The organism is Halomonas sp. G15, from assembly GCF_021282295.1.
Classification (GTDB): domain Bacteria; phylum Pseudomonadota; class Gammaproteobacteria; order Pseudomonadales; family Halomonadaceae; genus Halomonas; species Halomonas alimentaria.
Genome location: NZ_JAJSPA010000016.1, coordinates 1 through 54,867, shown reverse-complemented (window position 1 = coordinate 54,867; position 54,867 = coordinate 1). Strand labels below are relative to the sequence as shown.

55 protein-coding genes (1 of these 55 only partly in view) are annotated in these 54,867 nt (G+C 67.9%); 43 read left to right on the top strand and 12 right to left on the bottom strand.

The features are described from left to right. The 5 genes from LWH48_RS09605 to LWH48_RS09585 form a co-directional block, all read left to right on the top strand. A protein-coding gene (locus tag LWH48_RS09605) for a slipin family protein (RefSeq protein WP_232912370.1) crosses the window boundary here: on the top strand, positions 1-665 show its 3' portion. The gene continues 139 nt to the left of window position 1, outside the view; 665 of the gene's 804 nt are visible here — the last part of the coding sequence; the start codon falls outside the window, past its left edge; its stop codon occupies positions 663-665. 107 nt (positions 666-772) lie between these two features. Further along, on the top strand, positions 773-1,651 hold the full coding sequence (locus LWH48_RS09600) for a DMT family transporter (protein WP_442908307.1): 879 nt from the start codon (positions 773-775) through the stop codon (positions 1,649-1,651). A 321-nt stretch (positions 1,652-1,972) separates the two neighbouring features. Next, a complete protein-coding gene (locus LWH48_RS09595; RefSeq protein ID WP_232912368.1) occupies positions 1,973-3,463 on the top strand; it encodes a SulP family inorganic anion transporter in 1,491 nt (496 codons plus the stop codon). A gap of 63 nt (positions 3,464-3,526) precedes the next feature. After that, a complete protein-coding gene (locus tag LWH48_RS09590) occupies positions 3,527-4,381 on the top strand; it encodes a universal stress protein (protein WP_232912367.1) in 855 nt (284 codons plus the stop codon). Between the two features lie 156 nt (positions 4,382-4,537). Next, complete coding sequence (locus tag LWH48_RS09585) at positions 4,538-4,912, top strand: RidA family protein (RefSeq protein ID WP_232912366.1); 375 nt, start codon at positions 4,538-4,540, stop codon at positions 4,910-4,912. A gap of 128 nt (positions 4,913-5,040) precedes the next feature. On the opposite strand, the gene LWH48_RS09580 is transcribed toward LWH48_RS09585, so the two are convergent. Continuing rightward, complete coding sequence (locus LWH48_RS09580; RefSeq protein ID WP_232912365.1) at positions 5,041-5,901, bottom strand: MurR/RpiR family transcriptional regulator; 861 nt, start codon at positions 5,899-5,901, stop codon at positions 5,041-5,043. Between the two features lie 228 nt (positions 5,902-6,129). Here LWH48_RS09580 and zwf point away from each other — a divergent pair, with 228 nt between their 5' ends. The 3 genes from zwf to LWH48_RS09565 all read left to right on the top strand — a co-directional run bounded on the left by zwf (position 6,130) and on the right by LWH48_RS09565 (position 9,087). Beyond that, positions 6,130-7,623 (top strand): glucose-6-phosphate dehydrogenase, encoded by a 1,494-nt coding sequence (zwf, locus tag LWH48_RS09575; RefSeq protein ID WP_232912364.1) that lies wholly within the window; start codon positions 6,130-6,132, stop codon positions 7,621-7,623. A 114-nt stretch (positions 7,624-7,737) separates the two neighbouring features. Further along, entirely contained in the window at positions 7,738-8,406 is a 669-nt protein-coding gene (gene pgl, locus LWH48_RS09570) for a 6-phosphogluconolactonase (protein WP_232912363.1), read from the top strand. An 18-nt stretch (positions 8,407-8,424) separates the two neighbouring features. Further along, positions 8,425-9,087: a bifunctional 4-hydroxy-2-oxoglutarate aldolase/2-dehydro-3-deoxy-phosphogluconate aldolase gene (locus LWH48_RS09565; RefSeq protein ID WP_232912362.1), complete on the top strand. Its 663-nt coding sequence runs from the start codon at positions 8,425-8,427 to the stop codon at positions 9,085-9,087. 85 nt (positions 9,088-9,172) lie between these two features. Here LWH48_RS09565 and LWH48_RS09560 read toward each other — a convergent pair whose 3' ends face one another. From LWH48_RS09560 to LWH48_RS09550, 3 genes are all read right to left on the bottom strand, one after another. Next, positions 9,173-10,084 (bottom strand): D-hexose-6-phosphate mutarotase, encoded by a 912-nt coding sequence (locus LWH48_RS09560; protein ID WP_232912361.1) that lies wholly within the window; start codon positions 10,082-10,084, stop codon positions 9,173-9,175. A gap of 78 nt (positions 10,085-10,162) precedes the next feature. Continuing rightward, a complete protein-coding gene (gene edd, locus LWH48_RS09555) occupies positions 10,163-12,040 on the bottom strand; it encodes a phosphogluconate dehydratase (RefSeq protein ID WP_232912360.1) in 1,878 nt (625 codons plus the stop codon). Between the two features lie 24 nt (positions 12,041-12,064). Beyond that, a complete protein-coding gene (locus tag LWH48_RS09550) occupies positions 12,065-13,462 on the bottom strand; it encodes a coniferyl aldehyde dehydrogenase (protein WP_232912359.1) in 1,398 nt (465 codons plus the stop codon). 111 nt (positions 13,463-13,573) lie between these two features. Here LWH48_RS09550 and LWH48_RS09545 point away from each other — a divergent pair, with 111 nt between their 5' ends. The 12 genes from LWH48_RS09545 to lpxL all read left to right on the top strand — a co-directional run bounded on the left by LWH48_RS09545 (position 13,574) and on the right by lpxL (position 24,442). Further along, entirely contained in the window at positions 13,574-14,737 is a 1,164-nt protein-coding gene (locus LWH48_RS09545) for a GNAT family N-acetyltransferase (RefSeq protein ID WP_232912358.1), read from the top strand. Positions 14,738-14,783: 46 nt separating this feature from the next. Continuing rightward, positions 14,784-15,119: a cell division protein FtsB gene (gene ftsB / locus LWH48_RS09540; RefSeq protein WP_232912357.1), complete on the top strand. Its 336-nt coding sequence runs from the start codon at positions 14,784-14,786 to the stop codon at positions 15,117-15,119. Continuing rightward, positions 15,116-15,850 (top strand): 2-C-methyl-D-erythritol 4-phosphate cytidylyltransferase, encoded by a 735-nt coding sequence (ispD, locus tag LWH48_RS09535; protein WP_232912356.1) that lies wholly within the window; start codon positions 15,116-15,118, stop codon positions 15,848-15,850. Before ftsB ends, ispD begins: the two co-directional genes overlap by 4 nt. Continuing rightward, positions 15,850-16,377, top strand: a complete 528-nt coding sequence (gene ispF / locus LWH48_RS09530) for a 2-C-methyl-D-erythritol 2,4-cyclodiphosphate synthase (protein ID WP_269816165.1) — start codon at positions 15,850-15,852, stop codon at positions 16,375-16,377. Before ispD ends, ispF begins: the two co-directional genes overlap by 1 nt. Further along, a complete protein-coding gene (gene truD / locus LWH48_RS09525; RefSeq protein ID WP_232912354.1) occupies positions 16,370-17,446 on the top strand; it encodes a tRNA pseudouridine(13) synthase TruD in 1,077 nt (358 codons plus the stop codon). The genes ispF and truD overlap by 8 nt, the downstream gene beginning before the upstream one ends. 26 nt (positions 17,447-17,472) lie before the next feature. Beyond that, the gene (surE, locus tag LWH48_RS09520; RefSeq protein ID WP_232912353.1) at positions 17,473-18,219 is read left to right on the top strand and encodes a 5'/3'-nucleotidase SurE; all 747 of its coding nucleotides are present in this window, start codon (positions 17,473-17,475) and stop codon (positions 18,217-18,219) included. Further along, positions 18,206-18,886: a protein-L-isoaspartate(D-aspartate) O-methyltransferase gene (locus tag LWH48_RS09515; protein WP_232912352.1), complete on the top strand. Its 681-nt coding sequence runs from the start codon at positions 18,206-18,208 to the stop codon at positions 18,884-18,886. Before surE ends, LWH48_RS09515 begins: the two co-directional genes overlap by 14 nt. 52 nt (positions 18,887-18,938) lie before the next feature. Then, positions 18,939-19,910 carry a DUF368 domain-containing protein gene (locus tag LWH48_RS09510; RefSeq protein ID WP_442908306.1) on the top strand — a complete coding sequence of 324 codons (972 nt, stop codon included), beginning with the start codon at positions 18,939-18,941 and terminating at the stop codon, positions 19,908-19,910. Continuing rightward, positions 19,903-21,060 (top strand): peptidoglycan DD-metalloendopeptidase family protein, encoded by a 1,158-nt coding sequence (locus tag LWH48_RS09505; RefSeq protein WP_232912351.1) that lies wholly within the window; start codon positions 19,903-19,905, stop codon positions 21,058-21,060. Before LWH48_RS09510 ends, LWH48_RS09505 begins: the two co-directional genes overlap by 8 nt. A gap of 114 nt (positions 21,061-21,174) precedes the next feature. Continuing rightward, a complete protein-coding gene (gene rpoS, locus LWH48_RS09500) occupies positions 21,175-22,155 on the top strand; it encodes an RNA polymerase sigma factor RpoS (protein ID WP_420841782.1) in 981 nt (326 codons plus the stop codon). A 163-nt stretch (positions 22,156-22,318) separates the two neighbouring features. Further along, positions 22,319-23,422 carry an alanine racemase gene (alr, locus tag LWH48_RS09495; protein ID WP_232912350.1) on the top strand — a complete coding sequence of 368 codons (1,104 nt, stop codon included), beginning with the start codon at positions 22,319-22,321 and terminating at the stop codon, positions 23,420-23,422. Between the two features lie 120 nt (positions 23,423-23,542). Next, the gene (lpxL, locus tag LWH48_RS09490) at positions 23,543-24,442 is read left to right on the top strand and encodes an LpxL/LpxP family Kdo(2)-lipid IV(A) lauroyl/palmitoleoyl acyltransferase (RefSeq protein ID WP_232912349.1); all 900 of its coding nucleotides are present in this window, start codon (positions 23,543-23,545) and stop codon (positions 24,440-24,442) included. A 118-nt stretch (positions 24,443-24,560) separates the two neighbouring features. Here the strand turns inward: lpxL and ettA are convergent, their stop codons facing one another. The 4 genes from ettA to LWH48_RS09470 form a co-directional block, all read right to left on the bottom strand. Next, positions 24,561-26,222, bottom strand: coding sequence for an energy-dependent translational throttle protein EttA (ettA, locus tag LWH48_RS09485; RefSeq protein ID WP_213311372.1), 1,662 nt, complete (start codon positions 26,220-26,222; stop codon positions 24,561-24,563). A gap of 89 nt (positions 26,223-26,311) precedes the next feature. Next, positions 26,312-26,515 (bottom strand): PA3496 family putative envelope integrity protein, encoded by a 204-nt coding sequence (locus LWH48_RS09480; RefSeq protein WP_161431032.1) that lies wholly within the window; start codon positions 26,513-26,515, stop codon positions 26,312-26,314. Between the two features lie 198 nt (positions 26,516-26,713). After that, positions 26,714-27,148: a PAS domain-containing protein gene (locus LWH48_RS09475; protein WP_232912348.1), complete on the bottom strand. Its 435-nt coding sequence runs from the start codon at positions 27,146-27,148 to the stop codon at positions 26,714-26,716. Between the two features lie 158 nt (positions 27,149-27,306). After that, the gene (locus tag LWH48_RS09470; RefSeq protein ID WP_232912347.1) at positions 27,307-28,620 is read right to left on the bottom strand and encodes an MFS transporter; all 1,314 of its coding nucleotides are present in this window, start codon (positions 28,618-28,620) and stop codon (positions 27,307-27,309) included. A 104-nt stretch (positions 28,621-28,724) separates the two neighbouring features. Here LWH48_RS09470 and LWH48_RS09465 point away from each other — a divergent pair, with 104 nt between their 5' ends. Next, complete coding sequence (locus LWH48_RS09465; protein ID WP_232912346.1) at positions 28,725-29,615, top strand: DMT family transporter; 891 nt, start codon at positions 28,725-28,727, stop codon at positions 29,613-29,615. Between the two features lie 50 nt (positions 29,616-29,665). On the opposite strand, the gene LWH48_RS09460 is transcribed toward LWH48_RS09465, so the two are convergent. Continuing rightward, positions 29,666-30,331, bottom strand: a complete 666-nt coding sequence (locus LWH48_RS09460; protein WP_161431038.1) for an arylesterase — start codon at positions 30,329-30,331, stop codon at positions 29,666-29,668. On the opposite strand from LWH48_RS09460, the gene LWH48_RS09455 reads away from it, so the two are divergent. The 7 genes from LWH48_RS09455 (at position 30,330) to LWH48_RS09425 (ending at position 40,351) form a co-directional block, all read left to right on the top strand. Further along, on the top strand, positions 30,330-31,046 hold the full coding sequence (locus LWH48_RS09455) for an ABC transporter ATP-binding protein (protein WP_232912345.1): 717 nt from the start codon (positions 30,330-30,332) through the stop codon (positions 31,044-31,046). The two genes, LWH48_RS09460 and LWH48_RS09455, sit on opposite strands and share 2 nt — an antisense overlap. Continuing rightward, positions 31,043-33,625 (top strand): ABC transporter permease, encoded by a 2,583-nt coding sequence (locus LWH48_RS09450; protein WP_232912344.1) that lies wholly within the window; start codon positions 31,043-31,045, stop codon positions 33,623-33,625. The genes LWH48_RS09455 and LWH48_RS09450 overlap by 4 nt, the downstream gene beginning before the upstream one ends. Before the next feature lie 24 nt (positions 33,626-33,649). After that, complete coding sequence (locus LWH48_RS09445) at positions 33,650-35,077, top strand: polyphosphate kinase (RefSeq protein ID WP_232912343.1); 1,428 nt, start codon at positions 33,650-33,652, stop codon at positions 35,075-35,077. Between the two features lie 58 nt (positions 35,078-35,135). Then, a complete protein-coding gene (locus tag LWH48_RS09440; RefSeq protein ID WP_232912342.1) occupies positions 35,136-36,296 on the top strand; it encodes a hypothetical protein in 1,161 nt (386 codons plus the stop codon). Between the two features lie 129 nt (positions 36,297-36,425). Then, the gene (gene glyA, locus LWH48_RS09435) at positions 36,426-37,691 is read left to right on the top strand and encodes a serine hydroxymethyltransferase (RefSeq protein WP_232912341.1); all 1,266 of its coding nucleotides are present in this window, start codon (positions 36,426-36,428) and stop codon (positions 37,689-37,691) included. Positions 37,692-37,888: 197 nt separating this feature from the next. Then, a complete protein-coding gene (locus LWH48_RS09430) occupies positions 37,889-39,298 on the top strand; it encodes an MBL fold metallo-hydrolase RNA specificity domain-containing protein (RefSeq protein WP_232912340.1) in 1,410 nt (469 codons plus the stop codon). 75 nt (positions 39,299-39,373) lie between these two features. Then, positions 39,374-40,351 (top strand): arsenic resistance protein, encoded by a 978-nt coding sequence (locus LWH48_RS09425; protein WP_232912339.1) that lies wholly within the window; start codon positions 39,374-39,376, stop codon positions 40,349-40,351. Between the two features lie 6 nt (positions 40,352-40,357). On the opposite strand, the gene LWH48_RS09420 is transcribed toward LWH48_RS09425, so the two are convergent. Further along, positions 40,358-40,984 carry an ankyrin repeat domain-containing protein gene (locus LWH48_RS09420; protein WP_232912338.1) on the bottom strand — a complete coding sequence of 209 codons (627 nt, stop codon included), beginning with the start codon at positions 40,982-40,984 and terminating at the stop codon, positions 40,358-40,360. 208 nt (positions 40,985-41,192) lie between these two features. Between LWH48_RS09420 and LWH48_RS09415 the strand changes: the two genes are divergently transcribed. The 13 genes from LWH48_RS09415 to LWH48_RS09355 all read left to right on the top strand — a co-directional run bounded on the left by LWH48_RS09415 (position 41,193) and on the right by LWH48_RS09355 (position 51,840). Next, positions 41,193-41,783 carry a rhodanese-like domain-containing protein gene (locus tag LWH48_RS09415; RefSeq protein WP_232912337.1) on the top strand — a complete coding sequence of 197 codons (591 nt, stop codon included), beginning with the start codon at positions 41,193-41,195 and terminating at the stop codon, positions 41,781-41,783. 139 nt (positions 41,784-41,922) lie between these two features. Next, a complete protein-coding gene (locus LWH48_RS09410) occupies positions 41,923-42,411 on the top strand; it encodes a hypothetical protein (protein WP_232912336.1) in 489 nt (162 codons plus the stop codon). 40 nt (positions 42,412-42,451) lie between these two features. Further along, positions 42,452-42,643, top strand: coding sequence for a YgaP family membrane protein (locus LWH48_RS09405; protein WP_161431053.1), 192 nt, complete (start codon positions 42,452-42,454; stop codon positions 42,641-42,643). A 212-nt stretch (positions 42,644-42,855) separates the two neighbouring features. Beyond that, positions 42,856-43,767, top strand: coding sequence for an MBL fold metallo-hydrolase (locus tag LWH48_RS09400; RefSeq protein ID WP_232912335.1), 912 nt, complete (start codon positions 42,856-42,858; stop codon positions 43,765-43,767). A 170-nt stretch (positions 43,768-43,937) separates the two neighbouring features. Continuing rightward, positions 43,938-44,804, top strand: a complete 867-nt coding sequence (locus LWH48_RS09395) for an MBL fold metallo-hydrolase (protein ID WP_232912334.1) — start codon at positions 43,938-43,940, stop codon at positions 44,802-44,804. Positions 44,805-44,824: 20 nt separating this feature from the next. Next, the gene (locus LWH48_RS09390) at positions 44,825-45,259 is read left to right on the top strand and encodes a TIGR01244 family sulfur transferase (RefSeq protein WP_161431059.1); all 435 of its coding nucleotides are present in this window, start codon (positions 44,825-44,827) and stop codon (positions 45,257-45,259) included. Position 45,260: 1 nt separating this feature from the next. Continuing rightward, complete coding sequence (locus LWH48_RS09385) at positions 45,261-47,069, top strand: SulP family inorganic anion transporter (RefSeq protein ID WP_232912391.1); 1,809 nt, start codon at positions 45,261-45,263, stop codon at positions 47,067-47,069. Between the two features lie 34 nt (positions 47,070-47,103). Beyond that, on the top strand, positions 47,104-47,565 hold the full coding sequence (locus LWH48_RS09380; RefSeq protein ID WP_232912333.1) for a YeeE/YedE family protein: 462 nt from the start codon (positions 47,104-47,106) through the stop codon (positions 47,563-47,565). After that, on the top strand, positions 47,562-47,975 hold the full coding sequence (locus tag LWH48_RS09375) for a DUF6691 family protein (protein ID WP_232912332.1): 414 nt from the start codon (positions 47,562-47,564) through the stop codon (positions 47,973-47,975). Before LWH48_RS09380 ends, LWH48_RS09375 begins: the two co-directional genes overlap by 4 nt. Positions 47,976-48,134: 159 nt before the next feature. Then, positions 48,135-48,824, top strand: a complete 690-nt coding sequence (locus tag LWH48_RS09370; protein WP_232912331.1) for a response regulator — start codon at positions 48,135-48,137, stop codon at positions 48,822-48,824. Continuing rightward, entirely contained in the window at positions 48,821-50,149 is a 1,329-nt protein-coding gene (locus tag LWH48_RS09365) for an ATP-binding protein (RefSeq protein ID WP_232912330.1), read from the top strand. The genes LWH48_RS09370 and LWH48_RS09365 overlap by 4 nt, the downstream gene beginning before the upstream one ends. Positions 50,150-50,179: 30 nt before the next feature. Next, positions 50,180-50,878 (top strand): c-type cytochrome, encoded by a 699-nt coding sequence (locus LWH48_RS09360; protein ID WP_232912329.1) that lies wholly within the window; start codon positions 50,180-50,182, stop codon positions 50,876-50,878. Further along, the gene (locus LWH48_RS09355; RefSeq protein WP_232912328.1) at positions 50,875-51,840 is read left to right on the top strand and encodes a c-type cytochrome; all 966 of its coding nucleotides are present in this window, start codon (positions 50,875-50,877) and stop codon (positions 51,838-51,840) included. Before LWH48_RS09360 ends, LWH48_RS09355 begins: the two co-directional genes overlap by 4 nt. A 102-nt stretch (positions 51,841-51,942) precedes the next feature. Here the strand turns inward: LWH48_RS09355 and dsbG are convergent, their stop codons facing one another. Both dsbG and LWH48_RS09345 read right to left on the bottom strand, forming a co-directional pair. Next, positions 51,943-52,704, bottom strand: a complete 762-nt coding sequence (gene dsbG, locus LWH48_RS09350) for a thiol:disulfide interchange protein DsbG (protein ID WP_269816164.1) — start codon at positions 52,702-52,704, stop codon at positions 51,943-51,945. A gap of 58 nt (positions 52,705-52,762) precedes the next feature. Continuing rightward, the gene (locus LWH48_RS09345) at positions 52,763-53,584 is read right to left on the bottom strand and encodes a TlpA disulfide reductase family protein (RefSeq protein WP_232912327.1); all 822 of its coding nucleotides are present in this window, start codon (positions 53,582-53,584) and stop codon (positions 52,763-52,765) included. Between the two features lie 182 nt (positions 53,585-53,766). Here LWH48_RS09345 and LWH48_RS09340 point away from each other — a divergent pair, with 182 nt between their 5' ends. Then, a complete protein-coding gene (locus LWH48_RS09340; protein WP_232912326.1) occupies positions 53,767-54,294 on the top strand; it encodes a copper chaperone PCu(A)C in 528 nt (175 codons plus the stop codon). 75 nt (positions 54,295-54,369) lie between these two features. Next, the gene (gene nrdR / locus LWH48_RS09335; protein ID WP_161431079.1) at positions 54,370-54,843 is read left to right on the top strand and encodes a transcriptional regulator NrdR; all 474 of its coding nucleotides are present in this window, start codon (positions 54,370-54,372) and stop codon (positions 54,841-54,843) included. Positions 54,844-54,867: the final 24 nt, after the last annotated feature.

Genomic DNA, 54,867 nt, shown 5'->3' with positions numbered 1-54,867 from the left:
TCATTATCCCCGGCATCCAGAAGATGGAAGTGGTGGACCTGCGGGTGGTCACCATGGACGTGCCCGAGCAGGACGTGATCTCCCGTGACAACGTCACCGTAAAGGTCAACGCGGTGCTCTACTTCCGGGTGGTGGATCCCGAGAAGGCGATCATCCAGGTCGAGAACTTCACCCAGGCGACCAGCCAGCTCGCCCAGACCACGCTGCGCTCGGTGCTCGGCAAGCATGATCTCGACGAGATGCTCTCCGAGCGTGACAAGCTCAACGACGATATCCAGGAGATCATCGACAGCTCTGCCGAGAGCTGGGGCATCAAGGTGGCCAATGTCGAGATCAAGCACGTCGATCTCGACGAGAGCATGATCCGCGCCATCGCCCGCCAGGCCGAGGCCGAGCGCGAACGGCGCGCCAAGGTGATCCACGCCGAGGGCGAGCTGCAGGCCTCCCGCAAGCTGGTCGAGGCCGCCAACGTCATGGCCGAGAACTCGGCGGCGCTGCAGCTGCGCTACTTGCAGACCATGAGCGACATGAGCAACAAGAACGCCTCCACCATCGTCTTCCCGCTGCCCATGGACATCATGGAGGCCTTCCGCCACCTCAAGGCCTCTCCGGCCGCCCAGGCACGCACGGGAGGCCAGGCGCCTGAGGACGGCAGCTCTTCCTGACCCGCTGATGCCACGGCCGGCTGGCCGTGGCATGCTGAGGGGCCCATCGCGATATCGAGGTTGCCTTGAGCCCCGCTCCCCTTTCTCTCCGCCAGCAGGGTCTGCTGATGACCGGCGGCGGCGCCCTGATCATTTCCCCCGACGCCCTGCTGATCAAGGTGATCGGCCTGCCCGATGCCGAGATCCTGATCTGGCGCGGCCTGCTCACCGCACTCGGTTTCATTGCCATCGTGGTTGCCCGCCATGGGCTAGCGGCGCCGTTGGCCTACCGGCGCTGCGGCTGGACCGGCATCGGCGTGGCCGTGCTCTTCAGTTTCTCCACCTTCGGCTTCGTGCTCGGCAACCAGTATACCCGCGGCGGCAACGTGCTGATGATCCTGGCAGGTGCCCCGCTGATCGCCGCGCTCCTCTCCCGGGTCTTCCTGCACGAGAGACTGCCGCGGCGCACCTGGCTGGCCATCTTCGGCTGTCTGCTGGGTATCGCGCTGATCGCCCTGGATGATGCCGGATCGGGCTCCTGGCTCGGCAATGGCTTCGCCCTGCTGGCGGCCACGGCCCTGGCCGCCAACTTCACCCTGGCGCGCACCCGGCCGGGGGTCGACATGAGCCCCATGCTCACCCTGGCCGGGCTGATCGTGGCGGTCGCCGCGGGGCTCTATGCCCTGCTTGGTCCCGGTGTCGAGTTGCCTTCCGGCCCTTCACTGCTGTGGCTGTTGGTGCTCTGCCTGGTGCTGCTGCCGCTGGGGTTCACCCTGATCCAGCGTGGCCCCCTCTACCTGCCCGCCGCGGAGGTGGGGCTGCTGATGCTGCTGGAGGTCGTGGTGGGCACCCTCTGGGTGTGGTGGCTGCTCGGCGAGCGGCCAGCCCCCGCGGCATTCCTGGGCGGTGCCCTGGTGCTCGGCAGCCTGCTGGCCAAGGGGCTCGTCGACAGGCGGATCGAGCGGCGTCGGCGGGCGCCGGATGCAGCGCAGCACGAGCTCTGCTAGAATGCCGCGCTCCTGTCGCGCCAACCCCTGGATCTTCGTCTGATGAACCCCGAGCACATGATGACTCCCCTGGCAGGGCTGGCCACTCCGCCCTAGCGCACCCCCTCCTATCTCCCGGCGATGCCGCCGTCTTCGGTGCGTCATCGTTCGACATCATCATGATGTCACTTGCGCCCCTGTGCGCCTCACTCTTCGTGATTCACGCCCTCGCCGCCCTCCTTCTAAGGCGACAGCACCCTCCTGACAGGTGCCGGAGAGGGCATGTGGACGACAGGATTTCGACGCCTCACGGCCCATCCATTCCCCTGACTGGACCGCAGCATGTACGAAAAGATGAAACTGAGTTGGTTCTCCAACCTCAAGGGCGACACCCTGGCGGGTATCGTCGTCGCCCTGGCGCTGATACCCGAGGCCATCGCCTTCTCCATCATCGCCGGTGTCGATCCCAAGGTGGGGCTCTACGCCTCCTTCTCCATGGCAGTGATCATCGCCTTCGCCGGTGGTCGACCGGGCATGATCTCGGCGGCCACCGGTGCCATGGCGCTGCTGATGGTGACCCTGGTCAAGGAGCACGGCCTGGAGTACCTGCTGGCGGCCACCCTGCTTACCGGGGTGCTGCAGATTGTTGCGGGGTACCTGAAACTGGCCGACCTGATGCGCTTCGTGTCGCGTTCGGTGGTCACCGGCTTCGTCAACGCCCTGGCGATCCTGATCTTCATGGCCCAGCTGCCGGAATTGACCGGGGTGACCTGGCACGTCTACGCCATGACCCTGGCCGGCCTGGCGATCATCTATGGCTTCCCCTACCTCCCTGTGGTCGGCAAGTCGCTGCCTTCGCCGCTGGTCTGCATCCTGGTACTCACTGCCGTCTACCTGCTGACCGGCATGGAGATTCGCAGCGTCGGTGATATGGGCGAGCTGCCGGACAGCCTGCCGGTGTTCCTGTGGCCCGAGGTGCCGCTCAACCTCGAGACGCTGATGATCATCCTGCCCTACTCGGTGATGCTGGCCGTGGTGGGTCTGCTGGAGTCGATGATGACCGCAACCATCGTTGATGACCTGACTGACACCCAGAGCGACAAGAACCGCGAGTGCAAGGGGCAGGGCCTTGCCAACATGGGTACAGGGTTGCTTGGTGGCATGGCGGGCTGCGCGATGATTGGTCAGTCGGTAATCAACATCAAGTCGGGAGGCCGGACCCGGTTTTCCACCCTCGTTGCCGGCGTGGCGCTGCTGCTGATGGTGGTGTTCCTCTCCGACTGGGTCTCGCAGATTCCCATGGCGGCGCTGGTAGCGGTGATGATCATGGTCTCCATCGGCACCTTCAGCTGGGAGTCGATCCGTGACCTCAAGAAGCACCCGATGAGCACCAACGTGGTCATGCTGGCCACCGTGGCCGTGACCGTGGGCACTCACAACCTGGCCATCGGCGTCTTCGTGGGCGTGCTGCTCGCCGCCATGAACTTCGCCAACAAGGTGGGCAACATCCTCTACATCGGCAGCGAGGAGGCCGACGACGGTGAGGCGCGCGTCTACACGGTGGTGGGCCAGGTGTTCTTCGCCTCCTCAGAGCGCTTCGGCAAGGCCTTCGACTTCAAGGAGACGGTGGAGAAGGTCACCATCGACCTGTCACGCGCCCATTTCTGGGACATCACCGCCGTCCAGGCACTGGATCGAATCGTGATCAAGTTCCGTCGCGAAGGCACCGAGGTGGAGCTGATCGGTCTCAACGAGGCGAGCGCCACCATCGTCGACCGCTATGCGGTGCATGACGATCCCGAGGCCGTCGAGAAGCTGATGGGCGGGCATTGACGCCCGTCTCGATGCAGGGGAACGTGACACCATGACCCAATACGCCAGTATCAGGACAAGACAATGACCGAACAGGTAATGGCCGCCATCGACGGCTCGAAGTTCTCGGAAGGAGTGTGCGACTACGCCGCCTGGGCCAGCCTGGCGCTGGGTGCCCCGCTGACCTTCCTGCACGTGAACGACAACCACCCCCAGACCGCCGAGACCGACCTCTCGGGCAACATCGGCCTGGGCTCCCGGGAGCACCTGCTCGAGGAGCTCTCCCAGCTGGAGGAGAGGCGTGCCAAGGTGGCCCAGGAGCAGGGCCGGTTGATGCTCAAGGCGGCCCGGGAGCGGGCGGTCGAGAAAGGGGCAAGCGAAGCCGCCGGCCGTCAGCGCAACGGTACCCTGGTCGAGACCCTGGAGGAGCTGCAGGAGGAGATCCGCCTGCTGGTGGTAGGCAAGCGAGGCGAGACCGCCCACCAGGACAGTGGCCACTTGGGCTCCAACCTGGAGCGGGTGGTGCGCAGCCTGCACCGCCCGATCCTGATGGTGCCCCACGCCTTCAAGGAGCCCGAGAAGGTGATGCTGGCCTTCGACGGCAGCAAGACCACCCGCAAGGGGGTGGAGATGCTGGCGAAGAGTCCGCTGTTCGAGGGCGTGCCGGTGCATGTGGTGATCGTTGGTGCCGAGACCGGCGACAATCGCTCGCAGCTCGACTGGGCACTCAAGACCCTGCGCGACGCCGGTCATGACGCCGAGGGCGCCATCCGCGCCGGCGAGGTCGAGGCCACCCTGCGCGCCTACCAGGAGGAGCAGCAGATCGACCTGCTGGTGATGGGGGCCTACGGCCACTCGCGCATTCGCCACCTGCTGGTGGGCAGTACCACCACCGCCATGCTGCGCAAGGCCAAGGGACCGGTGCTGCTGCTGCGCTGATTCAGGTACGGCCACTTCCGCCACGACGCCCCGCTGCCGCCACGGCCCGGGGCGTCGTCGTTACTCGCATTCCCGGGGCGGGGAGTCGTATATCGACGCATCCCGGCGAAGCGGAGATAATCGCTGGCGTCTTCCATCCTTATCAGGAGAACGCCCATGACCATCAACCGCTACGACACCAAGGCACGCATGAGCCGCGCCGTGATTCACAACGGTATCGCCTACCTGTGCGGCCAGGTGGCCGGCCCCGAGGCACGAAACGGTGACATCACCGCCCAGACCGAGAGCATGTTGGCCCGCGTGGATGCCCTGCTCAAGGAGGTCGGTAGCGACCGCGAGAACCTGCTCACCGCCACCATCTACCTCAAGGACGGCCACGACGTCGCCGCCATGAATGCGGTATGGGACGACTGGGTGCCCACCGGTCATGCCCCGGCGCGTACCTGCGTGTGCGCTCCCATGCCCGCCGACGAGCTGAAGGTGGAGGTGACCGTTACCGCCGCCATCAGCGGCAAGGACTACAGCTTCTAGCTTCGCTGGGGGCCGGGCATGGCCCTCTGTCGGGCGCAGTCGACACCCCGCCCCGTCGGGTTCCGGCGGGGCGGGTGGTGCTAGGGCAGCGGTTTGCAGGAGGGGCGGAAGGGACGAGAACCGCGGCGTCAGCCAGTGTTGCCGGGGTAGCGCGTTGGCCTGAGGCTCTCCTTGATCTTCTTGAGGTGGTCGAGGAAGTCCTCTCCGCGACGCAGCGTCACCCCGGTGGCCAGTACGTCGATCAATGCCAGCTGGATCATCCGCGAGGTCATGGGCATGTAGTAGTCGGTGTCCTCGGGGGTAGCGACCTCCAGGGTCTCGCTGCACTCCCTGGCCAGCGGGGAGTCCGGCGCGGTGATGCCCAGCACCACGGCGCCACTCTCCCGGGCGAGCCTGGCGATATCCACCAACTCGCGAGTGCGCCCGGTCCAGGAGATCACCACCACCACGTCGCCGGTATGGCAGGTGGAGGCCACCATGCGCTGCATCAACACGTCGACGTAGGCGGTTACCGGCAGGTTGAAGCGGAAGAACTTGTGCTGGGCGTCCTGGGCCACGGCGCCCGAGGCGCCCAGCCCGAAGAAGTGGATCTGCTTGGCCTGGATCAGGAAGTCCACCACGCGCTCGATACGCGCGGCGTCGGTCTGGCGTCGCGCGGTGTCCAGGGCGGCAATGGTGGCGCCGAAGATCTTCTGGGTATAGTCGGCGGCAGTGTCGTCGGGCTCCACCGCCTGGCTGACATAGGGCGTGCCCCTGGCCAGGCTCTGGGCCAGCTTGATCTTGAAATCCGGAAAGCCCTTGGCGTCGAAGCTGCGACAGAAGCGGTTGACGGTTGGCTCGCTGACCGACGAGGCTTGGGCCAGGGTGGCGATGCTCATGCCGGTAGCGGCGGCGGGGTCGGCCAGGATCACGTCGGCGACCTTGCGTTCGGAGCGATTGAGTTGCTCGAGGCGCTGACGGATGCGGTCGATCAGATCGTGACGGGCCATGTGGGGGAGCGCTCTCCGTGCTGGGGCGGCGTGTCGCCGCGAGGTGGTACCTTGATCGGTAATGTGGTGATTTAACTACATGACGCCGTCTATCCTAGCTTGTGACGGCGCGCGGCGGCCACAGGGTGTGCCACGGCATCTCAATATTATGTAAGTTTACAGTTATTGCTTGAAAAGACTTCTGGGCTATGGATAGTTTTTTAGTAAGTTAACGCAAGGGAGACGGAGATGCGCCAACGTAACCGAAGCGGCCAGGCAGGCAGCACGGAGGTCGATCTGGTGCTGTTCGGCGCCCTCGGCGACCTGGCCCAGCGCAAGCTTTTCCCGGCGCTCTATCACCTGGAGCGCGAGGGGCTGCTGGATCCCGCCACCCGCCTGCTCGGCCTGGCCCGCCAGGGGCACGACCTGGACGGCTTTCGCTGCCGAGTGGAGAAGTCGCTCGAGGCCCGCGTCAAGTCCCAGGAACTCGACCGTGAGACGCTGGCTCGCTTCCTGGCCCGCCTCGACTTTCTCCCACTCGACTTCACCTGTCCCGAAGGCTACGGCGCCATCTGCGAATGGCGCCGACACGCCAGTCGACCCATGGTGGTCTATCTATCGGTGGCGGCCAGGATCTACGGCGACATCTGTCGCCATCTCGACACCTCTGGCTGCCTCGACGACACATCGCGGGTGGTGGTGGAGAAGCCGATCGGCTATGACCTCGCCTCCTCGGCCGAGATCAACGACGCCATCGCCGCCGCCTTCCCCGAATCGCGCGTCTATCGCATCGACCACTACCTGGGCAAGGAGACGGTGCAGAACCTGATCGCACTGCGCTTCGCCAACCCGCTGTTCGGTACCCAGTGGAACCAGAACCATATCTCCCACGTGGAGATCACCGTGGCCGAGGAGGTGGGGATCGAGGGGCGCTGGAGCTACTTCGATGACGCCGGGCAGCTGCGCGACATGGTGCAGAACCACCTCCTGCAGCTGGTCTGCCTGATCGCCATGGACCCGCCCGCCAACCTCGACGCCGACGCCATCCGCGATGAGAAGGTCAAGGTACTCAAGGCGCTCAAGCCATTTACCGACGATATGCTGGGGCGCGACGTGGTGCGCGGTCAGTACACCGCCGGCTCCATCGATGGCAAGGCGGTGCCGGGCTATCTGGAGGAGGAGGGCGCCAACACCGAGAGTCACACCGAGTCCTTCGTGGCCATGAAGACCGGCGTGGCCAACTGGCGCTGGGCCGGGGTGCCCTTCTACCTGCGCACCGGCAAGCGCATGCCGGAGAAGCTCTCGCAGATCGTCATCCACTTCCGCCAGCAGCCTCACTACATCTTCGACCCCGACCAGCGCGACCTGGCCGCCAACAAGCTGGTGATCCGCCTGCAGCCGGAGGAGGGCATCGCGCTGGAGGTACTGACCAAGGACAGCGGCCTGGACAAGGGCATGCGCCTGCGCCGGGGCCCGCTGCACCTGGACTTCAACAGCGCCTTCCCCAAGACCCGCATTCCCGACGCCTACGAGCGCCTGCTGCTCGAGGTGATGAAGGGGCAGCAGTACCTCTTCGTGCGCCGCGACGAGGTGGAGCACGCCTGGCAGTGGTGCGATAACCTGATCGCCGCCTGGGAGGAGCATGACGAGCCGCCGCGGCGCTATCCCGCCGGCTCCTGGGGGCCAGTCGCCTCCATCGCCATGATCACCCAGGACGGACGAAGCTGGTATGAGGATTACTAGAGAGCGTCAGGAGCGCCGCGACGAGGCCGGAAACGGCAAGGGGCTGGCTTCGTCGGGAGCTGTAGGAGCGCGATTTGTCGCGCGATTCTGGAAGGCCTCCCGGGAGGAAACCATATGAGCGAGCTGTGTCGAACGCGCCTGGCCACCCAGCTGGCCGAGGCGGTGGCCGCGGCGCTGCGTGCCGACCTGGCCAGCCACGAGCGAGCCCTGCTGGTGGTATCCGGGGGCGCGACGCCGGTGCCCTTCTTCCAGGCCCTGGCCAGCTGTGAGCTGCCCTGGGCACGAATTCAGGTGACGCTCGCCGACGAGCGCTGGGTGGCGGCGGACGCCGCGGACAGCAACGCCCGCCTGGTGCGCGAGCATCTGCTCCAGGGCCCCGCTGCCGCCGCCACCTTCGTGCCGCTGACCACGGCCGACCCCACTCCCGAGCAGGGGGCGGCCGCCGTGGCCGAGCGCCTCGAGCCCCTGGCCTGGCCGGCCAGCGCCGTGATCCTCGGCATGGGCGGCGACGGCCACACCGCCTCGCTGTTCCCCGACAGCCGCGAGCTCGCCCTGGCGCTGACCACCGAGGCCGCGGCGGTGGCGGTACGCACGCCGAGCCAGCCCCAACCACGTATTACCCTCTCCGCCGACCGCCTGCACCAGGCGCGGCGGCACTTCCTGCATATCACCGGCGGCGACAAGCGCGCCGTGCTGGCCCAGGCGCTGGCGGGCGACGACGTTCGCGAGTTGCCGATCCGCGCCTTTCTCGCCTGTCCGCTGGCCACCTACTGGGCCCCCTGATCTCACGGAGAGATATCAATGACCATCGACAAGCAGCTGCCCTCGACCCGCACCACCGAACTGGACAGCATCTGCCTCAAGGCCGAGGTGATTCCGGTGCTGACCATCCAGCGCCTCGAGGATGCCGTGCCCCTGGCCCGTGCCCTCGTCGAGGGCGGCCTGACCGTGCTGGAGGTCACCCTGCGCACCGATTGTGCCCTGGAGGCGATTCAGCGCATCAAGGAGGCGCTGCCCCAGGCCAGCATCGGCGTGGGCACGGTGCTCACCCCGGCCCAGTATCGCCAGGCAGAGGAGGTGGGTGCCGACTTCGTGGTGACGCCCGGCACCACCGAGGCGCTCTATCGCTACGGCGTAAGCAGCCCGGTACCGATGCTGCCCGGCGTGTCCACCGTCTCCGAGCTGATGGCCGGTTGGCAGTACGGCTACCGCCGCTTCAAGTTCTTTCCCGCCGAGGCCAGCGGCGGCGTCAAGGCGCTCAAGGCCTTCGCCGGCCCGCTGTCCGAGGCGCGCTTCTGTCCCACCGGCGGCATCACCCTGGAGAACGCCGAGGACTACCTGGCGCTCAAGAATGTGATGTGCGTGGCTGGCTCCTGGCTGACCCCGGCATCGCTGGTCGAGGCAGAGGACTGGCATGGCATCCACCAGCTGGCCCGTGAGGTGGCCCAGCGCTACCACCACTAGGGGCGAGGCACCGAGGGCCCCGAGCCATCGGCTCTGTGTCGAGCCGCAAGTGAACTGACCCCCAATAGTTGGCCGGACAGTCGCCTTACTCCCGCGACAGCGTGGTACCCAGCAGGTGCTGGGCACCGGGCACCAGCCATACCGGGTCGAGACGGGTGTTGGCGGCTTCCACGCAGAGAAAGCTGCGGGCGACCTCGCCGGGGGTGTCCGCGGGGAGGGTCTCGCCGGGGTGCCAGACCACCGCGGAGTCGCTGCCCTGGCGCGCGATCCGCAGGCGGCGCTCACCATCGTCCAGCACTAGCTCGGCATTGCTGTGGTAGATCCGGTCGATGCCGCCGCGCACCCCCAGCTCGCCCTGCTGTTCGCCCTCGGCGAAACCGGCCAGCTTGTCCTGGTAGCGTGCGCCGGGGAGCCCTTCCAGGCGGCAGGCGAAGGTATCGGCCACCGCCAGGTAGGTGTGCAGGGCGCCGCTCATCTTCACCGGGGTCTCGCCGGTGTGTTCGGTGATCAGTTCCACGTGCAGGCGGTTGGCATTGGCCTGAACCACCAGACGGGGGGCGAGCTGTTGATGCAGGCGCTGCTCGGGGGATAGATGCAGCTCCACGCCTTCCTCGTGCTCATCCACGGCGTCCAGGCGCCACTGGGCCTGGCGCGCGGTGCCGTGGAAGGGGCCGCTGTGGTCCTCCGACTCATCGGCATAGCGGTCATCGGCAAACCACGGCCAGCACAGCGGGATGCCGCCGCGGATCGTGCCGGGCAGCGTCTGGGGCGTGGGCGTCACCCACAGCCAGCCGTGGCTGTCATCGCCTGCTGGGCGAGAGCCCTCAGCGGTCGCGGGGTCGGGCGACGGAAGAAAGTGAAGGAGCTGACCTCCCTGCAGCGAAAGGGCGAGCTCACCCCAGGCCTCGTTGGCCAGCCAGACCTCACGGCCGGCCCATTCGGCGCGGCGCTGGCCGGTGGTCTCGTCGAGCAGGGTTCTGAGCGAAGCGGGGATCATGGGGCCTCCGGGTTGTGATGGCGACATCGTCGTGGCGGAAAAGCAATCGCGCAGCCTAGCACGACGGCGTGGCTTATCTCAGGCATCTTCTGCATGGATCTGCCCGGCCTGGCGGGCCAGGTCGTCGGCCTCGAAGCCGCCGAATACCGAGGCGCCCAGGTCGGCGGCGCTGGCCAGGTGGCGGAAGCCGCTGAACAGCTCGCGGCCCAGGCCCACGTGGTGATGATCCAGCTCGGCGATGCGCTTCTCGCGGTCGGCCCAGGTGTGGGCATCCACCTTCGTCTCAAGGGTGCCGGCGTTGGCGTCGAGGCGCACGATATCGCCATCCTTGAGCTTTGCCAGCGGGCCTCCGTCCAGTGCCTCGGGGCTGATATGGATGGCCGCCGGTACCTTGCCGGAGGCGCCGGACATGCGCCCGTCGGTGACCAGCGCCACCTTGTGGCCGCGGTCCTGGAGCACGCCGAGGTAGGGTGTCAGCTTGTGCAGCTCCGGCATGCCGTTGGCCTTGGGGCCCTGGAAGCGCACCACGGCGATCACGTCGCGGTCCAGGTCGCCAGCCTCGAAGGCCGCCTTGAGCTCGTTCTGATCCTCGAAGATCTTGACCGGGGCCTCCACCACGCGGTGTTCCTCGGCCACCGCCGAGATCTTGATCACCCCGCGGCCCAGGTTGCCGTCCACCACGGTGAGCCCGCCGGTAGGAGCGAAGGGCGCGGCCACGCCGCGTAGCACCTCCTCGTCCAGGCTCTTCTCGGGTCCCTCGCGCCAGATGAGTTTGCCCTCCTCGAGGAAGGGCTCCCGGGTGTAGGCGGTGAGGTCGGTGCCAAATACCGTGGGGATGTCGCCGTGGATCAGCCCCGCGGCGAGCAGCTCGCGGAACAGGAAGCTCATGCCGCCGGCGGCCTGGAAGTGATTGATGTCGGCCTGGCCGTTGGGATAGACCTGCATCAGGCTCGGCGTCACCGCGGAGAGGTCGGTGAAGTCCTGCCAGGTGATGGTGATGCCCGCGGCGGCGGCCATGGCCACCAGGTGCAGGGTGTGGTTGGTGGAGCCGCCGGAGGCGAGCAAGCCGACGATGGCGTTGACGATGGCGCGCTCGTCGATCTGCTTGTAGAAGGGGCGGTAGTCGCCGCCGGGCTCGCTGTTGCGGACCGCCTGTTCGGTGGCGAAGCGGGTCAGTGCCTCGCGCATCTCGGTGCCCGGGTTGACGAAGGAGGTGCCCGGCAGGTGCAGGCCCATCATCTCCATCATCAGCTGGTTGGAGTTGGCGGTGCCGTAGAAGGTGCAGGTCCCCGGGCTGTGGTAGGACTGCGACTCCGCCTCGAGCAGCTCCTCGCGGCTTGCCTTGCCCTCGGCGAAGAGCTGGCGGATGCGCGCCTTCTCCTTGTTGGGCAGCCCGCTGGGCATGGGGCCCGCCGGCACGAACATCGCCGGCAGGTGGCCGAAGCGCGCCGCGGCGATGAACAGTCCCGGCACGATCTTGTCGCACACGCCCAGGTAGAGTGCGGCGTCGAACATGTTGTGGGAGAGGCCCACGGCGGCGGCCATGGCGATGACATCGCGGGAGAACAGCGACAGCTCCATGCCCGGTTGGCCCTGGGTGACGCCGTCACACATCGCCGGCACGCCCCCGGCGAACTGGGCGGTGGAGCCCATGGTGCGGGCGGCGGCCTTGATGGTCTCCGGGAAGGTCGCAAGCGGCTGGTGGGCCGAGAGCATGTCGTTGTAGGCCGAGATGATGCCGAGGTTGGCGCTGTTCATCAGCTTCAGCGCGTTCTTGTCCTCTCCCCCGCAGGCGGCGAAGCCGTGGGCCAGGTTGCCGCAGGAGAGCTCGCCCCGGTGTACGCCGCGGCGGTGCTGGTCGGCCATGCGGGCCTCGTAGAGGGTGCGGCGCTCGGCGGAGCGCTCGCGGATGCGACGGGTGATGTCGGCGACGGTGGGATCGAGCGAGGGCAGCATGTCGAGCTCCATTGGGTTGGTGCGCTAGAGGCCCAGCAGCCTGAGCAGCCAGCGCCGATAGGGAGGATTGAGCCAGCCTACCGGGCTGCGTGGTGACTGGAGGAAGACGGCGCGGGCATGGCTGAATCGCCGAAAGCCCGCCTCGCCCTGGTAGCTGCCGATACCGCTCTCGCCTACGCCGCCGAAGGGCAGGGCGGGTACGGCGTTGTGCCACAGGGTGTCATTGAACACCACGCCGCCGGAGTGGGTCTCCTCGAGCAGCCGGCGGCGCAGGTCACTGTCGTCGGTAAAGGCATAGAGCGCCAGTGGGCGGGGGGCGCGCTGGACACGGGCAATGGCGTTATCCATATCAGGCACCCCGATCACCGACAGCCAGGGACCGAAGACCTCCTCACGCATGATGGCCAGGTTCTCGGTGGGGTCGACCACCAGGGTTGGCGGCAGCTTGACGCCGCCATCGGCCAGCTCGAGTCTCTCGCCGAGTTCGATCACCCGGCAGCCATGGTCCCGGGCCTCGTGAAGCATGCTTTCGAGTCGCGCGCGATGTTCGGCGCCCGGCACCGAACTGTAGTCGCGGCTGGCGGTGCCCTCGGGGTAGAAGCGTGACACCTGGCGCTGCATCGCCTTGAGGAACCCCTCCAGCTGAGGGGCCTCCACCAGCACGTAGTCGGGGGCGATGCAGGTGCGGCCGGCGTTGAGCCACTTGCCGAAGGCGATGCGCTCGGCAGCCTTCTCCAGATCGGCATCGCCGGCTATCAGGACCGGGGTCTTGCCGCCTAGTTCGAGGGTGATCGGTGTCAGGTTGGCCGCCGCGGCGCGCGCCACCTCGCGACCGATGGCGGCGCTGCCGGTGAACAGCAGGTGGTCGAAGGGCAGGGCGGCGAAGGCGCGGGCCACCTCTGCATCACCCTCCATGACGCAGAGCTCCTCCGGGGCGAAGTAGCGAGCCGCCAGGCGAGCCATCAGCGCCGAGGTGGCCGGGGTCTGCTCGCTGGGCTTGATCATCACCCGGTTGCCGGCGGCCAGGGCATCGATGGCGGGCAGCCAGGCGAGGCTCCAGGGATAGTTGGAGGGGGAGATGATGCCCACCACCCCCAGCGGCTGGGTGTGCACCCTGGCACGGGCCGGCTGCAGCCGCCAGCCGACCGGCTGACGGCTGGGTCGCATCCAGCGGCGCAGCCGGCGGCGGGCGAAGCCTGCGCCCTGGAGTATGGTGGCCACCTCGGCCAGGTGGGTCTCCACCTCGGCCCGCTGGCCGAAGTCGGTGCTGATGGCTTCGGCAATCTCGTCGCGGTGGCGGCGGGTCAGGGTGGCCAGCCGCGTCAGTCGATCACGACGGGTGGCAAGGCTCGGATAGGGCTCCGCAGTGAAGGCGCGGCGCTGGGCATCGAGCTGGACCTGGAGATCACGGGCATGACTCATGCTGGGATCCTGTTCACGGTGATGGAAGGTCGGTCGGGGTCTGGGCACAATGGTGGCGCCATCTCGCCGCCAGGGAAAGGTGCCAGGACGCCCCATGAATGGAGTGACCGCATGTCCATGCTGACGCGTCAGACTTTACCCGCCATGGAGGCGGTCTCCGCCACCGACTGGAATGCCCTGGTCGGTGATGACTATCCGTTCCTGCGCCACGAGTTCCTGCATGCCCTGGAGGCCAGCGGCTCGGTGGGGCCGGCTACCGGCTGGGTGCCGCGCCACCAGACCCTGTGGCAGGGCGAATCGCTGGTCGGCGTCATGCCGCTGTATCACAAGCACCACTCCTTCGGCGAATACGTCTTCGACTGGGCCTGGGCCGATGCCTGGGAGCGCGCCGGTGGACGTTACTATCCCAAGGCGCTGACGGCGATTCCCTACACGCCGGAGCCGGGCCCGCGCCTGGCCCTGGCGCCGGGGGTCGATCCGCGCGCGGCTCGCGAGGTGCTGGCCGACGCCTGGGAGATGGGCAACCTCTCGAGCTGGCACCTGCTGTTTGCCGAGGAGGACGAGGTGGCCGGGTGGCAGGCGGCTCGCCCGGAGCTGCTGGCGCGCCACGGGGTGCAGTTCCAGTGGCGCGATCGCGGCTATGGCGACTTCACGGGCTTCCTGGCTGCCATGAACTCCAAGCGCCGCAAGGCGATCCGCCGCGAACGACGAATCGTTGCCGACCAGGGACTCACCCTGCACCGCCTTGAGGGCGAGGCGATCGACGCCGTGGCCCTCGAGCACTTCTATCGCTGCTACGAGATCACCTATCTGGAGCGCGGACGCCACGGCTACCTGAACCTCGAGTTCTTCCGGCGCCTGCGCGCCAGCCTGCCGGAAGCGCTCTTGCTGGTGCAGGCGCGCCTCGATGGCAAGCCGGTGGCGGCGGCACTCTGCCTGCAGGGCACGCGTACCCTCTACGGGCGCTACTGGGGCAGCGAGGTGGTCGCCGATTGCCTGCACTTCGAGGCCTGCTACTACCAGGGCATCGAGCACTGCCTCGAACGCGGCCTCACCGCCTTCGACCCCGGGACCCAGGGCGAGCACAAGCTGACCCGCGGGTTCGAGCCGCGGCTGCTGACCTCGCTGCATCATATTGCCGACCCACGCCTGCGCGACGCCGTGGCGCGCTTCTGTGCCGAGGAGCGCGTCCAGGTGCGTGCCTACTGCCGGGCCGCCGAGCAGGCGCTGCCATTTCGCGACGAGGTGCCGATTGGTTCTGCCGGTAAGCGATGAAGATGGCATAATGCGCGGCATCGTAACGACGTAACGGGAAGGCACCATGCTCAAGGGGTTGGCGCTGGCGCTGACGGTGCTGGTGGCGCTGCTGCAGTATCGGCTGTGGCTCGGTCAGGGAGGCATCGAGGAACTGCGCGAGGTGCGCAAGCGGGTGGCGACACTCGAGGCGGCCAACCAGCCGCTGCGCGACCGCAACGCGCGCCTGGCCGCCGAGGTGCTCGATCTCAAGACCGGCCTCGACGCCATCGAGGAGCGTGCGCGCAGCGATATCGGCATGGTACGCACCGACGAGCAGTTCTTCTGGGTGCCCGACGTGACGGTGGAGTCCGCACCGGTGGTCAACCCGGTGCCCGCCGCACGCCTGGAGGCGAGCCGATGAGCGCGGCGCCCTGGCTGGTGGTGCCGGCGGCGGGGCAGGGTCGGCGCATGGGCGCCGATCGCCCCAAGCAGTACTTGCCGATTAATGGGCGCCCGGTGCTGGCCCATACGCTGGAACGGCTGCACGCCGCCCTGCCCGAGGCCAGGCTCTGCCTCTGCCTGGACCCCGATGACACCTGGTTCGACCCCGCCTGGGTGCCCTTCACCGACTGGCGCCGGGTGCCCGGGGGCACCGAGCGCGCGGACTCCGTGGCCAATGCCCTGGTCGCCATCGAGTCCGAGGCCGATGGCGACGACCTGGTGCTGGTCCACGATGTGGCACGCCCCTGCGTCAGCGTGGCGGACCTGCGACGGCTGCTGCGGGTGCTGGTCGATGACCCGGTGGGCGGGCTGCTGGCCGCGCCGGTGGCCGATACCATGAAGCGCGACGACGGCGCCGGCCGGGTCGCCCTTACCGAGCCCCGCGCGGGTCTGTGGCACGCCTTTACGCCCCAGGGCTTCCGCTATGGCGTGCTGGCCCGGGCGCTGCGCGATGCCGCCGCGGCGGGCGTGACGGTCACTGACGAGGCCTCGGCGGTGGAGGCCCTGGGCCACTCCCCGCGGCTGGTGCCCGGGCGCCGCGACAACCTCAAGATCACCCATCCCGAGGACCTGGCCCTGGCCGGCATGATCCTGGCCGCCCAGGCCTCGGAGCAGAACGAGACGGCGCCGAGCGGCGTCGCGGAGAGATGATGCGAATCGGCCATGGCTTCGACGTCCACCGCTTCGGCGCGGGCGACCACCTGATGATCGGCGGCGTCGCCGTGCCCTTCGAGCGCGGCTTCGTCGCCCACTCCGACGGCGATGTGCTGCTGCATGCCATCAGCGATGCCCTGCTCGGCGCCTGCGCGCTGGGCGATATCGGTCGCCACTTCCCGGATACCGACCCGGCCTGGAAGGGCGCCGACAGCCGCGACCTGCTGCGCCGCGTGGTGGCCCTGGTGGGCGAGGCCGGCTACCGGGTCGGCAACCTCGACGCCACCCTGATGGCCCAGGCACCCAAGATGGCGCCTCACGTCGAGGCCATGGCGGCCAATATCGCCGCCGACCTCGGCGTCGAGCTCGGCGCCGTCAACGTCAAGGCGACCACCACCGAGCGCCTGGGCTTTACCGGCCGTGGCGAAGGCATTGCCGCCGAGGCGGTAGTGCTGCTGTTGCCGGTTTCGGGACCGGTTTCGGGGCCAGTTTCGAAAGAGACGAGCGAGCGCGCCGGTGAGTGATGCCGCCACACAACTCCGTGTCGATGCCATCGACTGGCCACCTTCCTGGCCGCGGGTACTCGACGCCGAGCTTGGCCCGCCGGTCAGCGGGGACTACCGGGCGCGCCCCGAGGATTTCATGGTCGAGGAGGTGCTCGATTTCGCCCCCGAGGGTGAGGGCGAACACCTCTGGCTCTACATCGAGAAGCGCGACCTGACCACCGCCATGGTGGTGAAGGAGCTGGCACGGCTATGCGAGGTATCGCCGCGGGTGGTGGGCTACTCGGGCATGAAGGACCGTGTCGCCGTGACCCGCCAGTGGCTCTCTGTGCAACTGCCGGGTCGCGAGGCGCCGGAAGGCCTGGCTGAATCACTTGCCGAGCGTGGCGTGCAGGTGCTGGAGATGGCCCGCCACCCGCGCAAGCTCAAGCGCGGCGTGCACCGCGCCAACCGCTTCCGGCTGCGCCTGACCGGGCCGGCGGTGGATGACGAGGGCTTCGCGGCGCGCTGGGAGCGTCTGCTCGAGCGCGGGGTCGCCAACTATTTCGGTCCCCAGCGCTTCGGGCCGGATGGGCGCAACCTGCTGCGCGCTCGTTCGCTGCTGGCCCGCGGCTGGCGCAAGCGCGACGATCGCGATGGCATGCTGCTCTCGGCGGCACGCAGCTTCCTGTTCAACGAACTGCTCGCCGAGCGCATCCGCGAGGGCAGCTGGGATCGTCTGCTGTCGGGCGAGGTGGCGAACCTCGACGGCACGGCGAGCCAGTTCACCGTCGAGGCGCCGGACGCCGAACTCGAGGCCCGCGCGGCGCGCCTCGACCTGCACCCCAGCGGCGTGCTGTGGGGCACCGGCGGCTCGGTGGCGAATGGTGAGGCGCTGGCCCGCGAGGCACACCTGGCCAGTCGCTTCCCGGCGTTGTGCGCGGGCCTCGAGGCGGCCGGCGTACGGCTGGGGCGTCGCCCGCTGCGCCTGCGCCTGGTCGAGGCGAGCCTTACGCGGGGTGACGGCGAGCTATGGCTTGCCTTCGCGTTGCCACGCGGCGCCTTCGCCACCGCGGTACTCCGAGAACTGATCGCGCACCCGACCCTGTGACGGGTGCGCCTACGCGAGGATTCGAGATGCGTCGACTGCTGCTCTCCAATGACGACGGCGTGCATGCCCCCGGGCTGCGCGCCCTGCACGATGCCCTGGTCTCCCATGCCAAGCTGCGGGTGGTGGCACCGGATCGCGACAAGAGCGGGGCCAGCAACTCCCTGACCCTGACCCGCCCGCTGGCGCTGTCGGCGCTGGACAACGGCTTCTACAGCGTGGACGGCACGCCGGCGGATTGCGTCTACCTGGGCGTCAACGGTGTCTGGGACGAGAGGCCTGACCTGGTGATCTCCGGCATCAACCACGGCGGCAACCTGGGCGATGACGTGCTCTACTCCGGCACCGTGGCCGCCGCCATGGAGGGGCGCAACCTGGGCATGGCCGCCATCGCCATGTCGCTGGTGGGCCATCGCCACTTCGAGACCGCCGGCCGCGTCGCGGCGAGCCTGGTGGGCGCCGCCGAGCAGCTCTCGCTGCCGCCGCGCAGCCTGCTCAACGTCAATGTGCCCGACTTGCCCTGGGATGAGATCCAGGGCTTCAGAGTTACCCGCCTGGGCTATCGCGGCCCCGCGGCTCGGCCCCAGGAGGTGCGCGATCCCCGCGGCCGGGTGCGTTGGTGGATCGCCGCCGTGGGCGCGAACGCCGATGATGGCCCCGATACCGACTTTGCCGCCGTGGAGGCAGGCTTCGTTTCCATCACCCCGCTGCAGACCGATCTCACCCGGCATGCGGCCATCGCGGACGTAAAGGGCTGGCTGGATGCACTCACCTGAACGTCTCGCCGAGCTGGTGCGCGGGGTGGGTATGACCTCCCAGCGCACCCGCGACCGCATGCTGGAACGCCTGGCCGCCCAGGGCATCCGTGATCCCCGGGTGCTGGAGACCCTGGGGCGTGAGCCTCGCCACCTGTTCCTGGACGAGGCGCTGTCTCACCGCGCCTACGAGGACACCTCGCTGCCCATCGGCCATGGACAGACCCTCTCCCAGCCGTGGATGGTGGCGCGCATGACCGAACTGGTCCTGCAGGCGTCGCCGCAGCGCGTGCTGGAGATCGGTACCGGGTCCGGCTACCAGACGCTGATCCTCTCGCGACTGGTGCCGGAACTCTGGTCGATCGAGCGAATCAATGCCTTGCATCGTCGCGCCGCCGAACGACTGCGTCTGCTGGGCGCACACAATGCCCACCTGCGCCTGGCCGACGGCGGCCATGGCTGGGACGAGGCCGCCCCCTTCGATGTCATCCTGCTGACCGCCTGCGCCAGCGAGCTAACGGCGCCGCTGCTCTCCCAGCTCGCCGAGGGCGGCGTGCTGATCACCCCGCTGTCCGACGCCCGGGGCCGCCAGTGGCTGACCCGGATCCAGCGTCAGGACAACCAGTTCGAGAAGCGGCGGCTGGAGCCGGTGCGCTTCGTGCCGCTGCTCGAAGGCGTCATTCGTTGAAAGGAGTCCGCTGTTGAAGCGATACCTCGGCATCATCCTCAGAGGCGCCGGCATGGGGGCCGCCGACGCGGTACCCGGCGTTTCCGGGGGCACCATCGCCTTTGTCACCGGCATCTACGAGGAGCTGATCCATACCATCAAGCAGTTCGGCCCCAGCGCCTTCGGTGCCTGGCGTCGTGGCGGGATGGCGGGCCTGGTGGCCCATCTCAACCTGCCCTTCCTGCTGCCGCTGCTGCTGGGCATCGCCGTCAGCCTGGTCAGCGTCGCCCACCTGGTGGTGTGGCTGATGGAGGACCACCCGTTGCTGCTCAATGGCTTCTTCTTCGGGCTGGTGCTGGCCTCGGCGCTGGTGGTCAGCCGACATCCCGCCGACTGGCGCTGGTGGCATATCCTGCCGCTGGTCGGCGGGCTGCTGCTGGCCCACGGCCTGCCTTCGCTGATGCCGCTGGTGACCGAGCTGGGCAGCCGCGAGGTGATGCTGCTGGTGGGTGGCGCCATCGCCATCAGTGCGATGATCCTGCCCGGCGTGTCGGGCAGCTTCCTGCTGCTGACCATGGGCCTTTATGGCACCGTGATGGATGGGATTCGCGGCTTCGACCTGGGGTTGATCGGGTTGTTCGGGATGGGCTGCGCCGCCGGGCTGTTCGCCTTTTCGCGACTGCTCTCCTGGCTGCTCGACCGCTTCCATACCGGGACCCTGCAGCTTCTGGTGGGCTTCATCATCGGCTCGTTGCCGGTACTCTGGCCGTGGCGGGAACTGGTACGCTACCAGCTCGGCCCGGACGGACAGATGATTCCACTGGACTACCGCTACCTGACCCCCGGTGACTACGCCCTGCTCACCGGTGACGCTCCCCAGCTGGTGGCCGTGGTGGCGCTGATGATGGCCGGGGCGGCCGGCGTTCTGCTGCTCGACCGCACCGGACGACGCCCGGCCGCGATGCGCGGGAATGAAACACATGGGGCAGGCTCTGATAGGCCAAGCTCTGATAGGGCAAACAAGGAGGAAGGCTCTGATGCGTAAAGTGTTGATGATTTCGGGCCTGGCCCTGGCGATGGCCGGCTGTGCCAGTCAGCAGGACTCCCCGGGCCAGGTGCCGGTGCGAGACCTCTCGGCGAGCCGTTCGGACACCGCGGCGAGCCACTACACTGTGGCGCAAGGCGATACGCTCTATGGCATCGCCTGGCGCCATGACATGGACTACCGCGACCTGGCGCGACTCAATCGCATCGGTCCGCCCTACGAGATCCAGCCGGGCCAGCGCCTGGTGCTTGAAGGAGGGGCGGGCGAAGGCCTGCCGGCGGCCCGACAGACTGACGACGGCGCAAGCGCCATGGCGGTGGCCACGCCCCTCGGTGGCGCCCAGGCCGAGGCCGATTCCGGCGACATGGAGTGGCTGCTGCCCAGCGGTGAGACCGAGACGGTCTCCCGCGCCGATCGAGCCACCGACTCCGGCGACGTTGACCAGGCTCAGGCGGCCTCCGACGAAGAGAGCGGGCCGGGCCCAGTCTACTCGCCGGATAGCCCCGGTGCCGATGGCTACCTGAGCGAACGTGACCTGGCCGAGCGCAGCGCGCGTGAAGATGCCAGCGAGGCCGAGCAGACCGCCGAGGCTAGCCAGGAGGCTGAAGAGGCCAGCAATACCCGGGACGTGGCCGAGACCGCTGCCCCGGAAGAGCCTGCCCAGGAGGTCGCCAGCGAGGCGCCGAGCGAAGAGGCCCAGGAGACCGATGCGGGCACCGCCGTCGCCGGCGGCACCCAGGGTGCCGATCGCGGCTCGCGGACCTATACACCCGTCGCCGAGGTGCCCTGGCAATGGCCGGCAAGCGGCAATGTGGTCGGCCAGTTCGGCGATGGTGGAGCGATTACCGCCGGCATTGATATCGCCGGTCAAAAGGGGCAACCTGTCAAGGCGGCAGGTCCCGGGATCGTGGTCTATGCGGGCAGTGGTGTCAGGGGCTACGGAAAGCTGATTCTGCTCAAGCACAACGACCAGTTCCTGAGTGCCTACGCCCACAACGACACGCTGCAGGTAAGCGAGAATGACGTGGTCGAGGCCGGCGAAGTGATTGCCACCATGGGCGACAGCGATGCCGAAGACGTCAGGCTGCATTTCGAGGTGCGCAAGGATGGCCAGCCCCAGGACCCCCTGGACTATCTGCCCTCACGCTGATGCCGCGCCCCGCTGGATAAATCCCGGCGGGACTGTCACACAATAATAATTGGTTTCGCCGATGCTTCTGGGCATCGGCGACAGGACGCAAGCACGGGGTAGCCATCGATGAGCATGCTTGAACGGGACCTTCAGGATGTCGATCTGGACACGCTCGAGGAGAAGGAAGATGACACCATCGTCGATGCCATCGACGAACCGGAGGCCGAAGACGAGACGGCCTTCGAGAAGGCGTTGAACCGCGAGGATCGGTACAGTCACCAGAGCCTCGACGCCACCCAGATCTACCTCAACGAAATCGGCTTCTCGCCGCTGCTTACTCCCGAGGAGGAGGTCTTCTACGGCCGCCTGGCCCAGAAGGGCGATCCGCTGGGCCGCTCACGGATGATCGAGTCCAACCTGCGGCTGGTGGTGAAGATCGCCCGGCGCTACCTCAACCGCGGCCTTTCGCTGCTCGACCTGATCGAGGAGGGCAATCTCGGGCTTATCCGTGCCGTGGAGAAGTTCGATCCCGAGCGTGGCTTCCGCTTCTCTACCTACGCCACCTGGTGGATCCGCCAGACCATCGAGCGGGCGCTGATGAACCAGACCCGCACCATTCGCCTCCCGATCCACGTGGTCAAGGAACTCAACATCTATCTGCGCGCGGCCCGCGAGCTGACCCAGAAGCTCGATCACGAGGCTACCGCGGAGGAGATCGCCGATCACCTCGACAAGCCGGTGGAAGCGGTCAAGAAGATGATGGGGCTCAATGAGCGCATCTCCTCGGTGGACTACCCGGTGGGCGGCGACAGCGACAAACCGCTGATCGAGACCCTGGCCGACGACAACGACCATGGCCCCGAGTCGAGCCTGCTCGACGGCGACGTCAAGCAGCATGTCGACGAGTGGCTCTCCGAACTCACCGAAAAGCAGCGCGAGGTCGTGGTGCGGCGCTTCGGTCTGCGCGGCCACGAGGCGGCCACCCTCGAACAGGTAGGGGAGGAGATCGGCCTGACCCGGGAGCGTGTGCGCCAGATCCAGGTCGAGGCCCTCAAGAAGTTGCGTCGAGTGCTGGAAAAGCAGGGGCTCAGCCTGGATGCCATCTTCGCCTGACTCCCGCTTGACTTGGTGATCAGCAAGAATCCCCAGGTTTCTTGCTGCATTTAGTGATAACTTCCGAGAAGCCACCAGCTATATGGTGGCTTTTTTCGTGATTTGGGCGGCTCTTCCAACGATAATCCCCTGTTTTCCATTCCTTCCAGTTCAGGAGACCGCCATGGCCCGGCCGCTGATCGCCGAGATCGACCTCGACGCCCTGCGCCACAACTATCGTCTCGCCTGCGAGTGCGCCCCCGAGAGTCGCAGTGTCGCCGTGATCAAGGCCGACGCCTATGGCCACGGTGCGGTGGCCTGCGCGCGTGCCCTGGAGGATATCGCCCCGGCCTTCGCGGTGGCCTGCATCGAGGAGGCCGTGACTCTGCGTGAGGGGGGCATCACGGCACCCATCGTGCTGCTCGAGGGGATCTTCACCGCCGACGAACTCGCCCTGGTGGACGAGCTGGGGCTGTGGATGGCGGTGCACAGCGACTGGCAGGTCGAGGCGCTGCTGGCGCACCGCCCGGCGCGGCCGATCCCGGTATGGGTCAAGGTGGACTCCGGCATGCACCGCCTGGGCTTCTCTCCCGAGCGTGTCGAGGCGGTATGGCAGCGCCTGTCGACCGCTGCGGAGCACGCCCGAGACCTGCATCTGATGAGCCACTTCGCCACCGCCGACCTGGAGGATATCGGCTATTTCGAGCGCCAGATGGCGAGACTCGACTCCCTGGCCCAGCGCCTGGGCGCGCCGCTCTGTCTGGCCAACTCACCGGCGACCCTGGCTCGCCCCGAGGCACACGGCGCCTGGAATCGCCCGGGCGTGATGCTCTACGGCAGCGACCCCCTCGAGAGGCCCAATGCCGTGACCTTGCGGCTTGCCCCGGTGATGACCCTGCGCTCGGCAATCATCGCCGTGCGCGAGCTTCCCGCCGGCGAACCGGTGGGCTACGGCGGACGCTGGCTCACCCCGCGTCCCTCGCGCATCGGCGTGGTGGCCTGTGGCTACGGTGATGGCTATGACCGCCACGCCAGGGATGGAACGCCGGTGCTGGTGGCGGGCAAGCGCACCGCCATCGCCGGCAAGGTCTCCATGGACATGCTCACTGTGGATATCACCGATATTCCCGAAGCCGATATCGGCAGCGAGGTCGTGCTGTGGGGCAGGGCGGCCAACGGCCTGGTGCTGCCGGTGGACGAGGTGGCCCGCCACTGCGATACCATCAGCTACACCCTGCTCACCGGGGTGCTGCCCAGGGTGCCCAGGCGGTATCATGGGCAGTCCTGAACGCCCGAGCAGTCTTGAACGCCCGAACAGTCTTGAAGAACAGTCGGGGACAGACCCCAATCAACCGTGTAAGAAGGAGAGGGTTCACATGGAGCGGTCCGTTAATTGGGGTCTGTCCCCATGAGACAGAATTTCGCCCATCCCCGCTACTGGCACGTCTGGCTGGCCATCGGGTCCATGCATGTGGCGGCCTGGCTGCCCTGGCGCCTAAAGCTGTGGATCGGCACGCTGATCGGGCTGGCGGCACTGCGCTTCGCCGGGCGGCGCCGGCATATCACCGAGACCAACATCGGGCTGTGCTTCCCGGAACTGGATGCCGACGAACAGCGGCGCCTGGTCAGGAAGACCTTTATCGCCAACGGTATCGGCCTGCTGGAGACCGCGACCGGCTGGTGTCGCGACCCGGAGCATCTTCGTCATCGCGTGGTGTTCAAGGGTCAGGAGCACCGGGCCCGGCTGCAGGCGGCGGGCAAGGGTGCGCTGATCCTCGGCGTGCATTTCTCGACCCTGGACCTGGGAGCCGCCCTGCATTCGCTCTACTTCCGCGCCGATGCCGTGCAGCGTCCCCACGACAACCCGCTCTTCGCCCGCTTCATGGGGCGTGCCCGTGCTCCCTACTTCGATGCGGTACTCGATCGGCACGACCTGCGTGGGGTGGTACGTCGGATCAAGGCCGGCCATGCGGTGTGGTACTCGCCGGACCAGGACTTCGGCCGCGACGCCAGCGTCTTCGCCCCCTTCTTCGGCATCCAGGCCGCCACGGTGAAGATGACCGCGCGCATCGCCCGCATGACCGGGGCGGCGGTGATACCGCTGGTCTTCCACCGCAACCCGGATGACCGCACCTATACCCTCGAATACCTGCCGCCGCTGGAGGATTTCCCCAGCGGCGATGAGGTGGCCGATGCCGCCCGCATCAACGCCGTGATCGAGGCGGCGATCCGCAAGCATCCCGAGCAGTACCTGTGGCTGCACCGGCGCTTCAAGACCCGCCCCGAGGGCGAGCCCGGTTTCTACTGACGCTTCGCGTCAAGCTGGAAGAGCGGCGCTGCGCGCCTGGAAGCGGGAAGCCATAAGAAAACCCCACGTACCTTGCGGTCGTGGGGTTTCTTCCAGCTTCAGGCTTTAAGCTTCGAGCTTAAGCGTCGATCCGCTTGTACTTCATGCGGTGCGGGGTGTCGTCGCCGACGCGCTTCTTGTGGTCCGCCTCGTACTCGGTGTAGTTGCCCTCGAAGAACTCCACGTGGGAGTCGCCCTCGAACGCCAGGATATGGGTGGCGATGCGGTCGAGGAACCAGCGATCGTGGGAGATCACCAGGGCGCAACCGGGGAAGGCCAGCAACGCCTCCTCCAGTGCCCGCAGGGTCTCGATGTCGAGGTCGTTGGAGGGCTCGTCGAGCAGCAGCACGTTGGCGCCCTGCTTGAGGGTCTGGGCCAGCTGCAGGCGACCGCGCTCGCCACCGGAGAGGTCGCTCAGGCGCTTCTGCTGGTCGTTGCCCTTGAAGTTGAAACGACCCACATAGGCCCGCGAGGAGACCTCGTAGCCATTGATGTTGAGGATGTCCTGGCCGTCGGAGACCGCCTCCCACACCGTCTGCTTGTCATCCAGGGCGTCGCGCAGCTGCTCGACGTAGGCGATGTCGACGGTCTCGCCGACCACCACCTCGCCGCCGTCGGGCTGCTCCTTGCCGGTGATCAGCTTGAACAGCGTCGACTTGCCCGCGCCGTTGCCGCCGACGACGCCGACGATGGCGCCCTTGGGCACGGTGAAGGTCAGGTCCTCGTAGAGCAGCTTGTCATCGAAGGCCTTGGAAACGCCGTGGAACTCGATGACCTTGTCGCCCAGGCGCGGGCCGGGCGGAATGTAGATCTCGTTGGTCTCGTTGCGCTTCTGGAAGTCGCCGGACTGCATCTCCTCGAAGCGGTTGAGGCGCGCCTTGCTCTTGGCCTGGCGGCCCTTGGCGTTGCTGCGCACCCACTCCAGCTCGTGCTTGATGGCCTTGTTCCTGGAGGCCTCCTGCTTGGCCTCCTGCTCGAGGCGCTTCTCCTTGGCTTCCAGCCAGCCCGAGTAGTTGCCCTCGAAGGGGATGCCCTGGCCGCGGTCGAGCTCGAGGATCCAGCCCGCCACGTTGTCGAGGAAGTAGCGGTCGTGGGTGATCGCCACCACGGTACCGCTGTAGTCGTGCAGGAAGCGCTCCAGCCAGGCCACGGATTCGGCATCCAGGTGGTTGGTGGGCTCGTCGAGCAGCAGCATGTCGGGGCTGGAGAGCAGCAGGCGGCAGAGCGCCACGCGGCGCCGCTCGCCACCGGAGAGGTTGCCCACGCGGGCCTCCCAGGGCGGCAGGCGCAGGGCCTCGGCGGCCACCTCCAGCTTGCGGTCCAGGTTGTGGGCGTCGGAGGCCTCGATGATGTTCTCGAGGCGCGCCTGCTCGCTGGCCAGGGCGTCGAAGTCGGCGTCCGGCTCGGCATAGGCGGCGTAGACGGCGTCGAGCTTCTCCTGGGCGTCCTTGATCTCGCCCAGGGCCTCTTCCACGGTCTCGCGGACGTTCTTGTCGTCGTCGAGCTGCGGCTCCTGGGGCAGGTAGCCGACATTGATGCCCGGCATGGGGCGTGCCTCGCCCTCGAACTCGGTGTCGACGCCGGCCATGATGCGCAGCAGGGTCGACTTGCCCGCGCCATTGAGGCCCAGCACGCCGATCTTCGCGCCCGGGAAGAAGGAGAGGGAGATATCCTTGAGGATCTGCTTCTTGGGGGGCACGACCTTGCCCACCCGGTTCATGGTGTAGACGTATTGCGCCATGGAGTTCCACTTGGTTGAAGGATTGGCTGACCCACGGATGATAGAGCCCGCAACAGGCAAAGGCCAGCCACTGTCCCGCTCCGGCGGGGCTACTCCTCTTCGTCGATGGCCCAGTCGTCCTCGATGGCACGGCGCAGGCGCCGCTCCTCTAGCAGCGCCTCCACGCGGCGTCGGGCGCGCAGGGTGTCGGCACGACTGGAAGCGCGGGGACGCGCGTAGTCGTCATCGTTCATGGCGTCGGAGAGTTCCTGGTCATCATCGTATCCAGGATCGAGAAGGTGTTCACGGCCCATGTGGTGTTCCTCCCATGGCCAGTGGTCGACGGGTGTCGACCGGTCACGTATCGCTTCTCATCCCCTGTGCGTCTGTGGAATCCGAAGCGCCCAGGCAACGGGGTTGCCTGGGCGCTGTATATATGCAACGCGCGAGGAGCACAAGCCCCGCTGCCGGTTTTTTTGCAGCACCGCGCCGGGTGATCGCCCCGGGACGGCTTACTCCAGGCCGTGCTCGGCCTTGAGGCGCTCCAGCTCCTGCTGGGCCTCGACCCGCTCGGTGACATCCTTCTGCACGCCGATGTAGTAGGTGAGGTTGTCGTCGTCGTCATGCACCGGCGTGATCGAGAGCTCGTTGTAGAACAGGGTGCCGTCCTTGCGGTAGTTGCGCAGCACGGTGCGGCAGGGTCGTCCCTCGGCCAGCGCCTTGCGGATGGCCACGAGGCCCTCCTGATCGCGGTCGTCGTTCTGCAGGAAGCGGCAGTCCTGGTAGAGGATCTCGTCGGCGCTGTAGCCGGTCAGACGCTCGAAGCCCTGGTTGACGTAGATCAGGATGTTCTCGTCGCCCTCCTGTTCGGCGACCACGATGCCGTCCTCCGAGGCGTCGATGATGCGCTCGAGCAGGTCAGGGCTGATCAGTGGGGATCGTTTCATGTCGGGTGTTCCATTATGGGCGTTCCTGTCGCGGATCCGGTCCTGGCCGCCTGAGTGACGACGTGCGTTCTGCACTCGATTGTGCCAGATAGCATGGCCAGTAGCCGGCGGGATTTCAACGCGGCCCAAGGCTCGTCGCCGATAGCCGTCGCAGTCGGTCACTCCACCTCGGGAAGCCGGCTGGCGCTGGCGGCGGCGGCCAGCGCCATGCCGGCGAGCACCACCAGCAGGGCGGGACTGCCCAGCCACTGGCCAAGGGCGCCGACCGCGCCGCCCACCACCAGCAGCAGCACCCCGGTAATGGTGTTGGAGAGCGCCACGTAGAGGGCGCGGTTGTCGCCATCCGCCATGTCGACCACATAGGTCTTGCGGCCCAGGCGCACCCCGGCGTGGACGATCACCAGCAGCGCATAGACTAGCGCATAGGGCCAGACCGTCTGGGTCCAGCCGCCCGGCAGCCAGGCGATGGCGGCGCCGAGCAGGCAGCACGCCGCCGCGCCCAGGCCGGCATCGCGCATCACCCGCCGGCTCGAAGTGTCGGCGCGCTTGCCCCATACCGGGCTTGCCAGCATGCCGGCGAGCCCCGAGACCACGATCAGCACCCCCAGGCCGCCCAGTTCGGTGCCGCTCTGCTGCTGGCCGAGCAGCGCCACCCAGGGCAGTGCCAGGGCGCTGGCCAGCAGCAGGGTGCGGGAGACGTTGAAGTGCAGGAAGGCGCGATCCTCGCGCAGCAGGCGCAGCCCCAGCTTGATGCTGTCCCAGGCGTTCTCGCCGCCCTCCACCGCGCCGGGGGCCTCGCGGATGCGCGCCGCGCACAGGGCGTTCAGCGCCCAGCCCAGCGCCGCCACGCCGAGCAGAACGGCCAGCGCGATCTCGCCGGGTCGATCCTCGAAGAGCATCAGCACGCCGCCGGCGGCCAGGGTCACGGCCCCCGCCACGCTGCCGCTCCAGCCCATCAGGGTGCCGCGGCGCTGCTTGGCGATGGTCTTGCCCAGTACGTCCTTGGTGGCGATGGAGGAGAGCCCCCGGGCCAGCGAGAGTGCCACCAGGGCGACGAGTACCAGGCCCCCGCCGACGGCGCCTGCGCCGAACAGCGCGAGCAGGGCGAGTACCGCGGCGGCGGCCGCCTGGAGCAGCCCGCCGGCCACCCACACCCACTTGCGCTGTGGCTTGAGGCGGATGAAGCCGGCCACGAACAGCTGCGGCAGCAGGGCGCCGGATTCGCGGATCGGCACCAGCAGGCCCACCATCCATAGCGGTGCACCGATCACCCCCAGCAGCCAGGGGAGCACCAGGCGTGCGCTGGATAGCTCGTCGGCCAGCTTGTTGCCCAGCGAGGCGACCAGGTGCAGGAAGAAGCTGCGCGGCTGCTCGTCGCAGGCCTCGTCGGGAATGTCCTTGCACATCCGGCTGTCTTCGTCGCCGGTCAGCCACTCGTAGAGGCGGCGCTGGCTGATCTCGGGTGCGGCCATGGGGGCTCCTCGCTGGTAGGATGGGTTCCCTATTGTCGCGACAGGGAGGCCGCCGTGTCACCTATAAGACTTCTCGACTGCACCAGCCACCCGAGGCCGGCCTCATGACCCGCGACGGCCAGGCAATGCTTTACGGCCTCGGCGCTGTGGCGCTGTGGTCCACCGTGGCCACCGCCTTCAAGGTGGCGCTGGGCTACATGTCACCCCTCGAGCTGATGTGGCTCGCCTCGCTGGTCTCCTGGGCGCTGATCGGCGTGCTCGTGGCCCGCCAGGGGCTCGCCGGCCAGGCGCTGCGTCACGGTTGGCGCACCGCCGCCTGGGCGGGGCTGATGAACCCGGTGGCCTACTACCTGGTGCTGTTCGGTGCCTACGACCGCCTGCCGGGCCAGGAGGCCATGGCGCTCAACTACACCTGGGCGCTGGCCATGGCCTTCCTGGCCGTGCCGATCCTCGGCCAGCGGCTGACCCGCATGGACGTCGCGGCCGGGCTGATCGCCTATGCAGGGGTGTGGGTGATTGCTACCCGCGGAGCGGTCTTCGACGTGGCCTTCGCCGACCCGCTCGGCGTGGGCATGGCGCTGGCCTCGACGCTGATCTGGGCGCTCTACTGGCTGCTCAACGCCCGCGACCACCGCCCGCCGCTGGTGGCCCAGTGGCAGAACTTCAGCGTCGGGGTGCCGGTGCTCACGGTGCTGCTGCTGGCCGGCCCCGGCCTTGAGTGGCACGGCTGGCCGGCGCTGGGCGCGGGGGTCTACGTGGGGCTGTTCGAGATGGGCATCGCCTTCGTGCTGTGGCAACTGGCCGTGCACGGGGTGTCGCGCACGTCCAGGGTCTCCAACCTGATCTTCCTGTCGCCGCCGGTGTCGCTGCTGCTCCTCTATCTGGTGGTGGGGGAGCCGATCCTGGCCTCGACACTGGTCGGCCTGGTGCTGATCCTCACCGGCCTCGGGTTGCAGCAGTGGCAGAAGGCGCCGGCCCCGTCGGCACAGCCGTGAGCCAATCCGCCCGGTCGACCTTGAGCCGCTCGTAAGCCCGGGGCCTGCGGTCAGCCCTGTGCCTCGGCCAGCGTCAGGCCGTTCTCCTCGAGGAGGGGGGCGAGCTCGGGCCACACGGTGTCGAGAATCATCGGCTGGGCGGCGGCGGTGGGATGGATGCCGTCGTCCTGCATCAGGTTGTCGTCCAGTGCCACGCCCTCGAGCAGGAAGGGCACCAGTGCCAGGTCGAAGTCGTCTGCCAGGCGTCGGTAGACCCCGGTGAAGGCATCGCGGTAGGCGCGGCCGTAGTTGGGCGGGATGTCGATCCCCAGCAGCAGTACCTCGGCGCCCGCCTCTCGGCTCGCCTCGACCATGCGTCGCATGTTGGCCTGAAACTGCCCTGGCGGCAGGCCGCGCAGGCCGTCGTTGCCGCCCAGCTCTAGCAGAACGATGTCGGGGTCATGCTGTCCGAGAAGCTCGGGCAGCCGGGCTGCGCCGCCGCTGGAGGTCTCACCGCTGATGCTGGCGTTGACCACCCGCGCCTTCCCGTCGAGCCGCGCCTGGAGCAGACTGACCCAGCCCGCGTCGGCCTCGATGCCGTAGGCGGCACTCAGGCTGTCGCCCATCACCAGCAGCGTGGGGCGTCCGTCGGCCGACACTGGGCCCGCGCCCAGGGCAAGCGCCAGCAGCCAGCCCAGCGCCCAGCGCCATGCCACATCAGGGAGTCCCTTCTTCATGAATGCTACCTCTCGCAAGGATACGACGCCGATTCTACACGCCGAGCGGCTGAGCAAGCAGGTTATCAGCGGCGAGCGACGGCTCACCATTCTGAGTGACCTGGCGATCTCGGTGTTCCCCGGCGAGACGGTGGCAATACTCGGCCAGAGCGGTGCCGGCAAGTCGACCCTGCTGGGGCTGCTGGCCGGGCTCGACCTGCCCACCGGCGGCGAGCTCGAGATGTTCGGCCATCGGCTCGCCGACCTCGACGAGGATGGCCGGGCGCGGCTGCGCGCCGGCCGTGTCGGTTTCGTGTTCCAGAACTTCCAGCTGTTGCCGACCCTCACCGCCCTGGAGAACGTGCTGCTGCCGCTGGAGCTCTCGCCGCGCTCCGACAGCGAGCAGCGCGCCCGCGAGTGGCTCACGCGGGTGGGGCTGGGCGAGCGCCTCGACCACCTGCCCAAGCAGCTCTCCGGCGGCGAGCAGCAGCGCGTGGCCCTGGCGCGGGCCTTCGTCACCGGCGCCGAGCTGGTGTTCGCCGACGAACCCACCGGCAACCTCGACCCCGCCACCGGCGAGCGCATCATCGATGCCCTGTTCTCGCTCAACCGCGAGGCGGGCACCACCCTGGTGCTGGTCACCCACGACCACGCCCTGGCGCGGCGCTGCGACCGTTGCCTGCGCCTGGAGCATGGTCGCCTTGCGGAGATGCACCTCGATGAGGTGAGCGCATGAGCCTTTCGGTCCTGCGCCTGGCGCGCTTCTCGGCCCGGGGGCTCGTCCGCGACCTGCGCGCGCCCGATGTGCGTGCGCTGTTCGTGGCACTCGCCCTGGCAGTGGCCGCCTCCACCATGATCGGCTTCTTCCTCGACCGCCTGGACCGCGGGCTGACCCGCCAGGCCAGCCAGCTGCTGGGCGGCGACCTGGTGCTGGAGCAGGGGCGGCCCTTCGACAGCGAGCTGCGCGGCACCCTCGAGGAGGCGGGCCTGGTGCTCAGCGATCAGGTGGACATGGTCTCCATGGTCAGCCTGGGGGATACCTTCCAGCCCGCCAGCCTCAAGGTGGTGGATGGCCGCTATCCGCTCTACGGCGGGGTGCACGTCGACCTGGGGGAGGGCGTCGAGGTAGTGGCCCGCGGTCCCTCCCCGGGTGAGGTGTGGCTGGCGCCGCGCCTGGCGCTGCTGCTCGAGGCCGAGATCGGCGACCGGGTGCGCCTGGGCGAGAGCGAGCTGGTCGTCGGCGGTCTGGTGGAGCGTGAACCCGACCAGTCCGCGGGCTTCGGCAGCTTCAACCCGCGGCTGATGATGCATCGCGACGACATGGAGGCCACCGAGCTGGTCCAGGATGGCTCGCGGGTGGAGTTCGAACTGCTCGGCGCCGGGCCGCCGGACATCCTCGATGAGCTGGCGCCGCTGCTGGAGCGCCTGCGCCGCGACGGTGTGGAGGTCCGCGACGTGCGCCGCGACCGCCCGGGGCTGGGCAGCGCCCTGGAGCGCGCCGAGCGCTACCTGAGCCTGGCGGGGCTCGCCGCGGTGCTGCTGGCGGGCGTGGCGGTGGCGATGTCCACCCGGCGCTATGTCGACCGCCACCTGGATACCGCCGCGCTGCTGCGCTGCTTCGGCGCCACCCAGGGCGAGCTGACCCGGCTGTTCGGCCTGCAGCTGTTGTGGCTGGCGCTGGCGGCCTCGGTGCTGGGAGCGCTGCTGGGGCTGGCCGGCCAGGCCGCGCTGCTGGCGTTGCTCACGGCCTTGCTGCCCATGGAGCTGCCGGCCCCGGGCATGCTGCCGCTGTGGCTCGGGGTGTTCACCGCCCTGGCGGTGCTGGTGGGCTTCGCCGGGCCGACGCTGCTGCGCCTCAAGAAGGTCAGCGCCCTCAAGGTGCTGCGTCGCGAGCTCGACCCGCTGCCGGCATCGGCCTGGCTGGTGGTGGCAGTGGCCAGCGGCGTCTTCGGCGGGTTGCTGTGGCTCTACTCCGGCGACTTGGCACTGGCGCTGGGCCTGCTGCTGGGAGGCCTGGTGATGCTGGTGGTGCTGTGGGGGCTGGGCTCGCTGCTGCTCGGCGGCGTGTTGCGCCTGGCCGGGCGCCTGCCACGTGACGGGACGGAGGCAGGTGTTACCCAGGCGCTGCGCCTGGGCGGTGCCCAGCTGGCGCGACGGCGCACCGCCAGCCTCGGCCAGCTGCTGGCCTTCGCCGTGACCTTCTTCGCCATGGCGATGATCGCCCTGGTGCGCGGTGACCTGCTATCCACCTGGGAGGCGCAGCTCCCCGCGGATACCCCCAACTACTTCGCCATCAATATCCAGCCCCAGGAGCGCGAGGCCTTCGAGGACTCGCTCAGCGGTGCCGCCGATGCCCGCAGTGCCCTCTACCCCATGGTGCGCGGGCGCATCACCGCCATCAACGGCATGGCGCCGCGCGAGGCGGTGCCCCCCGAGGCGCGCGGCGACAATGCCCTGCGTCGCGAGCTCAACCTTACCTGGCGTGAGACGCTGCCCGAGGGCAATCGCCTGGTGGCGGGGGAGTGGTTCGGTGCGGAGCAGCAGGTCGAGTCCGCTGGCTGGTACGACGAGGTCGCCGCCGAGCCCGGGGTCGAGCGGGTGCCGATCTCCATGGAAGATGGCCTGGCCGAACGCTTCGGCCTGACCCTGGGCGACACCCTGACCTTTACCATCGGCGCCGCCGATGTGGTCGGTGAGGTGACCAGCCTGCGCGACCTCGACTGGGACAGCTTCCGCCCCAACTTCTTCGTGATCTTCCCGCCCGGCGTGCTGGAGCGCTTCGGCCACAGCTATATCACCGCCTTCCACCTCGACGAGGCGGAGCGCGAGGTGCAGCGCGACCTGGTGCGTGACTTCCCCGGTGTCACCCTGCTCAACGTCGACGCCATCCTTGCCCAGGTGCGTGACCTGCTCACCCGGGTGACGCGTGCCGTGGAGGTGGTGCTCGCCTTCGTGCTGCTGGCCGGCGTCAGCGTGCTGTATGCGGCGCTGACCGCCAGCCGCCCGGTGCGCGCCCACGAGAGTGGCCTGCTGCGGGTCTTCGGTGCCGGCAATCGCCTGCTCTCCCGGGTGCAGGGGGCCGAGTTTGCCATCCTGGGCCTGGCCAGTGGCCTGATGGGCGCACTGCTCGCCGAACTGGCCAGCGCCGCCCTCTATCTGGCCTGGCTCGACCTGACGCCGCGCCTGCACCTGTGGCTGTGGCTGGCGCTGCCGCTGGGTGGGGCGCTGCTGATCGGCGCCATCGGCCACCTGCTCTCCCGGGACCTGCGCCGCCAGGCCCCGGCGACGAGCCTGGGCCTGCTGGGCGAGACCTGAGATGAACGACATGCGGAGCAGCAGATGAAACAGGACACCCTGCGCTACCGGCTGCTGGAAGCCCAGCTCGAGCTGGCCCGGCGTGGCGATCGCGCAGTGGTGCTGCTGCTGACCGGCCATGCGGTGACCCACAAGGGGCAGCTGGTCAATCGCCTCAACCACTGGCTCGACAACCGCCATACCGAGGTCCATGCCCTCGCGCCCAGCAGCCAGGAGCAGGCCAGGCCCTACTGGTGGCGCTACTGGCGGCGGGTGCCGGAGCGCGGGCGGGTCGGCATCTTTATCCACGGTTGGCATGGCGACGCGCTGTTCGCCCGCGCCGAGCGCCGCCTCTCCGCCGGTGCCTTCGAGGATCGCCTGGCGAGGATCCGCGAGTTCGAGGCCGAACTCGCCGCCGCCGGGGTGGCGCTGGTCAAGTTGTGGATGGATATCGGTCGCCATGCCCAGCGCGAGCGCCTGCAGGCGTTGCAGGCCGATCCCGCACTTGCCTGGCAGGTAGGGCCGGTGGAGTGGCAGCGCCACGTCCAGCATGCCGCCATCCAGGCGCTGGGCCGGCGCCTGCGCGATGCCACCGAGGTCCCCTACGCCAGCTGGCAACGGCTGGCGCTGCGCGCCCCGGACGAGCAGCTGCCGCGGGTGGGAGAGGCGCTGCTGGATGCCCTCGAGGCGCCGGCCGCATCGCCGCGACCCGTGGTGGCTTCGTCGCTGGCGGCCCTGCCCGAGGCCCCCGCGCTGCGCCACACCGACCCCGAGGTCGCCCGGCGCCTCGACAAGTCCCGCTACCGGGAGCGTCTGGCCGCCGCCCAGGCGCGCCTGGCGATCAATGCGCGGGAGGCCGCCCGGCGCCGCCTGCCGGTGGTCATCGTCTTCGAGGGGCAGGATGCGGCGGGCAAGGGCGGCAGCATTCACCGCCTGACCGCGGCGCTGGATGCCCGGCAGTACCGGGTGCATCGCATCGCCGCGCCCAGCGACGAGGAGACCCTGCGTCCCTGGGCCTGGCGCTTCTGGCGCCGTCTGCCCGCCGATGGGCGCATCGCCATCTTCGATCGCAGCTGGTATGGCCGGGTGCTGGTGGAGCGGGTCGAGGCGCTCGCCAGGCCCGATGAGTGGCAGCGCGCCTTCGCCGAGATCCGTCAGTTCGAGCAGCAGCAGCTCGAACACGGCGGGGTGGTGATCAAGCTGTTCCTTGCCATCAGCAAGGAGGAGCAGCTGCGCCGCTTCGAGGCGCGCGCCGCCACGCCCCACAAGCGTCACAAGCTGACCGACGAGGACTGGCGCAACCGCGAGCGCTGGGACGACTATCGGCTGGCCATCGACGAGATGTTCGCCACCACCCACCGCCACGGCGCCGAATGGACGCTGGTCGGCTGCGATGACAAGCGGCGTGCCCGACTGGCGGTCATCGACACGGTCAATGCTCACCTCGAGGCGCGCCTGCAGTCATCCCGTTAGGCTAGACTGCTGCCAGACCCCACGATCACTCAGCTCGATCACACACGGAGGTGATCCCATGCGTTTCCCGAATCCTGCCCCGCCGTGCCTGGCGCTGCCTCTGGCATTTGCCCTGCTGGCCAGCGCCCCGGCATTCGCCGATACCGAGCGTCTCGAGAGCGACCTGCGGGCCCTGGTCGCCGAGCAAGGCGAGCTTGTCATTGGCGACCTCTCCACCTCGCTGCTGGGTGGCGAGACCCGTGCCGAGGAGCTGCGCTTCGAGGGCCCCGACGGCGAGGCGTTGTGGATCGACCGCTACGTGGTGAAGGGTGACTACGAGCGCCCGGACTCCGTCACGCTGGAGGGCATTCGCGTGGAGGGCATTCGCCTGGAGGACGCCCCGCAGGAACTGGAGGCCTCCCTGGTACTGGGCGTCGCGCGCATCGTGCTGGATGATCCCGGCAGCGCCGTGCCGCCCCGGGACGACGAGGCGCTGGCGGAGGAGTGGCTCGATGTGATGACCCTCACCGAGCTCAGCCTGGAACACCCCGAGGGGATGCTCGCCTCCCTGGCCAGTCTCGACCTGGATGGCGACTTCGAGGACGGCCAGGGCGGGCTTGCCCTCGAGGCCCTGGCGGTCGACCTGGACCGCCTGATCACGCTCTCCCCCGAGGAGGAGCGCACCCGCCTGCGCATGGCCAGCAATGTGCTCACCGACGGCAGCGGCCAGTTGCACCTGGATGCCGGTTTCGATGCCCGCTGGGAGCCCGAGGACGAGCAGACGGGACGGCTGTTCAGTGACGGTGAGCTGACCCTGCGTGATGCCCTGGTCATGGCGATCGACCTGGAGAGCCTGCTGGCCCTGCCCGAAGGAGCGGAGGTCGCCACGCTTCTGGCCGACGGGACGCTGCTGGAGGAGGCTGCCCTGGGTGGCGGCCGGTTCGAGCTGCGTCTCGCCGAGCGGGGGCTCTTCGCCCGGTTGGCGACCCTGGGCGCCACCATGGAGGGGATCAGCAAGGCCCAGTATCTCGAGCAGGCGGGTACCCAGGCCGAGGGTTTCGGAATGATGTTCGGTCCCCAGGTGCGCGACCTGCTCAACGGCCTGGTCGACCTCATGGCCGGCGGCGCCGAGGAGCTGGTGGTCACCCTGGATCTGCCCGCGGAGGAGCGCCTCGAGAGCTTCGCCGAGGATCCCCTGGCGCTGCCCGAACGCTTCGCCATGCAGGTGGAGACACGCTGAGCCCGTCAGCCGGCAAGGCAAGATGAATGCGGTGCGGGCCGGGATGACGTCGTTTCATGTGAAAGGGGCGGGGGGCTGGGGTATCATGCCGTGATTCACCTTACCCCCGTGATATGAGGTTTCCCGCCGATGTTCAGCCGTGACATGACGATTGCCGGTTTCGATGATGCTCTCTTTGACGCCATGCAGAAGGAAGTGCAGCGCCAGGAGGCCCATATCGAGCTGATCGCTTCCGAGAACTACGCCAGCCCCCGGGTCATGGAGGCCCAGGGCAGCCAGCTGACCAACAAGTACGCGGAAGGCTACCCCGGCAAGCGCTACTACGGCGGCTGTGAATATGTCGACATCGTCGAGCAGCTGGCCATCGACTACGCCAAGGAGCTGTTCGGCGCCACCTACGCCAACGTCCAGCCCCACTCCGGCTCCCAGGCCAACGGCGCCGTCTTCCAGGCGCTCGTCAAGCCGGGCGACACCGTGCTCGGCATGAGCCTCGACGCCGGCGGTCACCTCACCCACGGCGCCAAGCCCAACTTCTCCGGCAAGCACTACCACGCAGTGCAGTACGGGATCGACGAGTCCGGCCGCATCGACTACGCCGAGGTGGCCAAGCTGGCCCGCGAGCACCAGCCGAAGATGATCATCGCCGGCTTCTCCGCCTATTCCCAGATCATCGATTGGGCCAAGTTCCGCGAGATCGCCGACGAGGTGGGCGCCTACCTGCTGGTCGACATGGCCCATGTGGCCGGCCTGGTGGCCGCTGGCGTCTACCCGACGCCGCTGCCCCACGCCCACGTGGTGACCACCACCACCCACAAGACCCTGCGCGGTCCGCGTGGCGGCCTGATCCTCTCCAGCGAGGGCGACGAGCAGATCGAGAAGAAGCTGCAGTCCGCCGTCTTCCCGGGCAGCCAGGGTGGCCCGCTGGAGCACGTCATTGCCGCCAAGGCGATCTGCTTCAAGGAGGCCATGGCCCCCGAGTTCAAGGCCTACCAACAACAGGTGGTCAAGAACGCCCAGGCCATGGCCGGCGTGTTCCTCGAGCGCGGCTATGACGTGGTCTCCGGCGGCACCGAGGACCACCTCTTCCTGCTCTCGCTGATCAAGCAGGAGCTGACCGGCAAGGATGCGGACGCCGCCCTGGGCCGCGCCCATATCACCGTCAACAAGAACGCCGTGCCCGGCGACCCGCAGAGCCCCTTCGTCACCTCCGGCCTGCGTATCGGCACCCCGGCGGTGACCACCCGCGGCTTCGGTGAAGGTGAGTGCAAGGACCTCGCCGGCTGGATCTGCGACATCCTCGACGTGATGGCCAAGGGCGAAGACTCCGCCGCCATCGAGGCCGAGGTCAAGGCCAAGGTCGCCACCGTCTGCACCAAGTTCCCGGTCTATCGCTGATCGATGACAGGCGCCTGCCACCGGGGCCGACCATTATAGACGACCACGCCCCGCGCCGTGACAACGGCGCGGGGCGTGGTCGTTATGACATCTTATGCAGGGCGATATGACATATCGTCAAGTTCGGATGTGCACCCTCGCCCCGAACCATTATGCTGCAAGGAGAGGCAATTCTGCTGGCCAAGGAGAGCATGCACATGTCGACACTGACCTTTCTGGGCGCGGTGGGGGAAGTCACCGGGTCCCGCTACCTGCTCGAGGTGGACGGCGAGCAGGGGCCCCACCGGTTGTTGCTAGAGTGCGGCCTGCACCAGGGCGGGGCCGACGCCGACCGCGCCAACGAGAAGCCCTTCGGCAAGCTGGTGAAGGAGCTCGAGGCGGTGGTGCTCTCCCACGGCCATCTGGACCACTCGGGCCTGCTGCCCAAGCTGGTGCGCGAGGGGTATCGCGGGCCCATTCACTGTACCCGCGGCACCCGCGACCTGCTGGAGATCATGCTCCAGGATGCGGCCTTCGTGATGGCCAAGGATATCGAGTGGGAGAACAAGTGGCGCAGCCGCCACGACAGGCCCCTGGTGGAAGCGCTCTACGACCTCGATGACGTGGAACAGACGCTTGCCCAGTGCGTCTCCCACCCCTACGGCCAGCCGGTCAACCTGCCCGGCGGCGTGACCCTGGTGTTCCGCGACGCCGGCCATATCCTCGGCTCGGCGATCGTCGAGCTCACCATCCCCTCCGGCGGGCAGGAGAAGCGTCTTGTGTTCTCCGGCGACCTGGGCAACCCCAGCTCGGTGCTGATGAAGGACCCCGAGAAGCTGTACGAAGCCGACCTGGTGCTGATGGAGAGCACCTACGGCGACCGTGACCACCGCCCCCTGGAGGAGACCCTTGAGGAGTTCGCCGGCGTGCTGGAGCAGGCCCATGCCGACGGCGGCAACGTGCTGATCCCCGCCTTCGCGGTGGGGCGCAGCCAGGAGATCCTCTACCACCTCAGCGTGCTCTACCACGAGGGGCGGCTGCGCCAGCAGATGGTGTTCCTCGACAGCCCCATGGCGATCCGGGTCACCGAGCTCTACCACCGGGCGCGCAAGGCGCTCGACCCCGAGGACCTCAAGGTGCTCAACAAGGCGGCCAGCGGTGACCCCGGCCAGTACCTGCCGGTGCTGCGCATGACCCGCACCGTGGAGGAGTCCATGGCCATCAACCGCATCCACGGCGGGGCGATCATCATCGCCGGTGCAGGCATGTGCAACGGTGGGCGTATCGTCCACCACTTCCGCTACAACCTGGAGAAACCTGCCACCCGGCTGGTGATCGTCGGCTTCCAGGCCGGTGGCACCATCGGTCGCCAGATCGTCGACGGCGCCGAGCGCATCCGCGTGTTCGGCCACGACCTGGCGGTGAAGGCGAAGGTGCATACCATCGGTGGTTTCTCGGCCCATGCCGGCCAGAGTCAGCTGATCGGCTGGGCCGGGGCCTTCCGCAATCGTCCGCGCTTCTACCTGGTGCATGGCGAGCCCGAGACCCAGAAGGTGCTCCAGGCGGCGCTGGCCGAGAGCGAGATCGAGGCGGAGATTCCCGCTTACGGTGATCGCATCGAGCTCTAGGTTGCCGCGACAACCTGCCGTCTTGTCGTCACGCGGGTCGAGGCGCAGCGTGACGGTATCGATGGAGCGGGAGGAATGAGCATGATGGGTGTAATCCAGGCGCTGACGCGCAATCTCGTGGTGGCGATACCGGTGACCCTTCTGCTGGGGCTGGCCTTCGGTGCCATGGCGCCGGTGGGTTGGCTCTCGATGCTGGTGATACCGCTGACCCTGCTGATGATCTACCCGATGATGGTCAACCTGCGCCTGCGTGAACTGCTGATGGGCGGCGACGGCCGCGCCCAGGGGCTGGCCCAGCTGATCAACTTCGCGGTGATCCCCTTCGTGGCCTTCGGGCTGGGTCTGTGGTGGTTTGCCGATGCGCCCTACCTGGCGCTGGGGCTGCTGCTGGCCGCACTGCTGCCGACCAGCGGCATGACCATCTCCTGGACCGGCTTCGCGCTCGGCAACCTGCCGGCGGCGGTGAAGATGACCGTGGTCGGTCTGATCCTGGGTTCGCTGGCCACGCCGATCTACGTGAAGTGGCTGATGGGGGCGGCAATCCCGGTGGATCTGGTGGCGGTGTTCCGCCAGATCATCCTGGTGGTGGGCATTCCCATGCTGGCCGGCCAGCTCACGCGACACTTCCTGATCAAGCGCCATGGCGCCGAGGGCTTTCGCAAGCAGTGGGCGCCGCGCTTTCCGCCGCTCTCCACCCTGGGGGTGCTGGGCATCGTCTTCGTGGCCATGGCGCTCAAGGCCGATGACCTGCTGGCAAGCCCCGGGCTGCTGCTGGATATCGCCGTGCCGCTGCTGATCCTCTACGCCGTCAACTACCTGATCAGCACCCTGGTGGCCCGGGCCTGGCTGTCGCGCGGCGACGGCATCGCCCTGGTCTATGGCACAGTGATGCGCAACCTCTCCATCGCCCTGGCGCTTGCCATGAACGCCTTCGGCGAGGCCGGAACCGACGCCGCCCTGCTGATCGCCCTGGCCTACATCATCCAGGTGCAGTCCGCGGCCTGGTACGTGCGCTTCTCGGATCGCCTGTTTGGGCCGGCCGAGCCGGCCTGAGACGGGCTACTCGCCGGCGCCGGCGGCTTCCAGGCGCGCGGCGATCTCCGTATGGCCATTCTCCCTCGCCCAGTGCAGCGGCGTGGTGCCGTCGCCGGCCACATGGGCGGGGTCGGCACCCTGCGCCAGCAGCAGCTCGACCAGCTCCGGGCGGCCATCCTTGGCGGCCCATGTCAGGCTCGACCAGCCCGCCTCATCATCCACGGCATCGACATCGGCGCCGGCCGCAAGCAGTGCGCGGCTGGTGGTCGCCTGGTTGTTGACCACCGCCACCAGCAGCGCCGTGTAACCGGCCTGGTCGCGGTGCTCGGTATCGGCACCGCGGGCCAGCAGCGCCTCGAGCATTTCCAGATGGCCGTTGGCGGCGGCCTTCATCAGGGCTGTCCACCCACAGCGGTCGCTGGCATCCACCGCGGTGCCGTCGTCGAGCATCACCAATACCCTCTCGGTCTCGCCGTTCTCGGCGGCCAGGGTCAGCGCCGTTCGACCCAGCGGATCCACCGTCTCCGGCTCCGGTGCCATGAGGCCGGGGGCCAGCATGAAGGCCGCCACCAGTGCCAGCGGCATCAGGATGCCGGTCAACAAGGGGTAGCGCCGATAGGGCAGGGTGATCCATTGCCAGATTCGGGACATGCGTGCCTCCGCCAGTGGTGTCGTTGAGCTCGGTGCATGATGCCCGTTTCACACACGTTCTGGCTGCGGCACGTTGTCCCGCGCCTGGGTGGCTGCATTCCTGTTGATACACATCAAGGTGCGGCCACATGCCTCATGCCGACGCGGCAGCTTCTGGACTACGCTGGGATTAACATTGAGTTATGTCATAGCGTTAGAGGAAGTGGTTATGAAAGCAGCGATGAAGACTCTGCTGGCGGGCTCTGTCATGGCGGCCATGCTGGCGGGTGGGCCGGCCTTCGCCGAGGAGGCCGAGGCCTATCGCGAGACGTCGCTTGGGCTCTACGTCAACGCTGCCGAGGCCTGGGAGCTGATGCAGGAGAACGACCGGGCGGTGCTGATCGACGTGCGTGACCCGGTAGAGATCAAGTTCACCGGCTTCGCCGAGCCCACCGACATCCACGTGCCCTGGGTGCTGGCCGATCGCGACAACTTCGACGCCGAGACGAAGAGCTGGCCGATGGTCAAGAACACCGACTTTGACACCCAGATGCGCGCCGAACTGGAGGCGCTGGGGGTAGCCGAGGATGACCCGATCATCGTCATGTGCCGCTCGGGTTCAACGCGCAGCGCCCCCGCCGCCGATGCCATCGCCGAGATGGGCTTCAGCCAGGTCTACTCGGTGACCGATGGCTTCGAGGGCGGCAAGCTCGAGGAGGGCGACTCGAAGGGCGTGCGCGCCGTAAATGGTTGGCGCAACTCCGGCCTGCCGTGGAGCTACGAGATCGACCCCGAGGTTGCCTGGCAGCCCGCCGAGTAGCCCGATGATCGGCACGCGGGTGGGGCAGGTGGCCTGCCTGCGCTTCCGGGGAGGGTGTTCCTGACAAGCATTGCCCGGCCAAGACGTTTTCCGCCAAGAGATTTCCACGCAAGTCTTCGACCCAAGCAAGGAGAGGATCATGAGTTTCAAGACGACCCTGAGTATGGTGCTGGCCACGGGTGCTATTGCCTTCGGCGCCAACGCCTTGGCCGACAGCCATGGAGGGGAGGCCGAGGGTGACAAGGCCGCCGGCGACAAGGCACTGATGATCCTGACCAGTGACTCCCTGGAGACCCAGGGCATGGCCATGATCCTCGCCAATTCCATGCAGCAGCAGGGCACCGACCTCCAGCTGCTGCTCTGCGACCAGGCCGGTGACCTGGCAGTAGAGGGCTACCAGAGCGCCCAGCCCATCAATACCCCGCCGAGCAACCCCGCCGGTCAGGTGACCCCCGAGGGCATCATGCAGATGCTGATGGGGAATGGTGCTCAGGTGGACGTCTGCGCCATCTATCTGCCCAACCGCGACTATGGTGAGGAGGTGTTGCGCGAGGGGGTGGGCATCGCCGCACCGGGCCCGATCGCCGAGCTGATGCGAGACCCGACTGTTCCGGTCTTTACCTTCTGAATCCAAGCAACTTTTGCTCCCAAGCATCGAGGAGAACGCCATGACCCGTAACGTAGGTGGTATCGACAGGATTGCCCGTATCGTGGTCGGCATCGTGCTGATCCTGCTGGCATTGACCGGCACCATCGGTGCCTGGGGCTGGATCGGCGTGGTACCGCTGGCCACCGGTCTGTTCAACTTCTGCCCGGCCTACAAGCTGCTGGGCGTGAATACCTGCAAGCTGAAGAAATAGCCACCGCCGGCTCCAGCCGGCTAACGATGCGCGGCGCCCGCGGCCTTCTGGTTGCGGGCGCTGTGCGTTAGTTCTCCCCTGCGGAGGTTGTCGCGGAAGGGCTATCGACCCCATGCAGTGGCACAATCGCCATATAGTCCATTTTAAGCTAAGCTTATTCCATATTTATCGATTGATGATCGACCCACTTAATACGCTCTCGGAGGTATCCCATGAAGACCTTTGCCCTCTCGCCCAGCACCGGAGTCGGCAGCCCCGAGGTCGCCGGTTTCTTCGACCCGCGGACCTTCTCCATCCAGTACGTGGTCAGTGACCCGGCCACCGGCAAGTGCGCCATCATCGACCCGGTCCATGACTTCGACGAGAAGTCCGGCGCTACCGCTACCCACCATGCCGATGAGCTGCTCGCCTATGTGAAGGAGAAGGGGTTTGAGGTGGAGTGGGTGCTCGATACCCACCCTCATGCCGACCACTTCTCGGCGGCGCAGTACCTGAGCGAGAAGACCGGGGCGCCCACTGCCATCGGCGAGAAGGTGGTGGAGGTGCAGAAGCTGTGGAAGAAGATCTACCACTGGCCCGACTTCCCTGCCGATGGCTCCCAGTGGCACCGCCTCTTCGCCGAGGGTGACACCTTCGCCATCGGCGATCTGGAGGTGCGGGTGATGTTCTCGCCGGGGCATACCCTGGCCTCGATCACCTATGTGGTGGGCGACGCGGCCTTCGTCCATGACACCCTCTTCCAGCCGGACTTCGGCACCGCCCGGGCCGACTTTCCCGGGGGCGATGCCCACCAGCTGTGGCGCTCCATCCAGGCGATCCTGGCACTGCCCGACGACACCCGGCTGTTTACCGGCCACGACTACATGCCCGATGGTCGCGAGCCGGAGTGGGAGAGCACGGTGCGTGAGCAGCGCGAAACCAACAAGCACCTGGCAGGCAGCGTCACCGAGGATGACTATACGGTGATGCGCGACCAGCGCGACAGCGAACTGCCCATGCCCAAGCTGATCCTGCACTCGCTCCAGGTGAATACCCGTGGCGGGCGTCTGCCCGAGCCTGAGGCCAACGGCAAGCGCTACCTCAAGATCCCCCTGGATGCCCTGGAAGGAGCTGCCTGGGAGTAGGCGTACGGCAGCGCTGGAACAACGAGCCCCGAAGGCCCTGCCGCCGGGGCTCGTGCCGTGGAGGAGGGTAGCGGGACCCCTATATAGCTAAATATTCTATTCTTAGAACATGTTTTCGGCTATGCTGTCTCCATACTCCGGCCAGCGACATCCGATGGAGGTTGTTTCCCATGTCCCAGCCAATCGTGACCCACTTCTTCGACGAGCCCACCAATACCTTCAGCTATGTGGTGCAGGATCCCGACAGTAACGCCTGCGCGATCCTCGATTCGGTGCTCGACTTCGACTATGCCGCCGGGCGCACCGATGTGCGCTCCGCCGATGAGATCATCGCCTTCGTACGCGACAACGGCCTCGAGGTGGAGTGGATCCTCGAGACCCACGTGCACGCCGACCACCTCTCTGCCGCCCCCTACCTGCACGAGACGCTGGGCGGGCTGACCGGTATCGGCGCCAACATCACCGTGGTGCAGGACGTCTTCGGCAAGGCCTTCAACGCCGGCACCGAGTTCGCCCGTGACGGCAGTCAGTTTGACCGCCTCTTCGAGGAGGGGGACACCTTCACCATCGGCAACCTGGAAGGGCGGGTGCTGCACACCCCTGGCCACACCCCGGCCTGCCTGACCTACGTGATCGGCGATGCCGCCTTCGTCGGTGACACCCTGTTCATGCCCGACTACGGCACCGCCCGCTGCGACTTCCCCGGCGGCGACGCGCGCACCCTCTATCGCTCCATCCAGAAGGTGCTGTCGCTGCCCGACGAGACGCGCCTCTTCCTGTGCCACGACTACAAGGCGCCGGAGCGCGATGAGTACCAGCACCAGACCACGGTGGCCGAACAGCGCGCCCACAATGTCCACGTCCACGAGGGCATTGCCGAGGAAGAATTCGTCAGGATGCGCACCGAGCGCGACGCCACCCTGGGCATGCCGAGGCTGATCATCCCCTCGGTGCAGGTAAACATGCGCGCCGGTGAGATGCCCCCTGCCGAGGATAACGGCCAGGTCTACCTCAAGGTGCCGATCAACAAGTTCTGAAGGCTCAGGAGACAGTCGATATGCAGATTCATCAGCTCGAATCCGGCTTCGCCATCACCGACGCGGTCAGCCCGGAAGATCTCGACGAGGTCGCCCGCCGCGGCTTTCGCTCGGTGATCTGCAATCGCCGCCCTGGCGAGGCCGAGGACCACCCCGATGACCGTCCCCTCAAGGCGCGTGCCGCCGAGCTCGGCCTCGAGTGGCGCTGCATCCCGGTGATACCGGGCGAATACTCGGAGGAGGACATCGCCGCCTTCGGCGAGGCACTGGAGACACTGCCGGCACCGATCCTGGCCTTCTGCAAGACCGGCAAGCGTGCCGTGCACCTGTGGGCCCGTGCCCGCAGCCAGGGCGAGAGTTGCGATATACCGGCGCTGCTGGCCGCTGCGCGGGCCGCTGGCCATGATCTGGAAGAGCATCGGCCGCATCTGGAAGCCGCCGCCGGGCAGCGTTGAGATGAACCCGAAACGCTATCTGCCGATCCTGCAGTGGCTGCCCGACTATGGGCGCAGCGCCCTGGCCAGCGACCTGCTGGCAGCGGTGATCGTTACCATCATGTTGATCCCCCAGTCGCTGGCCTACGCCATGCTGGCCGGGCTGCCACCCGAGGTGGGGCTCTATGCCAGCATCACGCCGCTGGTGGTCTATGCGGTGTTCGGCACCAGCCGCACCCTGGCCGTGGGGCCGGTGGCGGTGGTGTCGCTGATGACTGCGGCAGCAGTGGGGCAGGTGGCGCCCCAGGGCACGCCGGAGTATCTCGGTGCGGCTCTGGTGCTGGCGCTGATGTCGGGCCTGATCCTGACCCTGATGGGCGTGGCGCGGCTGGGCTTCCTGGCCAACTTCCTGAGCCACCCGGTGATCTCGGGCTTCATCACCGCCTCGGGACTGATCATCGCCGCCAGCCAGCTCAAGCATGTGCTGGGCGTCGAGGCGAGCGGCCACAATCTGCTGGAGCTCGTGGTCGGATTGGGTGGCCAGCTGGGCAGCGTCAATCTGCCCACCCTGGTGATCGGCCTCGGGGTGCTTGCCTTCCTTTATGCCGCCAGGCGCTGGCTCAAACCTGCCTTGCGCCGGCTCGGGGTGCCGCCGCGTCCGGCGGACATGCTGACCAAGGCGGCGCCGATCCTTGCTGTGGCGGTGACCACCCTGGCCAGCTGGGGGCTGAGGCTGGACCAGCACGGTGTGGCGGTGGTCGGCGCGGTGCCTGCCGGCCTGCCGCCGCTGACCCTGCCCGGCTTCGACAGCGGCCTGTGGAGCCAGCTGTTCGTGGCCGCGCTGCTGATCAGCATCGTCGGCTTCGTGGAGTCGGTGTCGGTGGGCCAGACCCTGGCCGCCAAGCGCCGCCAGCGCATCGACCCCGACCAGGAGCTGGTGGGCCTGGGCACCTCCAACATCGCCGCCTCGCTGACCGGCGGCATGCCGGTCACCGGTGGCTTCTCGCGTTCGGTGGTCAATTTTGACGCCGGCGCCGAGACTCCGGCCGCCGGTGCCTTCACCGCGGTAGGCATCGGCGTGGCCGCGCTGCTGCTCACCCCGCTGATCGCCCACCTGCCCATCGCCACCCTGGCGGCCACCATCATCGTGGCGGTGCTGTCGCTGGTCGACTTCGCGGCGATCAAGCGCACCTGGGATTATTCGCGGGGTGATTTCGCCGCCATGCTGGCCACCATCGCCGTCACCCTGGGCCATGGCGTGGAGAGCGGTATCATGGTCGGCGTGGGGCTGTCGCTGGCGCTGCACCTCTATCGCACCAGCCGGCCCCACAGCGCCGTGGTGGGTCGCGTGCCGGGCACCGAGCACTTCCGCAACGTGCAGCGCCACCGCGTGGAGACCGACGAGCGCCTGACGATCCTGCGCGTCGACGAGAGCCTCTACTTCGCCAATGCGCGTTATCTGGAAGACACCGTGATGGAGCTGGCCGCCCGCCAGCCTGGCCTCGAGCACATCGTGCTGGCCTGCCAGGCGGTCAACATCATCGACGCCTCGGCGCTGGAGAGCCTTGAAGCGATCAACGCTCGCCTCAAGGATTCCGGCGTGGCGCTGCACCTGGCCGAGGTCAAGGGGCCGGTGATGGATCGCCTGCAACACACCGAGTTCTGTCACGAGATGACCGGCAAGGTGTTTCTCAGTACCTTCGATGCCTGGCAGGAGCTGCGCGGCGTCGGCGACGGCCGCCTGTCGCGGCGCTGCGCCGAGATGCAGCTGGGCGCCGTGCCGGGCGCGACGCGTGACGACGAGGCGCAGCCGCATCCGCGGATGCCCTGAAGGACTTACCCAAGGTTTTTAAAGGAGAGAAAGTGTGGACTGGAGTTCATCCCTGCAGGGACTGGCCGGCGGCGTGCTGATCGGCCTGTCAGCTACCTGGCTGATGGCCACCCTGGGCCGCATCGCCGGCATCAGCGGCATCATCGGCACCCTGATCACCGCTCGGCCGAAGGGCGACAGCGCCTGGCGCCTCACCTTCCTGCTTGGCCTGATCAGCGGTCCCATCGTGGTGATGTTGCTGGGCGGCGGCCTGGGCAATGTGGCGGGTGCCGCCGGAGAGGTGATCGGTGAACCCGCCGGCGGTGTGCTGCTGATGCTCGTCGCCGGCCTGCTGGTGGGCCTGGGCACCGGCCTGGGCAGCGGTTGCACCAGCGGCCACGGGGTGTGTGGCCTGGCCAGGCTCTCGCCGCGCTCGCTGGTGGCGACCCTCACCTTCCTGGTGATGGCGATCGTCACCGTCTTCGTGGTTCGGCACGTGATCGGAGGTGGCGCATGAAGACGCTCATGGGCTATATCGCCGGGCTGATCTTCGGCCTGGGGCTTGCCGTTTCCGGCATGACCGACCCGGCGCGGGTGCTGGGCTTTCTTGACCTCGCCGGCGCCTGGGACCCGACCCTGATGTTCGTGCTAGGCGGTGCCGTGGTGACCAACTTTATCGGCTACCGCCTGGTCTTCAAGCGGCCCAACCCGATCTATGCCGAGGCCTTCCAGCTGCCTACCCGCCAGGATCTCGACGCCCGGCTGATCGGCGGCTCGGCGCTGTTCGGCATCGGTTGGGGGCTCTCCGGCTACTGCCCAGGCCCGGCGATCGCCTCCATCGCCGGTCTGACCCTGCCGCTGGTGGCGATGCTGGTGGCAATGGTCGCCGGCTGGTTCCTGGCCAGGGCGATTCCTGCGCGCAGCTGAACCTGTCCTGTATCAAGCGACTCCCCCGCAGGCCCCGCCAGCGGGGGAGTCGTCGTATACGACCAATGGATCGCCGGTTCCGACTTATATGTTCATAACCATTAACGCAGGCTTAATGGCCTAGTGACAGGATGTCGCACAACGAGAGGACCTTATGCCATGCACGTACTGCTGATCGAGGATGACGCCCTGGTGGCCTCAGGCATTCGCGCCGGGCTCGCCGTGCACGACTATGTCGTCGATCATGTGGCCTCCATTGCCGAGGCGCGTCGTGCCCTGGAGAGTGTCGACAGCGATGTGGTGATCCTCGACCGCGGCCTGCCCGACGGTGATGGCCTGAGCCTGCTCGAGGAGTGGCGCGACGCCGGGGTGACCACGCCGGTGCTGGTGCTGACCGCCCGCGATGCGGTCAGCGACCGGGTGGCCGGCCTGCAGGGCGGTGCCGACGATTATCTGGTCAAGCCCTTCGACCTCGACGAGCTGGTGGCCCGGCTGCAGGCGCTGTTGCGCCGCGCGGCGGGGCGCTCGCATCCGCTGATCGAGCACGGCGCCCTGTGCCTCGACCCGGTGGCCCGGGAGGTCACTCTCGGCGGTAGGCCGGTGGCCCTCTCGCGCCGCGAGCTGGTGCTGCTGGAGGCCTTCCTGCAGGCGCCGCGCAGTGTGCTTTCGGCGGACCAGCTCAAGGATAGCCTCTACGGCATGAGCGAGGATGTGGAGAGCAACGCCCTCAACGTGCATATCCATCATCTGCGTCGCAAGCTCGGCAGCGAGGTGATCGAGACGGTGCGCGGGCTGGGCTACCGGCTGGGGCCGCCGCTGGGTGAGTCTGGCGAGAAGGGGCGTCCGTGAGCCTGCGCACGCGGCTGCTGGTGACCCTCGGGGTCACCCTGGTGCTGCTCTGGGGGCTGGCCGCTGCCTGGCTGCTGCGCGACCTGGAGGAGCAGTTCGTGGCTACCCTTGACCAGCGTCTCGCCCAATCGGCGCGCATGGTGGCGGGGCTGATGGCGCAGCTGCCCCAGGATGTGTGGCTCGAGGCCGACCGGCGGGCACTGTCGATCCCACCCATCGAGGGGCTGGCCTGCCAGGTGCACTCGCCGCGCGGCGAGATCATGGCGCGTACCCACACCGACCTGGAGTCGATCCTGGCGGTGGGTGAGGTCGGTGGGCATGCTTACCGTGAAGAGGGCGGCGTGACCTGGCGGGTGTTCACCTACGAGCGTGGCGGGCTGACCATCACCACCGCCGACCGCATGGATGAGCGTGACCTGCTGCTCGGCAACGTCATCAAGGTGGCCACGGTGCCCTTCGTGGTGGCCATGCTGGGCAGTCTGGTGGCGCTGTGGATCGGTGTGGTGCGTGGCCTGTCGCCCATCGCCCGGCTGCGCGACTCCCTGGCGCGTCGCCATCCGGATGCCCTGGCGCCGGTGGCCACCTATGGGGTGCCCAGCGAACTGCGTCCGCTGGTGGAGACCCTCAACGGTCTGCTGGCCCGCGTCCAGCAGGCCATCGTTCGCGAGCAGCGCTTCACCAACGATGCCGCCCATGAGCTGCGCACGCCGCTCACCGCCATCAAGACCCACCTGCAGGTGGCCAGCCGGGTAGAGGGTGAAGCGGCGCGTGATGCCGTCGGCTACGCTGAGGAGGGTGTCGAGCGCCTGGCGCGGATACTCGACCAGCTGCTGATGCTGGCGCGGGTGGAGGGGCGACTGGCCTTCGAGGACGGCACCCTGTGCCGCCCGGCCGAGGTGGTGGCCCTGGCGCTGCGCGACAGCGGTGCAGCGACCGCGCGCTTCGAACTGCCCGAGGCGTGGCCCGAGGCACCTCTTGCGCTGCCACGGGAGCTGGCGGTGACCGCGCTGCGCAACCTGATCGACAACGCGCTCCGCCACGGCGGCGAGGGGTCACGAGTCACCCTCGATGTGGAGTACGAAGACCACAATACCCTGACATTCCGGGTGATCGACCAGGGGCCCGGGGTCGATGACGAAGCCCTGGAGCAGATGGCCAGACGCTTCTGGCGTGCCAGCAAGCAGCACGGCAGCGGCCTGGGGCTGGCCATCGTGGTGGCCATCGCCGAGCGCTTCGGCGGTGACCTGAAGTTTGTCCGTCCCGCGAGGGGTGGGCTGGAGGCTCGCCTGACCTTCCCGGTGCAGGCTAATACCGTGGCCCTCTGAGGGGCCATGAAACAACAAGGGGATTACCTGATGACGACCAGCAAGAGGATCTTGAGTGGGCTCGGCCTGCTGCTGGGCGCCAGCCTGGCCGCCGGCCAGTCCGTGGCGCTCGAGGGGGACGCCGCGCGTGGTGAGGGGGTCGCGGGAACCTGCGTGGCCTGTCACCAGGCCGACGGCATGGGCATGAACAACCCCAATGGGGAATCCTGGCCGCGCCTGGCCGGGCTGCCGGCCGAGTACATCGTCAAGCAGCTGTACGATGTGAAGGAGGGGCGTCGCGAGAGCGCCACCATGCTGCCCTTCGTCAACATGCTCGATGAACAGCAGATCGCCGATGTGGCCGCCTACTACGCCGAAATGGAGCCCTGGCCGGAACTGCCCACGGCCTATCATGCAGCCGATCCGAACAACGAGGCGGAGTGGCTGGCAGAGCGCGGTGACTGGGCCGAGGACAAGATGATCCCGGCCTGCAGCCAGTGCCACGGCCCCAACGGGCAGGGCGTCGGGGCCACCTTCCCGCCGCTGGCAGGCCAGCATCCGGACTATATCGCCACGCAGCTCCAGGCTTGGCGCGAGGGCACGCGGCGCAATGATCCCAATGGTCTGATGGTGGGCATCGCCAAGCGCCTCGACGAGGAGCAGATCGGCATGATCGCCGACTACTATGCCACCCTGCCGGAGCGTCTCGCCGAGCAGAACGACGCGGCACAAGAGGAGGACGGTCAATGAGCCAGCGTATATTCCACCTGCTGATGGCCGGCACTCTGGCCTCGGCCCTGAGCCTTCCCCTGGCCGCCCTGGCCCAAGATGACGCGACCGAGCGCGACTACCAGATCCCGCTGCCCGAGGCACCCGAGGGTGAGGTCACCTTCCAGCCGCCCCACGAGGGTGACATCCCCGACAACCAGTACGGCGATATGGTGCGCCGGGGCCGTGACCTCTTCCTCAACACCCAGGAGCTGCGGGGGGAGTACGTCTTCAACGACCAGAACTGCTCCAACTGTCACCTCGATGCCGGCCGCCTCGCCAATTCGGCGCCGATGTGGGCCTCCTTCGGTGTCTACCCCGTTTATCGTGGCAAGAACGACAAGGTCAACACCCTGGCCGAGCGTATCCAGGGCTGCTTCACCTACTCCATGAATGGCAAGCCGCCGGAGAATGGCAGCGAGCCGCTGGTTGCCATGCAGACCTACCTGCACTGGATGGCGACTGGCGCGCCGATCAACGAGTCCATGCCGGGTCGCGGTTATCCCAAGCTTGAGGAGACCGAGCAGGGTGCCGACCGCGAGCGTGGGGCTGAAGTCTATGCCCAGCAATGTGCGGTCTGCCACGGCGACGATGGCCAGGGCCAGAAGGTCGGCGAACGCCAGGTCTTCCCGCCGCTGTGGGGTGACGGTTCCTATAACTGGGGTGCCGGCATGCACCGGGTGAACACCGCCGCCAACTTCATCAAGGCCAATATGCCGCTGGGCAAGCCCTACTCGCTCTCGGACCAGGAGGCCTGGGATGTGGCTGCCTTCATCAACAGCCATGAGCGTCCCCAGGATCCGCGTCGTCGCGACCTCGAGTCGCTGGATGAGACCGACGAGATCTTCCACAATCACCATGGCTTCTATGGTGATGAGGTCGATGGCCAGCGTCTCGGCGACCATGCGGATTACGGAGAGAACCCCACCTCCACCGACGGCTGATCCACAACGAGTGAAAGCGACGGGCCCCGCTGCCATTGGCAGTGGGGCCCGTTTGTTATGTGTCAGCAGGCGGCTACGAGGCTGCCTGCGTGTCGGCCAGCGTCAGGGCGCCGGGCCGCCCATGGCTTCCTCGAGGCGCTCGGGGCTGGGCACGCCCTCGATGCGATCGACCCGGTCGCCGTTGCGGAAGAGGGTGGTCGGGGTGGCCATGAAGCCCAGCGAGTCGAATAGCTGGTTGTTGGCGTAGACCTGCTCCTCGACCTCGCGTGACTGGGGCCCGGCCTCGATCTCCTCGCCGTCGCCACTGTGGGCGTGGAGGGCGGCGGCGGGATCGTCGGCGCCGAGCAGGGCGGCGGCCTTGGCCGGGCTGTCCGAGGCCAGCACGCCGATCATGATATGGCGCAGCTGCACCTTGCCGGCCTCGACCCAGGGGCGGGCGTCGTGCCAGAACTGGCGACAGTAGGGGCAGTTGGGATCGGTAAAGGTATACACGACATGCTCGGCATCGGGGTCGCCATCGGCGATCCAGTGGCTCTCCTCCAGGTCCTGCCACACCTCGGCGAACTGGGCGGCGCGCACGTGCTTGTCCAGCGCGGGCTCGGAGAGGTTGTTGCCTTCGGCATCGACCAGGGTGCCGACGATGGCGTGCTCGCCACCCGGCAGCAGGTAGATGGCCACTTCGCCGGCGGAGTGGCTGGCGCCGTAACCGGTCAACCCGGCCGGGCCCTCGAACTCGCCGTGGATGGTCAGGCCCTGCTCGGTGAGGGCGGCCACCGGGGCGGGCAGGTCATCATTGGCCAGGGCCGGAGCCATGAAGGCCAGGGTCAGGGCGCCGATGGCCGGCAACTTGAGTGTGTGTCGCATTGTGGGTCCTTGTGACGGTTGTCGTGAAGGCTGAGGTGAAGTGTCTCGAAGCAGGGCGTCAGCGCAGACGTTCCAGTCCCTGGCGCAGGGTGGCGTGGGAGAGTTCGCCGAAGTGGGTATCCACCAGACGCCCCTCGGCGTCATAGAACAGCGTGGTGGGCATGGCCATGGCGCCGGTCACGTCGCCCAGGGCGGTGCGTGCATCGAGCAGCACGTTGTCCAGTTCCAGAGACTGTTCATCGAGGAAGCGGTTCACCAGCGCCACATCCTCTCCCTGGTTGACGAAGGCGAAGGTGATGTCGCTGGCCTCGTCCTGGGCCTGCTCGAATACCGGCATCTCGCGCCGGCACGGCGGGCACCAGGTGGCCCACAAGTTGACCACCAGCGGCTGGCCCTGACGCTCGGCCAGGCCCGGCAGATCGGTGGCCTCGCCCGCCAGGGTGGTCAGGGGCGTGTCGGGAAGCGGGCGGCCGCGATCTTCCATCAGCAGCAGCGGGCCGGCGGTCAGCCCCCAGGCCAGGGCGCCGGCCAGCAGCGCGCCGCCCAGCGGCACACGCTGGCGGGGGGAGCGCCACAGCCGCCAGGTGGCATAGCCCAGGCCGGCTACCAGGCCGCCCAGGGGGTCGAAGCCGCCATCGCGGATATCCAGCAGTGAAAGGACGCCGTCGTAGCTGCCCCAGTAGCGCGCCACGAACACCAGGCGCGCGCCGACCAGGGCGATCAGCAGCAGGTTGAAGAGGGTGTCGGCCGTGGGCGTGCGGTGGCGTCGGCCGATCAGTGCCCCGGTCAACAGGGCGATGCCGAAGGCCAGGATGATCAGCAACTGGCCGATCGAGAATCCCATGGGACCCACGGCGATGCTCTGGTTCAATGCCTGCATGGCGAAAGGCTCCTTGCCGGAAATGTGGGGCGGTCATGCCGCCAGGAGCAGAGCCTGACAGCCGGTGATTAGCGGTGCATTAATCTCCATCGCGCTGGGGCGTTATGTCGCAAGCGCGAACATGCCGCGTCTCCTGACCTATGCTGTGACCTCAGGTTCCCGTCATCGAGAGGATCATCTGCATGCTGCCACGTTTTTCCCTGTCCTGGCGCGGCCCGCTGCTCGCCCTGGTTGCCGGCCTGGCCAGCAGCGCGGCGCTGGCCGACACACTGAGCGTCGAGGGCGCCCATGTGCGTGCCGTGCCGCCGGTCTCCACCACCACCGCCGCCTTCATGCAGCTTCATAACGCTGGTGATGCCGATCGCGCCCTGGTAGCGGCGAGCACGCCAGCCGCCCGGGTGGCGGAGCTCCACAATCATGTTGACGTGGACGGGGTGATGCAGATGCGCCAGGTGGAGATGATCCCGGTGCCGGCGGGCGAAGGCGCGCAACTGGCCCCGGGCGGCTATCACCTGATGCTGATCGATCTGGTCGAGCCGCTCCACGAGGGCGACGAGGTGGCGCTCAGCCTGACCTTCGATGATGGCCAGACCCTCGAGGTGGCGGCCCCGGTGCGCCGCATCGAGACCATGGGCCACGGCATGCCCGAGGAGAAGGCCGAGGAGATGCCCGAGGGGAAGGCCGAAGGCATGTCGCACGCGGGGCACTGAGGAGGCACCGCTGGGCGGGCGGGGCTCGAGTCGCTACAATGCGACGAGTCCCGTTTCCCGTTCTGGAACCCTGCCATGCACTGTCCCTTCTGCGGCACCCACGACACCAAGGTCACCGACTCGCGGCTGGTCGCCGAGGGAGACCAGGTGCGGCGGCGTCGCCAGTGCGTGGCCTGCGGCGAGCGCTTCACCACCTACGAGACCGCCGAGCTGATCATGCCGCGGGTGATCAAGGGTGATGGCTCCCGCGAGGCCTTCAACGAGGAGAAGCTGCGCGCCGGCATGCTGCGTGCCCTGGAGAAGCGGCCGGTCAGCGCCGAGGCCATCGAGGCCTCGGTGCAGCGCATCCGCCAGACCCTGCGCGCCCGCGGCGAGCGCGAGATCCACGCCCGCGACATCGGTGAGGCGGTAATGGCCGCGCTGCGCGGCCTCGACCAGGTCGCCTACATCCGCTTCGCCTCGGTCTACCGCCGCTTTCAGGACATCGACGAGTTTCGCGCCGAGATCGATCGCCTCGCCCAGGATCCCGAACAGACGCCCCCTCGCTGACCCGGAGCGCCCCATGGACCACCC

What these genes read in the sequence shown, in the direction of transcription:
- LWH48_RS09455 (WP_232912345.1), top strand. Translation starts at nt 30,330, where the DNA reads ATGAATGCTACCTCTCGCAAGGATACGACGCCGATTCTACACGCCGAG.
- LWH48_RS09580 (WP_232912365.1), bottom strand. Translation starts at nt 5,901, where the DNA reads ATGGCCCGTCACGATCTGATCGACCGCATCCGTCAGCGCCTCGAGCAA.
- LWH48_RS09480 (WP_161431032.1), bottom strand. Translation starts at nt 26,515, where the DNA reads ATGGGCCGTGAACACCTTCTCGATCCTGGATACGATGATGACCAGGAA.
- lpxL (WP_232912349.1), top strand. Translation starts at nt 23,543, where the DNA reads ATGAGACAGAATTTCGCCCATCCCCGCTACTGGCACGTCTGGCTGGCC.
- LWH48_RS09390 (WP_161431059.1), top strand. Translation starts at nt 44,825, where the DNA reads ATGCAGATTCATCAGCTCGAATCCGGCTTCGCCATCACCGACGCGGTC.
- nrdR (WP_161431079.1), top strand. Translation starts at nt 54,370, where the DNA reads ATGCACTGTCCCTTCTGCGGCACCCACGACACCAAGGTCACCGACTCG.
- LWH48_RS09440 (WP_232912342.1), top strand. Translation starts at nt 35,136, where the DNA reads ATGCGTTTCCCGAATCCTGCCCCGCCGTGCCTGGCGCTGCCTCTGGCA.
- LWH48_RS09410 (WP_232912336.1), top strand. Translation starts at nt 41,923, where the DNA reads ATGAGTTTCAAGACGACCCTGAGTATGGTGCTGGCCACGGGTGCTATT.
- LWH48_RS09375 (WP_232912332.1), top strand. Translation starts at nt 47,562, where the DNA reads ATGAAGACGCTCATGGGCTATATCGCCGGGCTGATCTTCGGCCTGGGG.
- LWH48_RS09405 (WP_161431053.1), top strand. Translation starts at nt 42,452, where the DNA reads ATGACCCGTAACGTAGGTGGTATCGACAGGATTGCCCGTATCGTGGTC.
- LWH48_RS09460 (WP_161431038.1), bottom strand. Translation starts at nt 30,331, where the DNA reads ATGAAGAAGGGACTCCCTGATGTGGCATGGCGCTGGGCGCTGGGCTGG.
- LWH48_RS09345 (WP_232912327.1), bottom strand. Translation starts at nt 53,584, where the DNA reads ATGCAGGCATTGAACCAGAGCATCGCCGTGGGTCCCATGGGATTCTCG.
- LWH48_RS09475 (WP_232912348.1), bottom strand. Translation starts at nt 27,148, where the DNA reads ATGAAACGATCCCCACTGATCAGCCCTGACCTGCTCGAGCGCATCATC.
- LWH48_RS09340 (WP_232912326.1), top strand. Translation starts at nt 53,767, where the DNA reads ATGCTGCCACGTTTTTCCCTGTCCTGGCGCGGCCCGCTGCTCGCCCTG.
- LWH48_RS09355 (WP_232912328.1), top strand. Translation starts at nt 50,875, where the DNA reads ATGAGCCAGCGTATATTCCACCTGCTGATGGCCGGCACTCTGGCCTCG.
- rpoS (WP_420841782.1), top strand. Translation starts at nt 21,175, where the DNA reads ATGCTTGAACGGGACCTTCAGGATGTCGATCTGGACACGCTCGAGGAG.
- LWH48_RS09510 (WP_442908306.1), top strand. Translation starts at nt 18,939, where the DNA reads ATGGGGGCCGCCGACGCGGTACCCGGCGTTTCCGGGGGCACCATCGCC.
- LWH48_RS09395 (WP_232912334.1), top strand. Translation starts at nt 43,938, where the DNA reads ATGTCCCAGCCAATCGTGACCCACTTCTTCGACGAGCCCACCAATACC.
- LWH48_RS09450 (WP_232912344.1), top strand. Translation starts at nt 31,043, where the DNA reads ATGAGCCTTTCGGTCCTGCGCCTGGCGCGCTTCTCGGCCCGGGGGCTC.
- LWH48_RS09600 (WP_442908307.1), top strand. Translation starts at nt 773, where the DNA reads ATGACCGGCGGCGGCGCCCTGATCATTTCCCCCGACGCCCTGCTGATC.
- LWH48_RS09590 (WP_232912367.1), top strand. Translation starts at nt 3,527, where the DNA reads ATGACCGAACAGGTAATGGCCGCCATCGACGGCTCGAAGTTCTCGGAA.
- LWH48_RS09400 (WP_232912335.1), top strand. Translation starts at nt 42,856, where the DNA reads ATGAAGACCTTTGCCCTCTCGCCCAGCACCGGAGTCGGCAGCCCCGAG.
- LWH48_RS09560 (WP_232912361.1), bottom strand. Translation starts at nt 10,084, where the DNA reads ATGATCCCCGCTTCGCTCAGAACCCTGCTCGACGAGACCACCGGCCAG.
- LWH48_RS09515 (WP_232912352.1), top strand. Translation starts at nt 18,206, where the DNA reads ATGCACTCACCTGAACGTCTCGCCGAGCTGGTGCGCGGGGTGGGTATG.
- LWH48_RS09430 (WP_232912340.1), top strand. Translation starts at nt 37,889, where the DNA reads ATGTCGACACTGACCTTTCTGGGCGCGGTGGGGGAAGTCACCGGGTCC.
- LWH48_RS09360 (WP_232912329.1), top strand. Translation starts at nt 50,180, where the DNA reads ATGACGACCAGCAAGAGGATCTTGAGTGGGCTCGGCCTGCTGCTGGGC.
- LWH48_RS09465 (WP_232912346.1), top strand. Translation starts at nt 28,725, where the DNA reads ATGACCCGCGACGGCCAGGCAATGCTTTACGGCCTCGGCGCTGTGGCG.
- glyA (WP_232912341.1), top strand. Translation starts at nt 36,426, where the DNA reads ATGTTCAGCCGTGACATGACGATTGCCGGTTTCGATGATGCTCTCTTT.
- LWH48_RS09585 (WP_232912366.1), top strand. Translation starts at nt 4,538, where the DNA reads ATGACCATCAACCGCTACGACACCAAGGCACGCATGAGCCGCGCCGTG.
- ispF (WP_269816165.1), top strand. Translation starts at nt 15,850, where the DNA reads ATGCGAATCGGCCATGGCTTCGACGTCCACCGCTTCGGCGCGGGCGAC.
- LWH48_RS09595 (WP_232912368.1), top strand. Translation starts at nt 1,973, where the DNA reads ATGTACGAAAAGATGAAACTGAGTTGGTTCTCCAACCTCAAGGGCGAC.
- LWH48_RS09425 (WP_232912339.1), top strand. Translation starts at nt 39,374, where the DNA reads ATGAGCATGATGGGTGTAATCCAGGCGCTGACGCGCAATCTCGTGGTG.
- ettA (WP_213311372.1), bottom strand. Translation starts at nt 26,222, where the DNA reads ATGGCGCAATACGTCTACACCATGAACCGGGTGGGCAAGGTCGTGCCC.
- alr (WP_232912350.1), top strand. Translation starts at nt 22,319, where the DNA reads ATGGCCCGGCCGCTGATCGCCGAGATCGACCTCGACGCCCTGCGCCAC.
- ftsB (WP_232912357.1), top strand. Translation starts at nt 14,784, where the DNA reads ATGCTCAAGGGGTTGGCGCTGGCGCTGACGGTGCTGGTGGCGCTGCTG.
- LWH48_RS09550 (WP_232912359.1), bottom strand. Translation starts at nt 13,462, where the DNA reads ATGAGTCATGCCCGTGATCTCCAGGTCCAGCTCGATGCCCAGCGCCGC.
- surE (WP_232912353.1), top strand. Translation starts at nt 17,473, where the DNA reads ATGCGTCGACTGCTGCTCTCCAATGACGACGGCGTGCATGCCCCCGGG.
- dsbG (WP_269816164.1), bottom strand. Translation starts at nt 52,704, where the DNA reads ATGCGACACACACTCAAGTTGCCGGCCATCGGCGCCCTGACCCTGGCC.
- edd (WP_232912360.1), bottom strand. Translation starts at nt 12,040, where the DNA reads ATGCTGCCCTCGCTCGATCCCACCGTCGCCGACATCACCCGTCGCATC.
- LWH48_RS09415 (WP_232912337.1), top strand. Translation starts at nt 41,193, where the DNA reads ATGAAAGCAGCGATGAAGACTCTGCTGGCGGGCTCTGTCATGGCGGCC.
- LWH48_RS09505 (WP_232912351.1), top strand. Translation starts at nt 19,903, where the DNA reads ATGCGTAAAGTGTTGATGATTTCGGGCCTGGCCCTGGCGATGGCCGGC.
- zwf (WP_232912364.1), top strand. Translation starts at nt 6,130, where the DNA reads ATGCGCCAACGTAACCGAAGCGGCCAGGCAGGCAGCACGGAGGTCGAT.
- LWH48_RS09470 (WP_232912347.1), bottom strand. Translation starts at nt 28,620, where the DNA reads ATGGCCGCACCCGAGATCAGCCAGCGCCGCCTCTACGAGTGGCTGACC.
- LWH48_RS09545 (WP_232912358.1), top strand. Translation starts at nt 13,574, where the DNA reads ATGTCCATGCTGACGCGTCAGACTTTACCCGCCATGGAGGCGGTCTCC.
- LWH48_RS09385 (WP_232912391.1), top strand. Translation starts at nt 45,261, where the DNA reads ATGAACCCGAAACGCTATCTGCCGATCCTGCAGTGGCTGCCCGACTAT.
- pgl (WP_232912363.1), top strand. Translation starts at nt 7,738, where the DNA reads ATGAGCGAGCTGTGTCGAACGCGCCTGGCCACCCAGCTGGCCGAGGCG.
- LWH48_RS09420 (WP_232912338.1), bottom strand. Translation starts at nt 40,984, where the DNA reads ATGTCCCGAATCTGGCAATGGATCACCCTGCCCTATCGGCGCTACCCC.
- ispD (WP_232912356.1), top strand. Translation starts at nt 15,116, where the DNA reads ATGAGCGCGGCGCCCTGGCTGGTGGTGCCGGCGGCGGGGCAGGGTCGG.
- LWH48_RS09370 (WP_232912331.1), top strand. Translation starts at nt 48,135, where the DNA reads ATGCACGTACTGCTGATCGAGGATGACGCCCTGGTGGCCTCAGGCATT.
- LWH48_RS09565 (WP_232912362.1), top strand. Translation starts at nt 8,425, where the DNA reads ATGACCATCGACAAGCAGCTGCCCTCGACCCGCACCACCGAACTGGAC.
- LWH48_RS09445 (WP_232912343.1), top strand. Translation starts at nt 33,650, where the DNA reads ATGAAACAGGACACCCTGCGCTACCGGCTGCTGGAAGCCCAGCTCGAG.